General features: G+C 71.5%; 54 protein-coding genes (1 of these 54 only partly in view). 20 read left to right on the forward strand and 34 right to left on the reverse strand.

Annotated features, from left to right (window positions below; translation table 11 throughout):
- Window positions 1-5: 5 nt before the first annotated feature.
- The 3 genes from M3C17_RS03920 to M3C17_RS03930 all read right to left on the reverse strand — a co-directional run bounded on the left by M3C17_RS03920 (window position 6) and on the right by M3C17_RS03930 (window position 5,280).
- Window positions 6-2,261, reverse strand: coding sequence for an ABC transporter ATP-binding protein (locus M3C17_RS03920; protein ID WP_259976337.1), 2,256 nt, complete (start codon window positions 2,259-2,261; stop codon window positions 6-8).
- On the reverse strand, window positions 2,258-3,985 hold the full coding sequence (locus M3C17_RS03925) for an ABC transporter ATP-binding protein (RefSeq protein WP_259976338.1): 1,728 nt from the start codon (window positions 3,983-3,985) through the stop codon (window positions 2,258-2,260). Before M3C17_RS03925 ends, M3C17_RS03920 begins: the two co-directional genes overlap by 4 nt.
- Window positions 3,986-4,218: 233 nt before the next feature.
- On the reverse strand, window positions 4,219-5,280 hold the full coding sequence (locus M3C17_RS03930) for an enoyl-CoA hydratase/isomerase family protein (RefSeq protein ID WP_259976339.1): 1,062 nt from the start codon (window positions 5,278-5,280) through the stop codon (window positions 4,219-4,221).
- A 111-nt stretch (window positions 5,281-5,391) separates the two neighbouring features.
- Between M3C17_RS03930 and M3C17_RS03935 the strand changes: the two genes are divergently transcribed.
- Window positions 5,392-8,496, forward strand: a complete 3,105-nt coding sequence (locus tag M3C17_RS03935) for an ATP-binding cassette domain-containing protein (protein ID WP_259976340.1) — start codon at window positions 5,392-5,394, stop codon at window positions 8,494-8,496.
- Window positions 8,497-8,562: 66 nt separating this feature from the next.
- Here the strand turns inward: M3C17_RS03935 and M3C17_RS03940 are convergent, their stop codons facing one another.
- From M3C17_RS03940 to hemE, 11 genes are all read right to left on the reverse strand, one after another.
- Complete coding sequence (locus M3C17_RS03940) at window positions 8,563-9,012, reverse strand: hypothetical protein (protein ID WP_259976341.1); 450 nt, start codon at window positions 9,010-9,012, stop codon at window positions 8,563-8,565.
- Window positions 9,013-9,258: 246 nt separating this feature from the next.
- Window positions 9,259-10,581 carry a glutamate-1-semialdehyde 2,1-aminomutase gene (locus M3C17_RS03945; protein ID WP_259976342.1) on the reverse strand — a complete coding sequence of 441 codons (1,323 nt, stop codon included), beginning with the start codon at window positions 10,579-10,581 and terminating at the stop codon, window positions 9,259-9,261.
- Between the two features lie 103 nt (window positions 10,582-10,684).
- Window positions 10,685-11,662, reverse strand: a complete 978-nt coding sequence (gene hemB, locus M3C17_RS03950) for a porphobilinogen synthase (protein ID WP_259976343.1) — start codon at window positions 11,660-11,662, stop codon at window positions 10,685-10,687.
- Window positions 11,659-12,456: a uroporphyrinogen-III synthase gene (locus M3C17_RS03955; RefSeq protein ID WP_259976344.1), complete on the reverse strand. Its 798-nt coding sequence runs from the start codon at window positions 12,454-12,456 to the stop codon at window positions 11,659-11,661. Before M3C17_RS03955 ends, hemB begins: the two co-directional genes overlap by 4 nt.
- Window positions 12,453-13,454 carry a hydroxymethylbilane synthase gene (gene hemC, locus M3C17_RS03960; protein ID WP_259976345.1) on the reverse strand — a complete coding sequence of 334 codons (1,002 nt, stop codon included), beginning with the start codon at window positions 13,452-13,454 and terminating at the stop codon, window positions 12,453-12,455. The genes M3C17_RS03955 and hemC overlap by 4 nt, the downstream gene beginning before the upstream one ends.
- A 5-nt stretch (window positions 13,455-13,459) precedes the next feature.
- Window positions 13,460-14,140 carry a hydrogen peroxide-dependent heme synthase gene (gene hemQ, locus M3C17_RS03965; RefSeq protein ID WP_396819627.1) on the reverse strand — a complete coding sequence of 227 codons (681 nt, stop codon included), beginning with the start codon at window positions 14,138-14,140 and terminating at the stop codon, window positions 13,460-13,462.
- 62 nt (window positions 14,141-14,202) lie between these two features.
- Window positions 14,203-14,475 (reverse strand): hypothetical protein, encoded by a 273-nt coding sequence (locus M3C17_RS03970; protein ID WP_259976347.1) that lies wholly within the window; start codon window positions 14,473-14,475, stop codon window positions 14,203-14,205.
- A complete protein-coding gene (locus M3C17_RS03975) occupies window positions 14,462-14,869 on the reverse strand; it encodes a phage holin family protein (protein WP_259976348.1) in 408 nt (135 codons plus the stop codon). Before M3C17_RS03975 ends, M3C17_RS03970 begins: the two co-directional genes overlap by 14 nt.
- Before the next feature lies 1 nt (window position 14,870).
- On the reverse strand, window positions 14,871-15,287 hold the full coding sequence (locus M3C17_RS03980; protein WP_259976349.1) for a hypothetical protein: 417 nt from the start codon (window positions 15,285-15,287) through the stop codon (window positions 14,871-14,873).
- A gap of 189 nt (window positions 15,288-15,476) precedes the next feature.
- A complete protein-coding gene (locus M3C17_RS03985; RefSeq protein WP_259976350.1) occupies window positions 15,477-17,096 on the reverse strand; it encodes an NAD(P)/FAD-dependent oxidoreductase in 1,620 nt (539 codons plus the stop codon).
- Between the two features lie 39 nt (window positions 17,097-17,135).
- Entirely contained in the window at window positions 17,136-18,158 is a 1,023-nt protein-coding gene (gene hemE, locus M3C17_RS03990; protein WP_259976351.1) for a uroporphyrinogen decarboxylase, read from the reverse strand.
- Window positions 18,159-18,231: 73 nt separating this feature from the next.
- On the opposite strand from hemE, the gene M3C17_RS03995 reads away from it, so the two are divergent.
- Complete coding sequence (locus M3C17_RS03995; RefSeq protein ID WP_259976352.1) at window positions 18,232-19,527, forward strand: glutamyl-tRNA reductase; 1,296 nt, start codon at window positions 18,232-18,234, stop codon at window positions 19,525-19,527.
- Window positions 19,528-19,753: 226 nt separating this feature from the next.
- Here M3C17_RS03995 and M3C17_RS04000 read toward each other — a convergent pair whose 3' ends face one another.
- From M3C17_RS04000 to M3C17_RS04010, 3 genes are read right to left on the reverse strand one after another with little or no spacing between them, the layout of a single operon-like run.
- Entirely contained in the window at window positions 19,754-20,005 is a 252-nt protein-coding gene (locus tag M3C17_RS04000; RefSeq protein ID WP_259976409.1) for a type II toxin-antitoxin system VapC family toxin, read from the reverse strand.
- Window positions 20,002-20,136, reverse strand: a complete 135-nt coding sequence (locus tag M3C17_RS04005; RefSeq protein WP_259976353.1) for a hypothetical protein — start codon at window positions 20,134-20,136, stop codon at window positions 20,002-20,004. The genes M3C17_RS04000 and M3C17_RS04005 overlap by 4 nt, the downstream gene beginning before the upstream one ends.
- On the reverse strand, window positions 20,133-20,357 hold the full coding sequence (locus M3C17_RS04010) for a FitA-like ribbon-helix-helix domain-containing protein (RefSeq protein ID WP_259976354.1): 225 nt from the start codon (window positions 20,355-20,357) through the stop codon (window positions 20,133-20,135). Before M3C17_RS04010 ends, M3C17_RS04005 begins: the two co-directional genes overlap by 4 nt.
- 70 nt (window positions 20,358-20,427) lie before the next feature.
- Between M3C17_RS04010 and M3C17_RS04015 the strand changes: the two genes are divergently transcribed.
- Together M3C17_RS04015 and M3C17_RS04020 are read left to right on the forward strand one after the other, a co-directional pair.
- The gene (locus M3C17_RS04015; protein WP_259976355.1) at window positions 20,428-21,000 is read left to right on the forward strand and encodes an HhH-GPD-type base excision DNA repair protein; all 573 of its coding nucleotides are present in this window, start codon (window positions 20,428-20,430) and stop codon (window positions 20,998-21,000) included.
- Entirely contained in the window at window positions 20,997-21,422 is a 426-nt protein-coding gene (locus tag M3C17_RS04020) for a DUF1801 domain-containing protein (RefSeq protein WP_259976356.1), read from the forward strand. Before M3C17_RS04015 ends, M3C17_RS04020 begins: the two co-directional genes overlap by 4 nt.
- Here M3C17_RS04020 and M3C17_RS04025 read toward each other — a convergent pair.
- Together M3C17_RS04025 and M3C17_RS04030 are read right to left on the reverse strand one after the other, a co-directional pair.
- Window positions 21,412-23,106 (reverse strand): ABC-F family ATP-binding cassette domain-containing protein, encoded by a 1,695-nt coding sequence (locus M3C17_RS04025; protein WP_259976357.1) that lies wholly within the window; start codon window positions 23,104-23,106, stop codon window positions 21,412-21,414. The genes M3C17_RS04020 and M3C17_RS04025 overlap by 11 nt on opposite strands.
- 372 nt (window positions 23,107-23,478) lie before the next feature.
- Entirely contained in the window at window positions 23,479-24,609 is a 1,131-nt protein-coding gene (locus M3C17_RS04030) for an epoxide hydrolase family protein (protein ID WP_259976358.1), read from the reverse strand.
- A 70-nt stretch (window positions 24,610-24,679) separates the two neighbouring features.
- On the opposite strand from M3C17_RS04030, the gene M3C17_RS04035 reads away from it, so the two are divergent.
- Window positions 24,680-25,636 carry a YafY family protein gene (locus M3C17_RS04035; protein ID WP_259976359.1) on the forward strand — a complete coding sequence of 319 codons (957 nt, stop codon included), beginning with the start codon at window positions 24,680-24,682 and terminating at the stop codon, window positions 25,634-25,636.
- A 90-nt stretch (window positions 25,637-25,726) separates the two neighbouring features.
- Here M3C17_RS04035 and M3C17_RS04040 read toward each other — a convergent pair whose 3' ends face one another.
- Complete coding sequence (locus M3C17_RS04040) at window positions 25,727-27,112, reverse strand: glycine--tRNA ligase (protein WP_259976360.1); 1,386 nt, start codon at window positions 27,110-27,112, stop codon at window positions 25,727-25,729.
- A gap of 115 nt (window positions 27,113-27,227) precedes the next feature.
- Between M3C17_RS04040 and M3C17_RS04045 the strand changes: the two genes are divergently transcribed.
- Window positions 27,228-28,697 (forward strand): peptide MFS transporter, encoded by a 1,470-nt coding sequence (locus tag M3C17_RS04045; RefSeq protein WP_259976361.1) that lies wholly within the window; start codon window positions 27,228-27,230, stop codon window positions 28,695-28,697.
- A gap of 18 nt (window positions 28,698-28,715) precedes the next feature.
- Here the strand turns inward: M3C17_RS04045 and M3C17_RS04050 are convergent, their stop codons facing one another.
- Window positions 28,716-29,405, reverse strand: a complete 690-nt coding sequence (locus M3C17_RS04050) for a GNAT family N-acetyltransferase (RefSeq protein WP_259976362.1) — start codon at window positions 29,403-29,405, stop codon at window positions 28,716-28,718.
- Window positions 29,406-29,490: 85 nt separating this feature from the next.
- Window positions 29,491-30,111: a hypothetical protein gene (locus M3C17_RS04055; protein ID WP_259976363.1), complete on the reverse strand. Its 621-nt coding sequence runs from the start codon at window positions 30,109-30,111 to the stop codon at window positions 29,491-29,493.
- A 55-nt stretch (window positions 30,112-30,166) separates the two neighbouring features.
- On the opposite strand from M3C17_RS04055, the gene M3C17_RS04060 reads away from it, so the two are divergent.
- Window positions 30,167-31,609, forward strand: a complete 1,443-nt coding sequence (locus tag M3C17_RS04060) for an MFS transporter (protein ID WP_259976364.1) — start codon at window positions 30,167-30,169, stop codon at window positions 31,607-31,609.
- A 173-nt stretch (window positions 31,610-31,782) separates the two neighbouring features.
- Here the strand turns inward: M3C17_RS04060 and M3C17_RS04065 are convergent, their stop codons facing one another.
- Together M3C17_RS04065 and M3C17_RS04070 are read right to left on the reverse strand one after the other, a co-directional pair.
- Window positions 31,783-32,745, reverse strand: a complete 963-nt coding sequence (locus M3C17_RS04065) for a serine hydrolase (protein WP_259976365.1) — start codon at window positions 32,743-32,745, stop codon at window positions 31,783-31,785.
- 111 nt (window positions 32,746-32,856) lie between these two features.
- The gene (locus M3C17_RS04070) at window positions 32,857-34,821 is read right to left on the reverse strand and encodes a M13 family metallopeptidase (protein WP_259976366.1); all 1,965 of its coding nucleotides are present in this window, start codon (window positions 34,819-34,821) and stop codon (window positions 32,857-32,859) included.
- A 110-nt stretch (window positions 34,822-34,931) separates the two neighbouring features.
- Here M3C17_RS04070 and M3C17_RS04075 point away from each other — a divergent pair, with 110 nt between their 5' ends.
- Window positions 34,932-36,254, forward strand: coding sequence for an MATE family efflux transporter (locus M3C17_RS04075; protein WP_259976367.1), 1,323 nt, complete (start codon window positions 34,932-34,934; stop codon window positions 36,252-36,254).
- 21 nt (window positions 36,255-36,275) lie between these two features.
- On the opposite strand, the gene M3C17_RS04080 is transcribed toward M3C17_RS04075, so the two are convergent.
- Window positions 36,276-37,022: a TrmH family RNA methyltransferase gene (locus M3C17_RS04080; protein ID WP_259976368.1), complete on the reverse strand. Its 747-nt coding sequence runs from the start codon at window positions 37,020-37,022 to the stop codon at window positions 36,276-36,278.
- 68 nt (window positions 37,023-37,090) lie between these two features.
- Here M3C17_RS04080 and M3C17_RS04085 point away from each other — a divergent pair, with 68 nt between their 5' ends.
- The 6 genes from M3C17_RS04085 to M3C17_RS04110 all read left to right on the forward strand — a co-directional run bounded on the left by M3C17_RS04085 (window position 37,091) and on the right by M3C17_RS04110 (window position 41,045).
- Entirely contained in the window at window positions 37,091-38,371 is a 1,281-nt protein-coding gene (locus tag M3C17_RS04085; RefSeq protein WP_259976369.1) for an Nramp family divalent metal transporter, read from the forward strand.
- 20 nt (window positions 38,372-38,391) lie between these two features.
- Window positions 38,392-38,688 (forward strand): hypothetical protein, encoded by a 297-nt coding sequence (locus tag M3C17_RS04090; RefSeq protein ID WP_259976370.1) that lies wholly within the window; start codon window positions 38,392-38,394, stop codon window positions 38,686-38,688.
- Window positions 38,689-38,738: 50 nt separating this feature from the next.
- Window positions 38,739-39,371: a metal-dependent transcriptional regulator gene (locus tag M3C17_RS04095; protein ID WP_259976371.1), complete on the forward strand. Its 633-nt coding sequence runs from the start codon at window positions 38,739-38,741 to the stop codon at window positions 39,369-39,371.
- Window positions 39,372-39,506: 135 nt separating this feature from the next.
- On the forward strand, window positions 39,507-40,316 hold the full coding sequence (locus M3C17_RS04100) for an HAD-IIA family hydrolase (RefSeq protein ID WP_259976372.1): 810 nt from the start codon (window positions 39,507-39,509) through the stop codon (window positions 40,314-40,316).
- 1 nt (window position 40,317) lies between these two features.
- On the forward strand, window positions 40,318-40,887 hold the full coding sequence (locus M3C17_RS04105) for a YdeI family protein (RefSeq protein WP_259976373.1): 570 nt from the start codon (window positions 40,318-40,320) through the stop codon (window positions 40,885-40,887).
- Window positions 40,884-41,045, forward strand: a complete 162-nt coding sequence (locus tag M3C17_RS04110; RefSeq protein WP_259976374.1) for a hypothetical protein — start codon at window positions 40,884-40,886, stop codon at window positions 41,043-41,045. Before M3C17_RS04105 ends, M3C17_RS04110 begins: the two co-directional genes overlap by 4 nt.
- A 29-nt stretch (window positions 41,046-41,074) precedes the next feature.
- On the opposite strand, the gene M3C17_RS04115 is transcribed toward M3C17_RS04110, so the two are convergent.
- The 7 genes from M3C17_RS04115 to M3C17_RS04145 all read right to left on the reverse strand — a co-directional run bounded on the left by M3C17_RS04115 (window position 41,075) and on the right by M3C17_RS04145 (window position 49,368).
- Window positions 41,075-42,706, reverse strand: coding sequence for an ABC transporter ATP-binding protein (locus M3C17_RS04115; protein WP_259976376.1), 1,632 nt, complete (start codon window positions 42,704-42,706; stop codon window positions 41,075-41,077).
- Entirely contained in the window at window positions 42,703-43,782 is a 1,080-nt protein-coding gene (locus tag M3C17_RS04120; RefSeq protein ID WP_259976377.1) for a serine hydrolase, read from the reverse strand. Before M3C17_RS04120 ends, M3C17_RS04115 begins: the two co-directional genes overlap by 4 nt.
- Window positions 43,783-43,804: 22 nt before the next feature.
- Window positions 43,805-44,995 carry an anhydro-N-acetylmuramic acid kinase gene (locus M3C17_RS04125; RefSeq protein ID WP_259976378.1) on the reverse strand — a complete coding sequence of 397 codons (1,191 nt, stop codon included), beginning with the start codon at window positions 44,993-44,995 and terminating at the stop codon, window positions 43,805-43,807.
- Window positions 44,995-45,900 carry an N-acetylmuramic acid 6-phosphate etherase gene (gene murQ, locus M3C17_RS04130; protein ID WP_259976379.1) on the reverse strand — a complete coding sequence of 302 codons (906 nt, stop codon included), beginning with the start codon at window positions 45,898-45,900 and terminating at the stop codon, window positions 44,995-44,997. The genes M3C17_RS04125 and murQ overlap by 1 nt, the downstream gene beginning before the upstream one ends.
- Window positions 45,897-46,784: an ABC transporter permease gene (locus M3C17_RS04135; RefSeq protein WP_259976380.1), complete on the reverse strand. Its 888-nt coding sequence runs from the start codon at window positions 46,782-46,784 to the stop codon at window positions 45,897-45,899. The genes murQ and M3C17_RS04135 overlap by 4 nt, the downstream gene beginning before the upstream one ends.
- Window positions 46,781-47,752: an ABC transporter permease gene (locus M3C17_RS04140; protein ID WP_259976381.1), complete on the reverse strand. Its 972-nt coding sequence runs from the start codon at window positions 47,750-47,752 to the stop codon at window positions 46,781-46,783. The genes M3C17_RS04135 and M3C17_RS04140 overlap by 4 nt, the downstream gene beginning before the upstream one ends.
- A 65-nt stretch (window positions 47,753-47,817) precedes the next feature.
- Complete coding sequence (locus tag M3C17_RS04145; RefSeq protein WP_259976382.1) at window positions 47,818-49,368, reverse strand: ABC transporter substrate-binding protein; 1,551 nt, start codon at window positions 49,366-49,368, stop codon at window positions 47,818-47,820.
- A 164-nt stretch (window positions 49,369-49,532) separates the two neighbouring features.
- On the opposite strand from M3C17_RS04145, the gene M3C17_RS04150 reads away from it, so the two are divergent.
- The 4 genes from M3C17_RS04150 to M3C17_RS04165 all read left to right on the forward strand — a co-directional run bounded on the left by M3C17_RS04150 (window position 49,533) and on the right by M3C17_RS04165 (window position 52,364).
- The gene (locus M3C17_RS04150; RefSeq protein ID WP_259976383.1) at window positions 49,533-50,435 is read left to right on the forward strand and encodes a MurR/RpiR family transcriptional regulator; all 903 of its coding nucleotides are present in this window, start codon (window positions 49,533-49,535) and stop codon (window positions 50,433-50,435) included.
- On the forward strand, window positions 50,432-51,589 hold the full coding sequence (locus tag M3C17_RS04155; protein WP_259976384.1) for a sugar MFS transporter: 1,158 nt from the start codon (window positions 50,432-50,434) through the stop codon (window positions 51,587-51,589). The genes M3C17_RS04150 and M3C17_RS04155 overlap by 4 nt, the downstream gene beginning before the upstream one ends.
- A gap of 120 nt (window positions 51,590-51,709) precedes the next feature.
- Window positions 51,710-52,066 (forward strand): apolipoprotein A1/A4/E family protein, encoded by a 357-nt coding sequence (locus M3C17_RS04160; RefSeq protein WP_259976385.1) that lies wholly within the window; start codon window positions 51,710-51,712, stop codon window positions 52,064-52,066.
- Window positions 52,067-52,094: 28 nt separating this feature from the next.
- On the forward strand, window positions 52,095-52,364 hold the full coding sequence (locus M3C17_RS04165; RefSeq protein WP_259976386.1) for a hypothetical protein: 270 nt from the start codon (window positions 52,095-52,097) through the stop codon (window positions 52,362-52,364).
- 18 nt (window positions 52,365-52,382) lie between these two features.
- Here M3C17_RS04165 and M3C17_RS04170 read toward each other — a convergent pair whose 3' ends face one another.
- Together M3C17_RS04170 and pyrE are read right to left on the reverse strand one after the other, a co-directional pair.
- Window positions 52,383-53,285, reverse strand: a complete 903-nt coding sequence (locus tag M3C17_RS04170; RefSeq protein WP_259976387.1) for an ROK family protein — start codon at window positions 53,283-53,285, stop codon at window positions 52,383-52,385.
- On the reverse strand, window positions 53,282-53,842 hold the full coding sequence (gene pyrE / locus M3C17_RS04175) for an orotate phosphoribosyltransferase (RefSeq protein WP_259976388.1): 561 nt from the start codon (window positions 53,840-53,842) through the stop codon (window positions 53,282-53,284). The genes M3C17_RS04170 and pyrE overlap by 4 nt, the downstream gene beginning before the upstream one ends.
- 74 nt (window positions 53,843-53,916) lie before the next feature.
- Between pyrE and M3C17_RS04180 the strand changes: the two genes are divergently transcribed.
- Together M3C17_RS04180 and M3C17_RS04185 are read left to right on the forward strand one after the other, a co-directional pair.
- The gene (locus M3C17_RS04180) at window positions 53,917-54,762 is read left to right on the forward strand and encodes an exodeoxyribonuclease III (RefSeq protein ID WP_259976389.1); all 846 of its coding nucleotides are present in this window, start codon (window positions 53,917-53,919) and stop codon (window positions 54,760-54,762) included.
- 22 nt (window positions 54,763-54,784) lie between these two features.
- Window positions 54,785-55,542, forward strand: the 5' portion of a protein-coding gene (locus M3C17_RS04185) for a Cof-type HAD-IIB family hydrolase (RefSeq protein WP_259976390.1). Its footprint extends 58 nt past the window's final position; the window shows 758 of its 816 coding nt (coding positions 1-758); it begins with the start codon at window positions 54,785-54,787; the stop codon falls past the right edge of the window.

Raw genomic sequence — 55,542 nt, forward strand, 5'->3', positions numbered from 1 at the left:
AGCCGTCAGGCGCGAGAAGCGCCGTCCGCTCCGTCGTCGAGCAGCTTCCGTGCGGCCGCGGCCTCCGCGGCGGGAGTGTTCGCTCCCACCGCGGCCCCGGCGATGACGTCCTCCGCCTGCTCCTGCGCGCTCTCGTCGTCGGCCTCGCCCGTGACCACGACCGGCGTGGAGCCGGTGAGGGCCTCTTCCGCGTCGAGGTCGGTCGCCGCCTGCTCGAACTGCGACTGGTACAGCCGCCAGTAGGCGCCCTGCGCGGCGATGAGCTCGTCGTGCGTGCCCTTCTCCACGATGTCGCCGTGCTCCATCACGAGGATGAGGTCGGCGTCGCGGATGGTCGACAGCCGGTGGGCGATCACGAACGACGTGCGCCCCTGTCGAAGTGCGGCCATCGCGTGCTGCAGCAGCAGCTCGGTGCGGGTATCCACGGCCGAGGTCGCCTCGTCCAGGATCAGGATCGACGGCTGCGCGACGAACGCCCGGGCGATCGTGATCAGCTGCCGCTCACCGGCCGAGACGTTGGACGCGTCCTCGTCGAGCACCGTGTCGTAGCCCTCGGGGAGCGCATGCACGAAGCGGTCCACGTACGTGGCCCTGGCTGCGGCGAGCACTTCCTCGTCGGTCGCCGTCGAGCGGCCGTAGCGGATGTTCTCGCGGATGCTCCCGGCGAAGAGCCACGGATCCTGCAGCACCATGCCGGTGCGCGAACGGAGGTCGTCGCGGGTGATCTGCGAGATGTCCTGGCCGTCGAGCGTGATGCGCCCGCCGCTGAGCTCGTAGAACCGCATGATCAGGTTGACCAGCGTGGTCTTGCCCGCACCGGTCGGCCCGACGATCGCGACCGTCTGCCCCGGCTCCACCCGGAACGACAGGTCGGTGATGAGCGGCCGCTCGGGTGTGTACGAGAAGGAGACGTTCTCGAACTCGATGACGCCCTTGCCGTCCGTGAGCGCCGGGGCGTCCGCGTCGTCCGGCTCCTGCTCGTCGGCGTCGAGCAGGTCGAACACCCGCTCGGCCGATGCGGTGCCCGACTGCACGACCGCGGCCATGCCACCCAGCTCGGACAGCGGCTGTGTGAACTGCTGCGAGTACTGGATGAAGGCCTGCACGTCGCCGAGCCGCAGCTGGCCGTTCGCCACCATGAGCCCGCCGAGCACCGCGATGCCGACGTAGGTGAGGCTGCCGACGAAGGTCATGGCCGGCATGATGATGCCCGACAGGAACTGCGCCCTGAAGCTCGCCTGGAACAGCTCCTCGTTCTCGGCCTTGAACTTGTCGAGGGCGTCCTGCTCACGGCCGAACACCTTCACGAGCGCGTGACCGGAGAAGGCCTCCTCGACGCGGGCGTTGAGTCGCCCGACCTTGCGCCACTGCGAGCCGAACGCCTTCTGCGAGCGCGGGCCGATGACGCCGAAGATCACGCCCATGAGCGGCAGGGCGACGAGGGCGACGAGAGCCAGCTGCCACGAGATGGAGAACATCATCACGAGCACGCCCACCACGGTCAGCACGGCCGTCAGCGCGCCCGAGAGCGACTGCTGCATGGTCTGTGTGATGTTGTCGATGTCGTTCGTGACGCGCGAGATCAGCTCACCGCGCTGCACCTTGTCGAAGTAGGACAGCGGGAGACGGTTGATCTTCGCCTCGACGGCCTCGCGCAGACGCCACATCGTGCGGACCATGATCACGTTGATCACGTATCCCTGCAGCCAGCTGAGGAAGGCGGCCAGCACGTAGATCCCGAGCACGGCGGCGATCACCCAGCGCAGCGCATCGAAGTCGATGCCGTCGCCGACGGCGAAGTCGCCCAGCGCCGAGACCTGGTTGGCGAAATCGGTCTGCCCGGCGCCGCGGAGAGCGTCGACGACCACGTCCTGCGGGGTCCCGGCGGGGAAGCCGGGGAAGTCGCCGTTCGGCTGCCCGAGCTGGAGGGAGATGAAGCCGCGGTAGACGATGTTCGTCGCCTCGGCCAGCACCTTCGGCGCCGCCACGGTCAGCACGACGCCGATCGCCCCGAGGATCGACACGAACACGAACCAGACGGCCGACGGCTTGAGCAGCCCGATCATCCGGGCGAAGCTCGGGCCGAAGTTGTCGGCCTTGCCCGGAGCGACGCTGTCCCAGCCGCCGCCGTTCTGGCGCGCTTGCTCGGCGAGGTCCGCCTCGTACTGCTCCTCCGGGGTGAGCTCGCGCTCGACGGTCTCGGCTGCGGCGGAACCGCGCGTGCGCTTCGATGCGGCCTTGGTGTTCTTCTGCGCGCTCATGCGTCCACCCCCAGCTGCGACTCGACGATCTCGCGGTATGTGTCGCTGGTCTGCAGCAGCTCCTCATGCGTGCCGACGCCGACCATGGTCCCGCCCTCGAGCACGACGATGCGATCGGCGTCGGTGATGGTGGAGACCCGCTGCGCCACCACGATCTTGGTGACGTGGGGCAGCTCTCGCCACAGCGCCTGCCGGAGCCTCGCGTCGGTGGTCAGGTCGAGCGCCGAGAACGAGTCGTCGAACACCAGCACCTGCGGCTGATGCACGATCGCGCGCGCGATCGCCAGACGCTGCCGCTGGCCGCCGGAGACGTTCGTGCCGCCCTGGGCGATGCGAGAGTCGAGCCCGTCGGGCATCTCCTCGACGAAGTCCCGCCCCTGAGCGATCTCCAGCGCGTGCCAGAGTTCCTCGTCCGTGGCGTCCTCGCGGCCGTAGCGCAGGTTCGAGGCGACGGTGCCGGTGAACAGGAACGGTCGCTGCGGCACGAGGCCGATGCTGTCCCACAGGGCTTCGACGTCGGCGTCGCGCACATCGGTGCCGCCCACGTGGACGGACCCGCCCGACACGTCGAACAGACGCGGGATGAGCGAGACGAGAGTGGTCTTGCCGGATCCGGTCGATCCGACGATCGCCACCGTCTCCCCCGGCTGCGCGGCGAAGCTGATGCCGGTGAGCACCGGCGCGTCCGCTCCGGGATACGTGAACTCGACGTCGTCGAACGCGACCGCACCGGGCATGGGGAAGGCCGTGACGCCGTCGGCGGGCCGCACCATGCTCGACTCGGTGTTCAGCACCTCGCCGATCCGCTCGGCGGAGACCGCGGCGCGCGGGATCATCATCGCCATGAAGCTCGCCATGATGACGCCGCCCATGATCTGGCCGATGTACTGCATGAAGGCGAACAGGGTGCCCACCTGCACGGTGCCGTTGTTGACCTCGATGCCGCCGAACCAGATGACGGCGACGACGGTGACGTTGAGGATGAGCATGAACAGCGGGAACAGGAGCACGAACAGCGAGCCGACCTTGCGCCCGACGACCATGATGTCGGTGTTGGCCTCGCGGAACCGCTCCTCTTCGATGCGCTCGCGCACGAAGGCCCGCACCACGCGCACGCCGGTGAGCTGCTCGCGCATGACCCGGTTCACGTTGTCGAGCTTGCCCTGGTAGCTGCGGAACAGCGGCACCATGCGGCCGATCACGAGGGCGGCGAGCAGCAGGAGCACGGGGACGGAGACGGCGATCAGCCAGCTGAGCCCCGCGTTGGTCTGCACGGCGAAGATGATGCCGCCGATCGCGAGCAGCGGGGCGGTGACCAGCATGGTCGCGCCCATCATCGCCAGCATCTGCACCTGCTGCACGTCGTTGGTGTTGCGGGTGATCAGGGATCCGGCGCCGAACTGCGAGACCTCGCGCTCGGAGAAGCCGCTGACCTTGCCGAAGACGTCGGCGCGGATGTCCCGCCCCGCGCCCATCGCGGCGCGGGCGGCGAAGAAGGTGGCGATGACCGACGCCACGATCTGACCCAGCGACACGGCGAGCATGAACAGGCCGGTGCGCCAGATGTAGGCGGTGTCTCCCTGCGCGACGCCCTTGTCGATGATGTCGGCGTTCAGGCGCGGGAGGTAGAGGGTGGCTGCCGCACTGGCGAACTGGAACACCAGCACGGCCAGGAGGAGCCACTTATATCGGGAGAGATAGCGGAGGAGGATTTTTCCCAGCACAGGCGGACTTTCTCGGAGGAGGAGGGGGTGGGTCCACCGGCAGACGGATGCCGACCGACGACGGGCCACAAGACAGAGTGCCACGAAGCGGGGACATTCGGATCCCCCTCGGGGAGGACCTTCGCTGACAGCGAACCTCTTGCGGCGGCATCAGCCGTTTTCTGCACCGCGGCGAACAACACGGACCGGGTGCCGCGGGCCGATGTCGCGCCCGCTCCCTCGGCCGCGACCGCTCAGAACAGCGCGGGCTGGGGCACGTACGCGCGCGCCGCGGCCCCCGCGTCGGGCTCGAGCTCCGCGAGCGTCGCCGGCTGCCACTTCGGGTTCCTGTCCTTGTCGACGAGCTGCGCCCTGATGCCCTCCACCAGATCCGGGTGCTCGTTCACGAACCACATCACCCGTCGGTACTCGCCTTCCAGCGCGGCCCGCAGCCCCGGCAGCGCCCTCGCCTCGCGCACCGCGTCCAGCGTGACGGCGAGTCCGGTGGGCGCGAGCCCCTCCAGGAGCTCCGCGGTCGCAGCGGCCTCCTCCGTGCCCGCGGCGTGCAGCCGCGCCAGGATCTCGTGCACCGTGTCGGCGGAGAACACCTCGTCGATCCACTCACGCGCCGCCGGCAGCTGCGACGGCTCCGGTGTCTCGTCGAACAGCAGCACGATCTCGCTCGGACTCGTGGGGTCGGCGCGGAACGCCAGCGCCTCGCGCAGCGCGTCGAGCCGATCGGACGGCACGAAGTGGTCGGCGAACCCGAGATACACCGCATCGGCACCGCTCATGGTGGCGCCGGTGAGGCCGAAGTACTCGCCGAGCCTCCCCGGTGCGCGTCCCAGCAGCCAGGTGCCGCCGACGTCGGGCGTGAATCCGATCCGCGTCTCCGGCATCGCGAGCCGCGAGCGCTCGGTGACCACGCGGATCGCCGCGTGCCCCGCGAGCCCGATGCCACCTCCCATGGTGATGCCGTCGGCGAGGGCGACCACGGGCTTGGGGTACTCGGCGATCATCGCGTTCATCGCGTACTCGGCCCGGAAGAACTCGGCGGAGCGCTCGGGGTGGCCGGAGACGATCTGCGCGTGCAGTCGACGCACGTCGCCGCCCGCGCACATCCCGCGCTCGCCGGCGCCGTCGATCAGCACGATCTGCACGTCGGAATCGTCGCGCCAGGCGACCAGCGCCCGCGTGATCTCGGCGATCATGTCCTCGTCCAGCGCGTTGATCGCCTCGGGACGGTTGAGCGTGAGCCGACCAAGCGCTCCTTCCGTGCGAACGAGGACACGGGAGGCGGCGGCGGTATCGGTCACGCGTGCCAGGCTACCTCGTCACCAGGGGTGGTATTCCGCACGAAATGCGGGATCCGGGGCCGATTTCCGGCAGGATAGGGGGAACTGCCCACCCGCAACGAGAGGTCCCGGATGCCCGAAGGACAGGTGCTCGAGTTCACGAACGTGACGAAGCGCTTCAACGAGCTGACCGCCGTCTCGGACTTCTCCGCCCGCGTCGAGCCCGGCGCTGTCACCGCGTTCCTCGGCCCGAACGGGGCAGGCAAGACTACGACGCTGCGCATTCTCCTCGGTCAGGTGCGTGCCACGTCCGGCACCGCCACGATCGGCGGGGTCGCGTATCCGGAGCTTCGCCAGCCGCTGCGCACGATCGGATCGGTGCTGGAGGAGACCGTCTACCGGCCGCGCCGCACCGCCGCGCGGCAGCTGACCATCGCCGCGAAGGCCAACGGCATCCGGCTGTCCCGCGTCGACGAGGTGCTGTCCCTCGTGGGGCTCGACGGCGAGGCCGACTCCCGCATCGGCGGCTTCTCGCTCGGCATGCGCCAGCGTCTCAGCGTCGCCGGCGCCCTGCTCGGCGATCCCGGAGCGCTGGTCTTCGACGAGCCTGCCAACGGCCTCGACCCGGAGGGCATCCGTTGGATGCGCCTGCTCATGCGGCGCCTCGCGGACGAGGGCCGCACGGTGCTGGTGTCCTCGCACGTGCTCAGCGAGATCGAGCAGGTGGCCGACCACGTGCTCGTGCTCTCCAAGGGGCGGCTCGTCCTGTCCAGCGGCATCGAGACCCTCGCGGACCCCGCCGGCGGCGCAGTGGTCGTCGACGCCGTGGACCGCGAGGCCCTCACGACGGCTCTGACGACCGCGGGCTTCGACGTCGAGGTGCTGCGCGGCGGTCTGACCGTGCGCGGCGGCGACGCGACCACGGTGGGTGCGGTCGCGGCCGAGGCCGGGATCGCCCTGAGCACGCTGGTGCAGCGGGGCCCAACGCTGGAGGACGTCTTCATCGACCTGATGCGCGGCGGCCGCTTCGGCTCCGCACCCTCCGCGACGGCATCGCTGGATGCGCCGACGGCGGAGGGCACCGCCGGCGGAGCCGCCGATGCCGGTGTCGCCGCCGCAGCACTCGCCGCCGGAGGCGCGGCCGCTCTGGCCGACGACCTCAGCGCCGAGCGCCTGCCCGACGGAGCAGAGACGGCAGCGCACGACGAGGCCGATGGCAACTCTGAGCAGTCGGGTCCCGACGTGCCGGATGCCGACGTGACGAGTGCCGATGTCGCGGATGCCGACGCGACGGGCACCGACGCAGCGGGCACCGACGCGACCGATGTCGACGTGGCTGCCGTGGATGGCGGCGCAGCCGCAGGGGCGGCAGCAGCTGAGGCCGAGGGCGCCGGGTTCGCCGCCGGCGCCGGGTTCGTCGGAGGCGTCGCGCCGACCCGCCGGGCGGCTGCGGCCTACCGCGCCGAGCACGCCACGGACGCGTCGGCCGACCAGGAGTCACCCGCGCGCAGCGCCGACCACGGAGCCTTCGGTGACACCGACTCCGCTCACGGGGCGGTCTCCGCCGAGGACGATTCCCCCGCAGGCGGGGCCGCGGTCGACGCGGACTCGCAGGTGACCGCCGACGCCTCCCTCGACCCTGCCGATGAGGCGCCCGCAGAGGATGCCACCTCGCAGGAGATCGCCGCCTCGCACGAGGCCGACGCGCATGCCACCCTCAACGAGGCCGACGCCTCCGACGCGGACGATGCCGACGCCCGCACCGCGGACGTGAGCCAGGACTCCGTCGAGAGCGGGATCGACGACGCCGATCACGCGTCCGCGGACGACACCGCGGGCGAGGTCATCGCCGAGGTGACGATGGCGGACCACACGCCGGGTGTCGTCGCGGTCGAAGAGGCCACGCCTGCCGTGACGCTGGCCGACGCCGCTCCCGGCGATACGGAGCGCGAAGAAGCAGACGAAGACGCGGGCGCCGACGCGACCGCGGGCGACGCACAGCCGGCACGCTCATTCGACGAGATCCTGTTCGGCGCTGCACCGTCTCCGACTCCGGTCGATGAACCGAGCCAGGCGGTGGCCGACGTGTTCGCCACCACGCCCGACGATTCCTCGGCTGCCACCGTGGACGCGGATCACTCCGACGCGAGCGCCTCTGACGCCTTCGGCGACGACGAGGGTGCGCCGGAGGACGACCACGCGGGCGTCGAGTTCTTCGCCGATCTCGACGGCGCGCTCGTCGAGGACGACACTCCGCAGGACGCAGGCTCCGACGCCGAGATCGATCACACCAGCGGCGACGGCGACTCCCCCGCCGATTCTGCCCGCACCGCCCTCACGGACGATGCACCGATCGACAGCGACGCCGCGACGGACACCGGCGACGCACACACGCACGATGCAGCGGGCGACAGCCACGCCGCGACGGACGCCGGAGACGGACACACGTACGACGCAGCGGGCGACAGCGACTCCGCGACGGACGCCGGCGACGCACACACGCACGACGCAGCGGGCGACAGCGACTCCGCGACGGACGCCGGCGACGGACACCTGCAGGGTGCAGCAGGCGCTGAGGACGAGGACCCGGCGGATCCAGACGGCACTCGGAACTCCGACTGGTCGGGCACCGAGACGGCGACTCCTTTCGACGCCACGCGATCGCTGTCCGATGACGAGGACGACCCCCGCGCGGCCTCCGTGAGCTCGATGCTCTCGGCCGCAGCGCGGGCCTACTACGAGGACGAGCCACGGGACTACCCGTTCGCTTCGGCGGATGAGGCCGCCAGGGCGGGTGAGGGAGCCCATTGGAGCGTCGCCTCCACAGGCGTGATCGACACCGTGCCCCTTTCGGAGCCCGCCAGCGACACCACCGCTGACTCAGGCGAACAGCCCGACAGCGCGCATCACGACGGCGCAGGGCACGACGGCGAGCAGCGCGAACAGCACGACGGCGGAGAGCACGACGGCGAGCAGGAACAGCGCGACGCGGGTGCGCACCACGACGGCGAACAGCACGGCGCAGGGCACGACGGCGAGCACCACGAACAGCACGACGGCGGAGAGCACGACGGCGCGCAGCACGAACAGCACGACGGCGAGCAGCAGGGCGCGGACGAGCAGCACGACGTCGATGCGGAACACGACGGCGAGCAGGAACAGCGCGACGCGGGTGCGCACCACGACGGCGAGCAGCACGGCGCGGGCGAACACCGCGACGGCGAACACCGCGACTGATCCTTCCGGATACGCGGAACGCCCTCCCAGCTTCGGCTGCGGAGGGCGTTCTCGTGTGCGCGGTTCTCAGGCCGGACGGGGGCGGATCACCGGCCGGCGGCTGCCCTTCGAGACGGGGGTGGGCGCAGTCGCCACGATCTCCTCGACGCTTGCGGGCTCTTCGGACACGTCGAGCCGGAGAGCCTGCGTCAGAGCGAGGCCGTGGCGCGTGGTCAGGATCAGGCGTCGGTACTCGGGGTCGCCCTCGAGGTCGATCACGACGCTCGGACGCCGACGACGGATGAGCACGAAGTCGAGACTGCCGGCGGCCTTCCAGCTGCCAGCGGCGAGGATGCCCGGGATGTGCGTCCCCGGGTTGGGCACGCCACGCAGCCAGGTCCAGGCGTCGTCGGTCAACTGCACCTTGGTGATGGTGTCCCGCGGGATCCGGACGTTCTCGCGGTGGAAGGTGGCGGCCCGTTCGATGGGCGAGAGCACGACTTCGAGTTGCGTCTGGTCCAGCAACAGGGTCACCATGCCACCCAGTCTGCCAGCGCGGCGCTCCCGGTTGGCTGGAAGTTGCTCACAGGAACGCAACGATCCCTTGTCGCGTTCCACCGACGGGTCTCGTCGGGCCCGACCCCGCTGTCGCGCGCCAGCGCTTCCCGGCGCCACTCGGAAACGACGACGGGCAGCACCCGCACCCGCGCACGACGCGCGGTCGCAGGGGAACGACGACGGGCAGCATCCGCACGGCCGCGGAGGGCCGACCGCGAGCGCCGGTCAGGGGCGTGCGGCTGCGGCGGCCTCGGCAGCGACCGGGAGCGCCGCCTCGATGCGCTGCAGCTCCTCGTCGCCGTGCGCGGCAGTAAGGAACCAGGCCTCGAACACGCTCGGCGGCAACGCGATGCCCTGCTCCCGCATGGCGTGGAAGAAGGCGGAGTAGCGGAAGGACTCCTGTGCCTGCGCCTCGGCGTAGTCGCGCGGCGCGGAGGCACGGAACGAGGCGTTGAACAGGTTGCCCGCGGCGGCCACCGCGTGCGTCACACCCGCAGCCGTGAGAGCGGCGTCGAGCGCGGTCGCCACGCGGTCCGCGGCAGCATCCACCGTCGCGTACACCTCAGGGGTCGCGAGGCGCAGGGTGGCGAGGCCGGCGGCGACCGAGAGCGGGTTCCCGGAGAGCGTGCCCGCCTGGTAGACGGGACCGAGGGGCGCCAGCAGGTCCATGACCTCGGCACGGCCACCGAGGGCGGCGAGCGGCATGCCCCCGCCCACGACCTTGCCGAACGTGACGATGTCCGGCAGGTAGTCCTCGCCCGCCGCGGCCTGCAGGCCCCAGAAGCCGGCAGGGTGCACACGGAAGCCGGTGAGCACCTCGTCGAGGATCATCAGCGCGCCGTGGGCGTGCGCGGTCTCCGCGATGAAGCGGTTGAAGCCGGGCAGCGGGGCGACGACGCCCATGTTCGCCGCCGAGGCCTCCACGATCACGCCGGCGATGCGCTGGCCGTGTTCCGCGAACACCGCGGCGAGCGCGTCCCGGTCGTTGTACCCGATCACGAGCGTCTGCGCCGCGATGGGAGCAGGCACTCCGGCCGATCCGGGCAGGGCCAGGGTCGCCACGCCCGATCCGGCCTCCGCGAGCAGCCCGTCGGAGTGCCCGTGATAGTGACCGGCGAACTTGACCAGCAGGTCGCGACCGGTCGCACCGCGCGCGAGACGGATCGCCGTCATGGTGGCCTCGGTCCCGGTGGACACGAGCCGGACGCGCTCGATCGGGCGGATCTCCCCGAAGCGCACGCGATCGGCGATCAGCGCCGCCAGTTCGACCTCGCCCTCGGTGGGCGCCCCGAAGGACAGCCCGCGTCCCGCGGCCTCCTGCACCGCGGCGACGACCTCGGGGTGCGCATGCCCGAGGAGCGCCGGCCCCCAGGAGGCGACCAGATCGACGTACTCGCGACCGGCGGCATCCGTCACCCTGGCCCCCTTCGCGGAGGCGAGGAAGCGGGGCGTCCCGCCGACCGACCCGTACGCTCGGACCGGCGAGTTGACCCCGCCGGGGATCACGGCCCTGGCAGCGGAGAACAGGTCGTCATTGCGGTCGGTCATCACACAGCTCCTCAGGATGCACGGAGCTCTCCCGGCATCCCTTCAAGGCTAACCCGGCGCGGGGACGCTCAGCGCCGGCGGCGGGCGAACGGGCGTCGGCGCCTCAGCCGCGCAGCCAGCGCGCGGCCTCCGTGGCCCAGTAGGTGAGCACGGCGTCGGCCCCCGCCCGGCGGATGGAGAGCAGAGATTCCCGCACGGCCGCCCTGCGATCGATCCAGCCGTTCGCGGCGGCGGCCTCGATCATCGCGTACTCCCCGGACACCTGGTACGCCCACACGGGCACCGGAACGGTATCGCGCACCTCGCGCAGCACGTCGAGGAACGCCATCGCGGGCTTCACCATGACGATGTCCGCGCCCTCCTCCACGTCGACCACGGCCTCCCGCACGCCTTCGCGACGGTTGCCCGGATCGAGCTGGTAGGTGCGACGGTCGCCCGTCAGCTGCGAGTCGACAGCCTCCCGGAACGGCCCGTAGAAGGCGCTCGCGTACTTCGCGGCATAGGCGAGGATCAGCGTGTCGGTGAAGCCCTCGGCGTCGAGCGCTCGACGGATCACGGCGACCTGGCCGTCCATCATCCCGGACAGCCCGAGCAGCTGCGATCCCGCTCGTGCCTGAGCCAGCGCCATCGAGGCGTACCGCTCCAGGGTGGCGTCGTTGTCCACCGAGCCGTCCGTCGCGAGCACTCCGCAGTGGCCGTGATCGGTGAACTCGTCCAGGCACAGGTCGGTCTGCACGACCAGGGCATCGCCCACCTCGGCCGCGAGCGCCGCGGTGGCCACGTTCAGGATCCCGTTCGGGTCGTCAGCGCCGGAGCCGCGTGCGTCGCGAACGGCGGGCACACCGAACAGCATGACGCCACCGACCCCCGCCTCCGCCGCGTCGACGGCAGCCGCGCGCAGCGAGTCGAGCGAGTGCTGGGCGACCCCGGGCATGGAGCCGATGTCGACGGGCTCGGACAGCCCCTCGCGCACGAAGAGGGGCAGGACGAGCTGTCGGGGCTCCAGCGAGGTCTCGCGCACGAGATCCCGCACGGCCCGGGACTGACGCAGTCGGCGCAGACGGACGTCGGGGAAGCTCACGGCGCGAACTCGTCTGCCGCGTGCGGAAGCGTGAACTGCGAGACCGCGTCGATCAGCGCATCGATGGTCTGGCGATCCGCGACCACCGAGACCGGGAGGCCCGCGCGCTCGGCGTCCTTCGCGGTCCGCGGCCCGATCGCCGCGAGCAGCGTCTCGTCGGGGATCTCCGGGAACTGCTCGCGCACCTGCTCGGCGACCGAGCCGCTGGTGATGAGGATGGCGTTGATCCGGCCGTTCTCCACGTCGCGGCGGATGCGCTCCGTCACGGGGACGCCGACCGTGCGGTAGGCGACGACACCGTGCACGTCATGACCGGCATCGGAGAGCATGATGCTCAGCACCGGCTTCGCGATCTCGCTGCGCAGCGCCAGGATGCGCCGGGGCTCCTGCTCCAGTGCGATGAGCTGCTGCGCCATGCCCTGCGCCGAGTTGTCCTGCTCAGGCACGAGGGCGACCTCATAGCCGACGGCCTGAAGAGCAGCCGCCGTGGTCTCGCCCACGGCCGCGATCTTCGTCGACTTCGGCACTACGGCGCGATGCGCGAACAGCACGTCGACGGTCGTGGCGCTCGTGACGGTCAGCCAGTCGAACTCGCCCGCGGCCAGCTGCGCCAGCGCCTCGTCGAGCGTGGCCTGATCCGTCGTGGGGGCGAAGTTGATGAGCGGCGCGACGACGGGCACCGCACCGAGCGCACGGAGGCTCGCGGCGACGCTGTCGCCCCACGGTCCGCCTCGGGGCACGAGGATGCGCCAGCCGTCCAGCGGTCGGTCCTGCTTGATTTCGGAAGTGGTCATGAGGATTCGGGGTGCTCTCGGGGGACGAGGTCGGCCGCCCCTTGATCGAGCAGCCGACGGGCAACAGCGAGCCCGAGCTCGCGCGCTGCGTGCATCGGGCCTGCACCATCGGCAGCATCCGCTCCATTGCCACTGCCGTTCCGACGAATATACTCCCCGTTCAGGACTTCCGTGACGTCCAGCCCGATCCGTCGACTCCCGTCCGGGGCGTAGACGACCGTCCTGACGCGGATCGAGGACCCCTGGACCTGTGCGTGAGCGGCCATGGGGGCTTGACAGCCGGCGTCCAGACCCTCGAGGATGGCCCGCTCGACGGTGACCGCAAGCCGGGTGTCGGCGTCGTCGAGCTGTGCGAGGGCAGCACGCAGCTCCTCCGGCGCGTCCTCCCGCGTCTCCACGGCGAGCGAACCCTGCCCCGGGGCGGTCGGCCACTCGGCGAGGCCGAGCTCCTCCCGCCGCAGAGGCGAATCCGCACCCAGACGCGACAGACCGGCCGCCGCGAGGATCACCGCATCCAGCTCGCCCGAGGCGACCCTCGCCAGACGGGAGTCCACGTTGCCGCGGATGTCGACGACCGTCGCGTGCGGTGCCCGGCGACGCACCTGCGCGATGCGGCGCGGCGAGCCGGTGCCCACGGAGGCGCCGCTGTGCAGCTCATGCAGCGGCACGCCGAGTCGCGTGAGCACGACGTCCCTGGCGTCTTCGCGGGGCGGCGTGGCCGCGATGACCAGCCCGTCGGGCACGGCGGTCGGGAGATCCTTGAGGGAGTGCACGAGGAAGTCGCACCGGTCGGCCAGCAGCGCTTCGCGCAGTCGGGTCGCGAAGACGCCGAGCCCGCCGATCTCCGACAGCGACGCACGGTTGGTGTCGCCCTCACTGGTGATCGGAACGAGCTCGACGCGGCGGCCCGTGACCTTCTCGAGTGCGGCGGCGACGTGACCGGACTGGGCCTGCGCGAGCGCGCTGCGTCGGGTGCCGAGACGGATGGGGGTGGTCATGGGTCTTACTGCAGCACGTCGGCGATCTCGTCGAAGCGCAGTCGGCGCCCGGTGTAGAAGGGCACCTCCTCCTTCACGTACATCCGCGCGTCGGTGTACCGGAGGTCGCGCATCATGTCGACCAGGTCGGTGACGTCGTCGGCCTCCAGCGGCAGCAGCCACTCGTAGTCGCCCAGCGCGAAGGCGGCCACCGTGTTCGCGATGACCCCCGTGAACGCGGCACCCTTGCGGCCGTGGTCGGCGAGCATCGCGCGGCGCTCGGCCTCCGGCGCGAGGTACCACTCCGGCGTGCGCACGAACGGGTACAGGCACAGCCAGTCCTTCGGCTCGATGCCGCGGAGGAAGCCGGGCACGTGCGAGCGGTTGAACTCGGCGTCGCGGTGCACGCCCATCACGTTCCACACGGGGAGCAGCGAACGCAGCAGCTCCGTGCGGCGGAGGCGGCGCAGCGCCTTCTGCAGACCCTCGGCCGTGTCGCCGTGCAGCCACACCATGAGGTCGGCGTCGGCCTTCAGCCCCGAGACGTCGTAGAAGCCGCGCACGACCACGCCGGAGTCCTCGATGTGGGAGACGATCGTCTCCAACTCGGTCGCGTCGTTCTCGGTCACCGGGGCGTCGGGATTGCGTCGCCACACGGCCCAGAGGGTGAAACCGGACGGATTCTCTTCACGCAGGTCGGACATGATCCCAGTCTGCCCCCTTTGCGGAGGAGCCGCTAATCAGGGGAATACTGCTCGGCTCGCCGGCCTCAGCGGGCGATGGCGCGGGCGATCGCCCACACCGCCCCGCCGACGACAGCGGCGATGCCGACGGCCGCGGCGACCGCCGCCACGGGGTGGCGGTCCGCGAACGCACGCGCCTTCACGGCTGCGCGGGCCGATGCCTTCTCCACGCGGCGCGGGATGTTCCCCTTGACCTCGATCGCGGCGAGCGCGGCCTTCAGCTCGGCGCGCGCCGAGGTGACCGGGTCGACGATCCCCGCCGGGACGGCAGTACGCGGCAGCGACTCAGGGGTGCTCATCGCCGGCCTCCTTCACGATTCGGATGTCCTCGGCGACGGCCTGTGCCGGGTTCTGGCGCTTGAGCACCTTGCGGAACTTGAGGATCCCCAGCAGGGCGAACAGGAGCACGGCCAGGATCAGGATGCCGAACACGGCGATCGCCGACAACCACACCGGCCACCACGACGACAGCCCGGCGATCGCGAAGACCAGGATCACCGGCACGGCCCAGAACAGGAAGAACAGCGCGACGAGGAACCACACGGAGCCGACGCCCGCGTCCTTCGCCGTGCGGGAGACCCACGCCTTGGCGGCGTCGATCTCCGCCTTGACGAGGTTGGTGACCAGCTCGGGCAGATCGCCCAGCAGAGTCAGCAGACTGTCGTCGGCGCGGTCCCGGTATCCGCGGGGCATGTCAGTCGCCGGACTTCTGCGGCGCAGGCTTCGAGGCGGCGTTCGCAGCGGACTTGTTCGCCGCGGGCTTGTCCGCGACGCGCTCCTTGACCTCGTCGACCGCGTCCTCCGCAGCGTCGGAGACCTCTTCCGCGGCCTCCTTGCCCGAGGCGATCACCGCGTCGAGCTTCTGACCCGGGGTGCCATCGCCCTTGACCGACTTCACGATCTTGACGGCACCGGTCCACACGGCGCCGGGCACGGCCGCGGCCTTGTCGCCCACGAAGTCCTTGACCTTGTCGACCTGCTCCTGGACGGGGTCCATGTTCCAGACCTTCAGCCACTGCGTCTTGATCTGCTCATAGCGCTCGCGCCCTGCACGGGTGCCGAGCACATAGCCGACGCCGAGTCCGACGACGAGTCCGATCTTCCCCTTCATGGGGTCTCCTCACGTTGTTCCGGCCTTGGTCCGTCCGGTTCGGACGCCGGTCAGCGACGCCTCGGCGCCGTGACCAGGTACCCAGAGTAACGCCGTATGCCGATTTCGGCATCTATGCCCCAGAGGGTTGACATCGCGACCCTCTGCACTCTCGTCGGCGGAGACGCGCGCACGGCGACGAGGCCTCCGTCACTCCCAGAGCAGCGCACGCCGCAGCCGATCGGCGGCCTCGGTCGCATCGGGGACGACCTGGGCGAGCCCGGTCCCCGCGAGCCAGGCCCCGACCGCTGTCAGCCCTGGCACTGCCTGGATCGCCTCACGCGCCGCCTCACGGCGCGCGCCGGAGCCGATGATCGACGCGGGCTGCGACTGCACGAAGCGACCGCGGTGGCCGGCGACCACCTGCCCCGCGCCGAGCGGGACGCCGAGCAGGGCGGCGGCCTCCCGTCGGGCCAGGTCGATCGCGGCCTCGTCATCGAGCCCGGCGGTCGCGGCGGGCTCCCCCTGGGCGCCGAAGGAGACCCGGACGATCTCCCGCTCGCCCGCGGCCTCGCGCACCCACGACCACTTCGCGGTGGAGTGGGTCAGTGCCTTCGCGGTGTGGCTGCCCGGCACCGTGAGCACTCCCGTGCCGCGCGGCGCGTCCCGCAGCGCCGGCGCATCGAGCAGCAGCGTGACGATCTCGATCTCGGGCGACGCGGCCTGCTCTGCCGCGGCGAGCGTCGGCACCGCGGCAGCCAGCAGCTCCCGCGCCACGCCCTCGGAGGTCGCGACGATCACCGCGTCCGCGGCCAGCACCTCGGATACAGCGCCCGCCGCAGGAGTGCCGGCCGCATCCGCCCCGGTGCGCTCCGCAGGAGTGCCCGTCGCAGGAGCCGCAGTGCCCGCCGCAGGAGTTCCCCGTGCGTCGTCCGGGTCCGCGGACGCGTCGGCGTCGTCCCACCGCGGCTGCTCCGTCTCGACCTGCCACCCGCCGTCGCGCCGCTCGACCGTGCGCACTCGCACGCCCGTGCGCACGGTCGCGCCGAGCTCTGCCAGATCCGCCGCGAGCGCCTCGACGAGGCCGTACATGCCTCCGCGAAGACCCTCGACCGCCGCGCCGGGGGCCTTCGCGCCCGATGCCGCACTCTCGCCGCGGAGGGCGAGCACCGCGCCGGACAGCGAGCCGACCCTGGTCAGCGCCGCGTTGAGCCCGGGGGCGGCCACATCGACGTCGACGTCGTCCGGCGACGCGGAGTACACACCCGTGGTGACCGGAGCCACCAGTCGGTCTCGCACCTTGGGGCCCATACGGGAGGCGACCATCCGGCCGAGGCTCAGCTGGTGGCCGATCGTGAGCGGCGGTCGCAGCCGGTCCAGGTAGGCGCGCCAGGCGCCCGACCAGCCGATGATGCGCCGCACGTCGTCCTGGAACGGATTGCCCGGGATTCCGAGGATGCCGCCGACCGGCAACGGCGCGGCACCGGTGCCGGGGATTCCGGCCAGCCACGCTCCCCCGGCCTGCGGCGTCACGATGCGGTCGGCCAGGCCGAGCGCCTCCACCAATGCTCGTACGTGGCCGCCCCTGGTCGCGTAGCTCTCCGCCCCGGCATCGAGCACGACGCCGTCGAGGTCGACCCGTCGGATCGCGCCGCCGAGCTCTTCCTCCGCCTCCAGCAGCGTCACGCGCATGCCGACGCCGGCGCACTCCCGCGCCGCGACCAGACCGCTCACGCCGCCGCCGATGACGACCACGTGCTTCTCCGCCGCGCGTGCGGCGAGGTCGGCGGGCTCGGCGGAGGGGTGGGCATCGGAGGGTTCAGAGCTCATGCCGACCATCCTTCCACCGCCCTCGCGTGCCGCGCGGCCTCAGCCGCCGTGAACCAGCTCGACGATACGGGTCAGCTGGTCGGGGTCGGTCTCCGGCGGAACGCCGTGACCCAGGTTCAGGATGTGCCCCCTGGCCGCGCCGCCACGACGGAGCACATCGCGCACGTGCTCCTCCAGCACAGGCCAGGGTGCGCCGAGCAGCGCCGGGTCGATGTTGCCCTGCACGCTCACGTCGGGACCCAGGATCGCCGCGGCCTCGTCGAGCGGCAGCCGCCAGTCGACGCCCACGCCGTCCGCCAGGCCGTCCAGGCGCATGTCCGCGAGGAACGGTCCGGTGCCGACCCCGAAGTGGATGGTCGGCACGCCGATCCCGTCGAGAGCCGCCCGCGAGTGCGGGGCGACGAAGGAGAGGTAGTCGGCCCGGCTGAGCGACCCCGCCCAGCTGTCGAAGAGCTGCACGACGGAGGCTCCGGCGTCGCGCTGCGTCTCCAGGAACCGTCGCGACACCCGCGCCAGCCACCCCGCGAGGCGATGCCAGGCATCGGGGTCGGCGTGCATCATCCCCCGCGCCCGCAGGTGCTCCTTGGACGGGCCGCCCTCGACCAGGTAGGCCGCGAGGGTGAACGGCGCCCCGGCGAATCCGATGAGCGGAGTGTCGCCGAGCTCCGCCGTGACGATGCGGACCGCCTCCGCGATGGCCTCGCCGTCGAGCTCGTCCGGGTCGATCGCCGTGATGCGGTCGACGTCGGCACGGGTCCGCACGGGGTTCGCGAAGACGGGTCCGCGCCCCGGCTCGATCTCGACCTCCACCCCGGCCAGGCGCAGCGGGATCACGATGTCGCTGAAGAACACGGCCGCGTCGACCCCGTGCCGACGCACCGGCTGCAGCGTGATCTCCGCCGCCAGGTCCGGTGTCAGGCACGCGTCGAGCATGCGCGTGCCCACCCGCAGCTCCCGATACTCGGGGAGCGAGCGCCCGGCCTGTCGCATGAACCAGACGGGGGCCGTGGCGGGGCGGTCGCCCGTGAGGGCGCGCAGAAGCGGGGCGTCGGAGAGTGCCATGCAGCCATCCTCCCATCCACCCGCTATGGGGCCGCCGAGTCCGCCCCTCCGCGCGCTCCGGTACAATCGGAGGGTGCTGCTGTGTGTCACGGCGAGTCACAAGACCGCCTCCTTCGAACTGCTCGAACGCCTGAGCCGCACCCCCGACGACGTCGCCCCCACTCTTGTGGGCATGACGCCGTGCGTGCAGGGTGCCGTGGTCCTGGCGACGTGCAACCGGTTCGAGGCGTACGTCGAGATGGACGAGCCCGTGACCGCCGCCGGTGCCATCGGCGTCGAAGCCGTGCTGGAGGCTGTCGAGTCCGCCACCGGTGTCCCCGCCGCAGAGCTGGAGGGCGCCTACACCGTCCACTCCGGGCGCCGCGTCGCCGAACACCTCTTCTCCGTCGCCTCCGGGCTCGAGTCCGTCGTCTCCGGCGAGGGCGAGATCGCCGGACAGGTGCGCCGCGCCCTGAAGTCCGCACGCAAGGAGGGCACGACCTCCCCCGAGCTGGAGCGCCTGTTCCAACGCGCCAGCCAGGCGCAGCGCAAGGTCAAGAACGTCACCGCGCTCGGCCGTGCCGGACGCTCGCTCGTCCGCCTCGCCCTCGAACTCGCCGACAGCCGCATCGTCGACTGGTCGGCGGAGCGCGTGCTGCTCGTCGGCACCGGCGCCTACGCCGCCGTCACCCTGGCCACACTGCGCGAACGGGGCGCGGTGGACATCTCGGTGTACTCGCCCTCGGGCCGCGCCGAGGTGTTCGCCACCAAGCACGGCATCCGCGCGGTGCCCGTAGACGCCTACGCCCGCACGGCCGCCCACTCCAGCCTGCTCATCACGTGCACCACGGCGACCGAGCCCGTGCTGGGGCCGGAGCACCTGCAGCTCCCCGCCGCGGCTGCGAGCTCCGGCTGCCCGGTGGGAACGCACAGCCAGCTCGTGGTGGATCTGGGCATGCCGCGCAACGTGGACCCCGCGGTCGCGGCGCTCGAGGGTGTGGCCCTGCTCGACCTGGAGACCATCCGCCTGCACGCCCCCCTGGAGGAGCTGCAGGCCACGGATGCCGCCCGGACCGTCGTGCGCGAAGCGGCAGACACCTTCCATGTGGTGGGCGCCCGGCAGAGCGTGACCCCCTCCGTGGTCGCCCTGCGCTCGCACATCTTCTCCCTGCTCGACACCGAGATCGACCGCGCCCGCGCGCGCGGCGACGAGGACGGCAAGGTCGAGCAGGCCCTGCGGCACCTCGCGGGTGTGCTGCTGCACACCCCGACGGTGCGCGCGCACGAGCTCGCCGCCGCCGGGCGCGCGGACGACTTCGCCGCCGCGCTCTCCGCCCTCTACGGCATCGCCCCGGAGGCGAACCCCGCGGAAGACGCCGCCACGGCCTGACCCGGGCCGGGGTGCTGGTCAGGAGGACAGGACCGCGCGCGCAGGCAGCGAGTCCGCCCACGACCCCTCGTGAATCTCGAAGTTCCCGGTTCGCCGACCGCACGTCGCGGCGGACTACGGCGGGCTGGAATCGCGACGCGCGCGGGCTCGCCGACCGCATGTCGCGGGACCGCAGTCACCCAGGAACCGCCGCAGGCGCTCGATCGCCGACCGCACATCGCGGCGGCTACGGCAGCAGCGCGCAGTCCTCGGCGGCGGCCGCCAGACGGGCGTCGAGCGTGAGCAGTTCGCACTCCAGCGCGCGGGCGAGCACGACATACATCGCGTCGTAAGCGCTGACGTTGTGGCGCAGGGAGTACACGGCGGGGAGCAACGGCATCATCGGGACCTCCTCCACGCCCAGGGCCTCGAACTCGCGGAACGCCCGCAGCGCCTGTTCGTCCGTGATCTGCCGGCTCAGCGACCATTCACGGATCACCGAGCGACCTCCGCTGTGAGATGCGCTGGTGCGTAGAGCTCCTGGCCGTCGAGCAGCGCCGCAGCACGACGGCCGGCTGCGGTTCCGAACAGGATCTCGGCGACCGCCGATGCATCGACGACCAGGGTCATCGACGAGGCCGCTGCGTCGCAAGCACCTCGGCGGCGGGCTCGAGGTCGGCGGCCGCGCGACTCGCGATGCGCTCCAGCAACTCGGCACGACTCGGACGCGTCGCGATGCGATCGAGCTCGCCGAGCAGGTAGTCGCTCAGAGAACGCCCCTCCAGCGCGGCCTTCGCCTTGAGCGCCCGACTGGTCTCCTCCGAGACGTTGCGCACCTGGATCGCCGTCATGCATCAAGCATACTTCGCATGCAGTCTGCATGCACTAATGACTGACCCTCGCGGGTGGGAGACTGAAGGCATGGCCCTTCACATCACCGGAGACACCGCCGCCGACGCCCTGCTCACCGAGAACCCGCTGGCCCTGCTGGTGGGGATGCTGCTCGACCAGCAGGTTCCCATGGAGACCGCATTCGCCGGCCCGCTCAAGATCGAGCAGCGCACGGGCGCGAGCGACGCCGCCGCCATCGCCGGCATGGCCCCCGACGAGTTCCTCGAAGCGTTCAAGCAGACGCCCGCCGTGCACCGTTTCCCCGGGTCGATGGCCGCCCGCGTGCAGACACTGTGCCAGGTGCTCGTCGACGAGTGGGGTGGCGACGCCTCGGCACTGTGGACGAAGGGCGATCCCGACGGACCCGAGGTGCTGCGCCGCCTGAAGGCCCTCCCCGGCTTCGGCGAGCAGAAGGCGAAGATCTTCCTGGCCCTGCTCGGCAAGCAGTACGGGTTCACCGGCGAGGGCTGGCGCGAGGCCGCCGGCGCGTATGGCGAGGAGGGTTCCTACCGCAGCGTGGCCGACATCGTCTCGCCCGAGTCGCTGACGAAGGTGCGCGAGTACAAGAAGGCGATGAAGGCCGCGGCCAAGGCGGCGAAGTGAAGCCGACCGGCGATGACGTCGCGGGGCTGATCGCCCGCTCGACTCCCGCCGTGCGCCGCCGCGACGCCGAGACCCTCACCGCGCTCCTGCAGGACATCACGGGGCGCGAGCCGCAGACGTGGGGCACGATCATCGGCTTCGGCTCCTGCCACTACCGCTACCCGACGGGAACCGAGGGCGACACCGCGGTGCTCGGCTTCGCACCCCGCAAGGCCGCCACCACCATCTACCTGTTCGAGGGGACGGACGCGCACGCGGAGGAGCTCGCGCGGCTCGGCCCGCACACCACGGGCGTCGGCTGCCTCTATCTCAAGGACCTCGAGCAGGTCGACCTCACCGTGCTGCGCGAGATCCTGGAGCACTCGCTCGCCTGGGTCGAAGCGGGCGGCGGCGACGGCGTGCAGCTCACCGTCACCGGCTGACCGCGACGCCGTCCGCCACCCGAAGGTGCCGTGCGCCCTCCGCGCGGCGCAGCCACCGTCGATCGTGCGTGACCGTGACCACCGCTGCGGGATGCCCGACCAGTGCGGCCTCCAGCTCGTCCACGAGCTCGGGCGCCAGGTGGTTCGTCGGCTCGTCGAGCAGCAGCACGTCGAAGCGGGAGGCCAGCGCCACCGCCAGGTCGAGCCGTCGACGCTGCCCCACGGACAGCGCGTTCACCGGCCGCTCGATCTCGTCCGCACGGAACAGCCCGTGCGCGAGCAGAGCCTCCGCCGCATCCACCGGCGCCACGCCCGTCCTCGCCGCGAACGAGGCCACGGCCGACGCCGAGCTGCCGTCGTCCACGCCCTGACGCAGCCATGCCACCCGCAGTTCGGCCGCCCGTTCCACGGTTCCCGTCGTGGGAGCGAGCGCGCCCGCGATCAGGCCGAGCAGCGTGGTCTTGCCTGCGCCGTTCGGACCGGTCACGAGCCAGCGGTCGCCCGCGCGCAGCGTCCACCCGTCCAAGGCAAGACGACGGGATCCCGCCGCGAAGCCGACGGCGTCGAACGTGACGAGTGGCCCCTCGGCCCCGGGGGCCTTCGACGCCGCCAGCACGAACCGCAGCGGCTCGGGCGGGGGCGGACACGGATTCTCCCGCAACCGCTCCAGTCGCTCCTTCGCCATGCGGATGCGGCCGACCGCACCGTGGTCGCGGCTGCGGGCCCGGAAGGCTCCATGGCCGAAGCCGTCGAGTTCGAGCTTGCGGGGGATCGCGTCCATCCGGAACGCGTTGGCGGCGATGAGCTCCTGGTTGCGGACGATCTCGGCCTTCCACTCCTCATGGCGCTCCAGCGCGCGGCGGCGCTCGGTCTCCCTGGCGCGCAGGAACCCGGCGTACCCGTCGCCGTAGCGCCGGATCGCACCGTCGCCCACGTGGACGATGTCGGTGGCGAGGCGATCCAGGACCTCGCGGTCGTGGGTGACGACCACGAGCGCGCCGCGGTGGGCGGCGATCCGCTCCTCGACCCACGCCATCGCCTGCGCGTCCAGGTCGTTGGTGGGCTCGTCCAGAAGCAGCAGCTCGGCCTGCGCGGACAGGGCGACGGCAAGCGCCAGGCGGGCACGCTCGCCACCCGACAGCTCTGCCACCGGGCGCCGTCGGTCGAGTCCGCCGACGCCGAGCTGGTCGAGCGCGGCGTCGATGCGATGGTCCACGTCGTAGCCGGCTCGTGCCTCGAAGCGGTCCTGCAGATCGGCCACGGCGGCCAGACGCTGCTCCTGCTCCGCAGGCGACGACGCGGCGGCGAGAAGATCGTACGCGCGCGCGAGGGCGCGTTCGAGCCGGCGCAGGTCGCCGAGCAGCTCGTCGATCGCCGCGGCGACCGTCGCACGCGGGGCGAACACCGGGTGCTGGAGGGCATGCGCCACTCCACCGGGCAGGTGGATGCGGGCCTCCCCTGCCGTCGTCGGGAGCGTGCCAGCCAGCAGTTCGAGCAGCGTGGACTTGCCGGCGCCGTTGTCGCCGATGATCGCGAGCCGGTCGGCCGGGCCGACGACGAGGTCGATCCGGTCCAGCACGACATGGTCGGCGAAGCGGACCGTGGCGGCACGGAGTTCGCATACGCGGTGCGAGCGCAGCGCGGCGACGGGGGTTGCGGGTGCGGATGGGAGTACAGGGAACATGGGGAGTCCTCTCCGACGGTGCAGACAGCACCGCGGCCTGCGTCGGATGACGCGGTGAACACGGACCTCGATCGCGTCGATGGACGACGCGTTCGCTCAGGACCCACCGCGGAGACGATGTCTCGACGCAGTGTCCCGATCTAGCGAATCAGAGTACCCACGGACGAAGAACCTAGCAGCTGGCTGTCGCGCGCGCCAGCATGGGCTTCAGCGCAGCACCTCGACGAGCGCCACCCACGACACCACCCGGTCCCGCGTGCATCCTCACTCGACACGGACACCCGAACCCGCGTCGCACGGACGCCGACTCAGGACCGCCCTCGCGGGGACGGTGCGAGGGCGGTCGAGGGTGGCAGCCGGTGAGGCCGAGGATCAGCGCAGCGCGGCGAAGAACGCCCGGATGTCTCCGGCGAGCTCGTCCGGGCGCTCCAGTGCGGCGAAGTGGCCGCCCTCGTCGAAGCGGCTCCAGTGCACGATGTTGTCGTTGTCGCGCTCCGCGAAGACCCGAATGGTCTGGAAGTCGTCGGCGAAGACGGCGACCCCGGTCGGCGCATGGTTGATGCGCGGCTCGGCCTCGGCCCTGGCGTTCTCCAGGTAGCTCCGGCTCATGCCCGAGGCGGCGTTCGCGAACCAGTTCACGCTCACCTCCAGCAGGATGCTGTCGAGCGGCACGAGCGAGGTGCCGTTGCCGAAGGAGTTGAACAGCTCGCTGTACGCCAGCAGGCCGACCGGGGAGTCGCTGAGCCCCACCGCCACGGTCTGCGGCCGGGACGAGTTCATCGTGTTGTAGCCGCCGACCGACTGGAACCACTGCATGTGCTCGAGACCGGCGTAGTCCTGCGGCTCCAGCTTCTCGAACTCCGCCGGGTCGCCGGACGGGAACGAGAACAGCTGCAGCACGTGCAGGCCGAGGAAGCCCTCCGGCGCGAGCAGCCCCAGCTCGCGCGCGACCATGGCGCCGTTGTCGGAGCCGTGGATGCCGTAGCGCTCGTACCCGAGCCCGCGCATGAGCCGGTCGTACGCCGCGGCGACCTTCGCGACGGTCCAGCCCGCCGCGGCGAGCGGCTGCGAGAACCCGTAGCCGGGGGCGTCCGGGATCACCAGGTGGAACGCGTCCTCCGCGCGGCCGCCGTGGGCCTCCGGATCGGTGAGGCGGTCGATGAGGTCGAGGTAGTCGACGGCCGAGCCGGGGTAGGTGTGGGCGAGCAGGAGGGGCGTCGCGTTCTCATGCCGTGAGCGCACGTGCAGGAAGTGGATGGTCTGCCCGTCGATCTCGGTCGTGAACTGCGGGTGGGCGTTGAGACGCTCCTGGGCTTCCGCCCAGTCGAACTCCTGCCAGGCCGCGATGGCCTCGCGCAGGTAGGAGTTCGGGGTGCCGGCGTCCCAGTCATCGACCGGCGCAGTACGCGGGAGGCGGGTGCGCGCGAGGCGCTCATGGAGGTCGGCGATCTCGACGGCGGAGATGTCGACGGCGAAGGGACGGATGTCGAGTGCGGTGTTCATGTCTCCGACGATAGAAGGGCATTAGGCTGGATCTGTTCCTAATGAAATCGGCATCATCGGGAGGTTCCGCATGGCCGATCCGACCGCCCGGCTGCTCGCCCTCCTCGCTCTCCTGCAGACCGGCCCCGAGCGGTCGGGACGCGAGCTCGCCCAGCGTCTCGGCGTCTCCGCGCGCACCGTCCGCCATGACGTCGAGCGGCTGCGCGACCTCGGGTACCCGGTCGACGCCACGCGCGGATCGACCGGCGGCTACCGACTCGGCGCGGGCGGCAAGCTCCCTCCGCTGCTGCTCGACGATGAGGAGGCGGTGGCGGTGACGGTCGGCCTGCGCGCCGCCGCCGGTATCACGGGGGTTGCCGAATCCGGCGCGCGCGCCCTTGCCAAGCTCGAACAGGTCCTCCCCTCCCATCTCCGGCCCACCGTCGACGCCCTGCGCACGAGCGTCGACCGTGCCCCGGAGAACAACGACACCGATGTACCGGACCCCGAGGTCGATCCGGCCACCCTGCGGGCGATCGCCGGCGCGATCCGCGATCAGGAGTGGCTGCGCTTCGACTACGACGGCGTCTCCCTGCGTGTCGAGCCCTACCGCCTGCTGACCTGGGTGCGCCGCTGGTACCTCGTGGGCCGCGACCCCGAGTCCGGCGAATGGGACACGTACCGCGTCGACTGGATGCAGCTGCGGATGCCCACACGTCGCCGCTTCGAGCCGCAGCCCCTGCCGGGCGGCGACTACACCGCGTTCGCCATGCGCACCATCGCCGTGAGCGGCTGGAAGGTGCACGCCCGACTGCGCATCGATGCGCCCGCCGAAGCCGTCCTCGACCGGATCCACGCCGCGGTCGGCGTCGTCGAGCCGGTGGACGACGACCACTGCATCCTCGTCACGGGCGCGGACAGCCTCGACACCGTCGCCGCCTACATCGGGATGCTGATGATGGACTTCACCGTGGAGAGCCCGCCGGAGCTCCTCCCCCGCCTGCAGCTGCTCTCCGAGCGCTACGCCCGCGCGGTCGCCGGTTCCTGACCGCGCCCGCCGACCCTCCCACGCCGGAACCCCCTCCCACCGGGGCGGCAGAAGGGGGTTCCGGTCAGGCGGGCGCGAGACCCGCCGTGCTCAGGCGCCGCGCAGGCGCTCCGCGAGATACGCGTGCAGGCCGTCGATCGGCACGCGCTCCTGCGCCATCGTGTCGCGGTCGCGCACCGTCACGGCGCGGTCGTCTAGCGAATCGAAGTCGACCGTGACGCAGAACGGCGTGCCGATCTCGTCCTGACGGCGGTAACGGCGGCCGATGGCACCGGCGTCGTCGAAGTCCACGGCCCACGAACCGCGCAGCGTGTCGGCCACCTCGCGCGCGAGCGGGGACAGGTTCTCGTTGCGGCTGAGCGGAAGCACCGCGGCCTTCACGGGCGCCAGACGCGGGTCGAGCTTCAGCACCGTGCGGGTGTCGGTGCCGCCCTTGGCGTTAGGCACCTGCTCCTCGACATAGGCGTCGACGAGGAAAGCCATCATGGCGCGCGTGAGGCCGAACGACGGCTCGATCACGTACGGGGTGTAGCGCTCCCCCGTGGCCTGGTCGAAGTACGTCAGGCTCTGGCCCGACGCCTCGCTGTGACTGGAGAGGTCGTAGTCGGTGCGGTTCGCGACGCCCATCAGTTCGCCCCACTCCTTGCCCGCGAAGCCGAAGCGGTACTCCACGTCGATCGTGCCGGCCGAGTAGTGCGCGCGGTCCTCTTCCGGCACGTCGAACTGCCGCATGTTCTCGGGATCGATGCCGAGGTCGATGAACCAGTTCCAGCACGCCTCGACCCAGTGGTCGAACCACTGCGGGGCTTCGGCGGGCGGGGTGAAGAACTCGATCTCCATCTGCTCGAACTCGCGCGTGCGGAAGATGAAGTTGCCCGGCGTGATCTCGTTGCGGAACGCCTTGCCGACCTGGCCGATGCCGAACGGCGGCTTCTTGCGGCTCGCGGTGAGCACGTTGGAGAAGTTCACGAAGATGCCCTGCGCGGTCTCGGGGCGCAGGTAGTAGAGGCCCGACTCGTCGTCCACGACGCCGAGGTACGTCTTGACGAGGCCGGAGAAGGCCTTCGGCTCCGTGTACTGCCCCTTCGTGCCGCAGTTCGGGCACGGCACGTCGGCCAGCCCGTTCTCGGCCTTGCGACCCTTGCGCGCCTCGAAGTCCTCGATCAGGTTGTCGGCGCGGAAGCGCTTGTGGCACTGCAGGCACTCGACCAGCGGGTCGGTGAACGTCGCGACGTGCCCCGAGGCCTCCCACACGCGCTTGGGCAGGATGATGCTCGAGTCCAGGCCGACCATGTCTCCGCGACCGCGGACGAACGTCTGCCACCACTGCCGCCGGATGTTCTCCTTGAGCTCGGTACCGAGGGGTCCGTAGTCCCAGGCGGAACGCGAACCGCCGTAGATCTCACCCGCCTGGAAGACGAACCCGCGGTGGCGGGCGAGGGCGATGACCTTGTCAAGACGGGACTGTTCGGCCACGGTGGCTCCAATGGTCGGATGCGGAGAACGCCCGTGAGCACGGGCACCGCCATTCTATCCGTGGTCGCAGCGCGCCCCCTGGCCGCGCGGACCCCCGGAGAGTACCGTCCCACGCATGAGCACCGCATCGGCACGGCCCGCCTCCCGCGACGAGGACACCCGCTTCTTCGGGCAGCCGTGGTCGCTCGTCCACATCTTCGGCGTGGAGATGTGGGAGCGGTTCAGCTTCTACGGCATGCAGGGCATCCTGCTCATCTACCTGTACTTCTCGGTCGCCCAGGGCGGTCTCGGCCTGCCGGAGTCGGTGGCGGGCGGCATCCTCGGCGCGTACGGCGGCTCCGTGTACCTGTCGACCATCCTCGGCGCCTGGCTCGCCGACCGGCTGTTCGGCTCGGAGCGGGTGCTCTTCGTCAGCGCCATCGTCATCGTCTGCGGCCACCTGGCCCTGGCGCTGCTGCCCGGGTTCGTGGGCGTCGGCGTCGGCCTCGTGCTCGTGGCTCTCGGCTCCGGAGGCCTGAAGGCCAACGCGACAGCGGTCGTCGGAACGCTCTACCGCCCGGACGACGTGCGCCGCGACGCCGGCTTCTCGCTCTTCTACCTCGGCATCAACCTCGGCGCCTTCCTCGGTCCGATCCTCACCGGGCTCCTGCAGTCGACCCTCGGCTTCCACTGGGGCTTCGGCCTCGCGGCGCTCGGCATGACCCTGGGCCTCGTGCAGTACTCGTTCGGCCGACGCGGGCTTCCCGACTCCGCCCGCGCGGTCCCGAACCCGCTCCCCCGCTCGCGCTATCCGCTGGTCGCCGGCATCGCCGTGGGCGCGGTGCTCCTCATCGCGGTGCTCGTCCTGACCGGCGTCATCCAGGTGGGCAACCTCGCCCTCATCGTGATCGTCATCACCGTGGTCGCCGCCATCGCCTATTTCGCCGTGATCCTCACCAGCCGCCGCATCGACGCCACCGAGCGCTCGCGGGTGTGGGGCTTCCTGCCGCTGTTCCTCACGAGCGTCGCCTTCTGGTCGCTGTACCAGCAGCAGTTCACGGTGCTGACCATCTACTCGGACAAGCGCCTCGACCGGAACCTGTTCGGCTGGGAGATGCCGGTCTCCTGGGTTCAGTCGATCAACCCGGTCTTCATCATCATCCTGTCCGGCGTCTTCGCCGCCATCTGGACGAAGCTCGGCACGCGTCAGCCGTCGACGCCGGTGAAGTTCGCGCTCGCCGCCATCATCATGGGCTCGGCGTTCCCGCTGTTCCTGCCGTTCGCGGGCGGCGGGGCGAACTCCACCCCGCTGCTGGCGATCGTCGGGATCCTCTTCGTCTTCACGGTCGCCGAGCTGCTGCTCTCTCCGGTCGGGCTCTCGGTCACGACGAAGCTCGCTCCCGCAGTGTTCCAGACGCAGATGGTGGCGCTGTTCTTCCTGTCGATCGCCCTCGGCACCGCCATCTCGGGCGAGCTCGTGCGGTTCTACGACCCGGAGAACGAGGTGCCGTTCTTCTCGATCCTCGGCGGCATCGCGATCCTCGTCGGAGTCGGGCTGCTGCTGAGCGTCAAGCCGGTGCTGCGGCTCATGCGGGGTGTGCGCTGAGCCGCCGCCGGCACGCGCTCAGGCCGTGAAGAGGTAGCCGCGCCCCGCCTCGAACCCGGCGATCCGCAGACCGCTGCCGAGCAGCCCCTCCATCTGCGCGCGCAGACGCAGCCGCCACTCGTGCGCGGCCTCGGGGTCGGACACGCGCAGGGCCTCGATGTCGTCCGGGATCTCCAGTGTCTCGACCACGGCGTCGGCGGCCGGGGGCTTCGCGATGTCGGCCAGCGCCCACTCGACGTCGAGGCGGTCGCTCTCATCGCCCGCATCGCCGCCGCCGAAGATGCCGTACCGGTTGACGGAGTAGCCCGTGGCGCGGGCGCCGAGCACGGTCAGGAAGAAGTGCGCGTTGCGGGCGACCAGCGGGTCGAAGGTCCAGGTGATGCGGCCGACGTCGCGCGAGAACGCCCACTGGCGCTGGTGCTCCTTGAGCTCGCGCCCCCAGCCGCGGCCGCGGTACTCGGGCAGCAGCGCCGTGATGTGCGAGTGCATCGCGCGCCGCGCCGGCTCCCCGAAGAACGCGATGGACGCGCCCACCATGCGTTCGTCGTCGCCCTCGCCGTCGAAGAAGCCGACGACGTAGTTGCCCGACTGCTGCAGGGCGCGCAGGGTCCCGGCATCCACCACGCGCTGCGGACCCCGGATGGAGTCGAGCAGGCCCTGCGCGTCGAGGATGAGTTCAACGGTGTCCAGATCGCGGATGGTTCGCACGGACCCAGTCTGCCCCTCCTCCCCCGGTTCGCGGAAACCGTGCCCCGGTCAGGGGGACGGCCTCTGCGGTGCGGCCCCGGCGAGCTCACCGGTGCGGGAACGCCTCGCCACCCCCCGCGGCCAGGGCCTCCGCGACGATCCCCAGGTGATCCTCCGCCATCTCTGTGCGCATCGGCGGCAGGATCCCGTCCCAGAACGCGAGCACCGCGCCGCGACCCTGCATCATGCCGGCCGGACGAGCCAGGGCCCACATGTGCATGTGCGCCGACCCGTCGTTCCAGCGACCGAAGTGACAGCGCGCGACACCGGGGATGCTCTTGACGGCCTCCGACACGCGCTGCATCAACGGTCCGAGAGCGGCCAGCACGTCCTGCGGGGCGTTCTCCAGGAGCCAGTGCTCACGCGGCGCGACACCGCCGATGAAGGGCAGGCCGCCGACCTCCCACCCCGCACGAACCTGCCAGAGCTCGTCATGCCAGATGGTGTGCACGCTGGGGCCGCAGTGACCGCATTCCTCGGGATCCACTTCTCCGACGCGCGGCTTCTCGGGCACGAGCATCGGTTCGAGAGGCCGCATCGTGACGCTGTCGAAGGCGCCGGGCAGCCCCTCTGCGATCGCCGAGGCATCGAGGATCTCGCCGATCGGGAGCAGGCGGTGGTACGCGGAATCGGCGGGATGCTGCGCGGGCGCGCTGTCGTCGGTCATCGCGCCATGAAACCACACCGGCGCCGCACCCGCGGAACGCCGATAGCCTTGACCGGTGGGTGCGAGCGACGACAGAGCCAGGAAGCGGCTCTCCCGCACCCCTCCCCGCTGGGCGATCATCGCCGTGCTGGCCTTCGCCGGCCTGTGCTCCTCGTTCATGTTCACGCTGGTGGTGCCGCTGCAGGCGGAGCTGCCGCAGCTGCTGAACGCCTCCCGCGAGGACACCAGCTGGGTCGTCACCATCACCCTGCTCGTCGCCGCCGTCGCCACCCCGATCTCCGGGCGCCTGGGCGACATGTACGGCAAGCGCCGCGTCGTGATCGTGCTGCTCGCGATCCTCGTCCTCGGCTCCGTGATCGCCGCCGTGTCCGGGTCCATCGTCGGGGTCGTCATCGGCCGGGCGCTGCAGGGGGCCGTCACGGGGGTGGTGCCGCTGGGCATCGCGATCATGCGCGACGTGCTGTCACCGGAGCGCCTCGGCACGGCCGTCGCCCTGATGAGCGCGACCATGGGCGTCGGCGGCGCGATCGGCATGCCCGTCGCGGCACTGCTCGCCGAGAACGCCGACTGGCACATGCTGTTCTGGCTGGCGGCCGGCCTCGGCGTCCTCGGACTCGTCCTCGTGCTCGCGGTGGTCCCCGAAGACGTGCTCCGCTCGCCCGGGCGCCTTGACGTGCTCGGTGCGGTGGGACTCGCGACCGGCCTCACCGGGCTGCTGCTCTTCGTCTCCCGCGGCGCCGAGTGGGGCTGGACGGCGCCGCTGACCCTGGCGTGCGTGATCGGCGGCGTCGCGGTCCTGCTGGTCTGGGGCTGGTATCAGCTGCGCACGAAGGATCCGCTGCTCGACCTGCGGGTCGCCGCGCGCCCCGCAGTGCTGTTCACGAACATCGCCGCGATCGGGATGGGCTTCGCCCTGTTCGCCTCGAACGTCACGTTCCCGCAGCTGCTGGAGATGCCCGCCGGGACCGGAGCCGGATTCGGGCTCGACATGGTGGCGGCCTCGCTCGTCATCATGCCCGCGGGACTCGTGATGATGGTGATCTCGCCGCTGTCCGGCTGGCTGGAGCGCACCGTGGGCCCGCGTCCGCTGTTCACGGTCGGCGCGATCGCGATCGTGCTCGCCTACGTCTTCGTGCTGCTGTGGTCGACCGCGGTGTGGCACATCTTCGTCGCCAACATCTTCATCGGGATCGGCATCGGCTTCACGTTCGCGGCGATGCCGATGATCATCATGCGGGCCGTCCCCGCGAACGAGACGGGCGCCTCGAACGGACTCAACGCGCTGTTCCGCTCCGTCGGCACCTCGACGGCCTCGGCCGTGATGGGCGGGGTGCTCGCGGCGATGAGCGTCGACGTCGGCGGCGTGGCCGTGCCGACCAGGGCCGCCTTCGAGGTGTGCTTCTGGCTCGCGATCGCGGCCGGCATCGTGGCCGTCATCCTGTCGCTGTTCATCCCGCGACGCCGCAGCACGGAGCAGCACCCCTCGCTCCCCGGGTGATGCCCCGCGGCGTCGCACCCGCGGCGTCGCACCCGCGCGGTTCGCACCTCCGCCACGTCGCACCGGCACGGTTTCGCACTTTCGCGCCCTCGTCGCAAAGACGTCGCGACGGCGTGCGTGCTCTTGCGGATCTGCGACCTGGGGCGGCGGAGGAGCTGGCCGACGCGGCGAGGTCAGTGCGTGTACTCCATCAGTTCGACGCCGAGCACCCGGAACGCGTCGTGCGCGCGCAGGCGGTGCGTGATGGAGAGGTCGTCGAAGCACACCACGAGCGCGTAGCCCACCCCGGCGCGCGGACCCGCGAGCACGCCGGCCTCGGCCCGCACGCCCCGGTCTCGACCCGTCTTGTTCACGAACAGCAGCCCGTGCGCGTCGTGGTCGTGCGCGAACGGGTCGAGCCCGGTCGCGGACGCCACGAGGCTCAGGTCCTGGTTCAGGCTCAGCCACTCCGCCACCTGGGCGCTCACCGCGGCATCGACCACCTGCGAGTTCACGAGGGCGGAGAACAGCCCGGCGAACTCCCGTGCCGACCCCACCGCCACCTGCGGCGCGTCGTCCGGGCCGCGGCGGTCGCGGAACCGGTCGAGCAGAGCCGTGCGGCGCAGGCCGAGCCCTTCGATCCGCTGACGCACGCGGTCGTGCCCGACCTTCTCCAGCAGGATGTTGACCGCGATGGGGTCGCCCGCGGTGGCGGCCAGCACGGCGAGGTCCTCCAGCGGCAGCGCCGGCGCACGGAGATGGCGCCACAGCCCCGAGGTCTCCACCGCGTCGACGCTCGTGCGCTCCACGATCTCGAGCGGATCCAGCGCGCCCGACGCGAAACCCGCGGCGACCTCGATCAGCAGCGGCACGACGCCGAGCCCCGCGACGGGCATCGTCACGTGGTCGTCGCCCGCGAGGACATGCACGTGCGAGTCGAGGTCGACGACGTGCACGGAGACCTGGGCACCCGCGTCGGCCAGGCCCTCCAGCGCCTTCAGTGTTGCGGTGAAGGAGCGGCGTCCGACCGCGGCCCTGCGGGGAAGCCGACGGCTGGTGCGCTGCGAACGGCGGGCGTTCGACGCCTCGGGCGCGCCTCCCATCGGCTCGGGGACCGAGGGGTTTCGGAACCCATCGCCAGGCTCGAGAGCGGCCACGCGTGATCCTTCGGGAGGGGGTTGATCGGCATGCCGAGGGGAGGCGCTCCCCAGCGGCAGGGATATCGTAACCCCACCGCCGGGGCTGGCCTCACAGCGTCCGGCGAATGGTCACCAGATGGTCACCCGGGAGGCGGCAGGCAGCCAGAGCGCGTCGCTCTCGGTCACCTCGAAGGCCTCGTAGAACGCGTCGATGTTGCGCACGATCTGGTTGCAGCGGAACTCGTTCGGCGAGTGCGGGTCGATCGTCAGCAGTCGCAGCGTCTCGGCCTCGCGGCTCTTCTGCTGCCACACCTGCGCCCACGACAGCAGCAGCCGCTGCACGCCCGTGTAGCCGTCGATCACCGGAGCCTCCGCGCCGCCCAGCGAGAGCTCGTACGCCTTCAGCGCGATGCCGAGCCCGCCGAGGTCGCCGATGTTCTCGCCGATCGTGAGGGCGCCGTTCACGTGGTGCTCCGCGTCGAGCCCCTCCGGAACCAGCGCGTCGTACTGCGCGATGAGCTCCTTGGTGCGCTCCTCGAAGGCCGCGCGGTCGGCGTCGGTCCACCAGTCCTGCAGGCGTCCATCCCCGTCGTAGCGGCTGCCCTGGTCGTCGAAGCCGTGTCCGATCTCATGACCGATCACCGCACCGATGCCGCCGTAGTTCGCCGCCGCGTCACGCCCCGCATCGAAGAACGGGTACTGCAGGATGGCCGCGGGGAACACGATCTCGTTCATCAGCGGGTTGTAGTACGCGTTGACGGTCTGCGGCGGCATGTACCACTCGGTGCGGTCGATCGGCTTCCCGACCTTCGCGACGTTGCGGTCGTGCTCGAAGATCGCGGCCCGGCGCACGTTGCCGAGCAGGTCCGCGCGGTCGATCTCGAGGGTGGAGTAGTCGCGCCAGACCTCGGGGTGGCCGATCTTCGGCGTGAACGCCTCGAGCTTGGCCAGAGCGCGCTGCCGGGTCTCCGCGGTCATCCACTCCAGCTTCTCGATGCTCTGTCGGTACGCCTCGATGAGGTTCGCCACGAGCTCGTCCATCGCGGCCTTCGCCGTCGGCGGGTAGTGCCGCTCGACGTAGACCTTCCCGATCGCCTCGCCCAGCGCGCCCTCGGTGACCGAGACGCCGCGCTTCCAGCGCTCCCTGATCGTGGGCACGCCCGTGAGCTCGGTGCCGTAGAACGAGAAGTTCTCCTGCACGATCTCGTCGGTGAGGTAGGGGGCAGCCGCGTGGACGACCTGGGCGCGCAGCCACGCCTTCCAGTCGTCCAGGCGCTCGGCGGTGAGCAGGGCGCCGAGGCCCTCCAGGAAGCTGGGCTGGTAGACGACGGCCTCGGCGAACGCCTCGGGGTGAGCGGGAGCCACGGCATCCCGCCAGGGCGCGAGGTCGACGCCCGCGAGCTGCTGGATCTCCTCCCAGCTCTTCAGGTTGTAGGTGGCGACGGCGTCGCGGCTCTTCACGTTGTCCCAGTGGTGGCCGGCGAGCTCGGTCTCCAGCGCGATCGCGCGGTCGGCCTGGGCAGCGGCGTCCGACACCCCGGTGAGATCGAACAGTCGCTCCAGGTGCGCGCGGTACGCGGCCCGTGTGCCCTCGAACGTGTCGAGGCGGAAGTAGCTCTCGTCGGGCAGCGACAACCCCGCCTGCACGAGGAAGGGCACGTAGCGCTCCGGGTTGCCGGGGTCGGGCTCGATGTACAGCCCGATGAGGTGCGCGCGACCGTCGCGGTCATAGGCGCCCACCGTGCGGAGGAACGCGGGGATGCCGTCGATCGCGTCGATCTCGGCCAGCGTCTCCGCGAGCGGGGTCACCCCGGCCGCCGCGATCCGCTCGGTGTCCATGAAGCTCGCGAACAGGCCGCCGATCTTCCCGGCGAGCGTGCCCTCCTCGGCGCTCTGCGACTCCTCGATGATCGCGCGCACGTCCTTCTCGGCCTGCTCGGCGAGGAGGTGGAACGACCCCCACCGCGCCTTGTCGCCGGGGATCTCGGTGCGGTCGATCCAGGCGCCGTTCACGTGGCGGTACAGGTCGTCCTGCGGGCGGATGTCGGAGCTGAACTCATCGAGGGCGAGGCCCACCGGAAGCACGTCGGTCATACGCTCCAGCCTAGGACGGGGGTCCCCCACGCTGTCCAGGATGCGACGCGCGTCGACATCGTGCGGGCGGCACGGCCGGCGGTGTCGGCGGGAGGTCATAGGCTCGGAGGATGGCCGCGCGCACGACCCTGAACCGAGAGATCCTGCGCCTCGCCGTCCCTGCGCTGGGCGCCCTGATCGCCGAGCCCGCGTTCCTCATCGTGGATGCGGCGCTGGTCGGTCACCTCGGCACCGCGCCGCTCGCGGGACTCGGCATCGCGGGCGCCGTGCTGCAGACCATCGTCGGGCTCATGGTGTTCCTCGCCTACTCCACGACCCCCGCCGTCGCACGCCGATTCGGCGCCGGGAAGCCGGGCGAGGCCGTGTCGGTCGGCATCAACGGCATGTGGCTCGCGCTCGGCCTCGGCGCCGTGCTCGCCGTCGTCGGCGCCGTCTCGTCGCCGTGGCTCGTGTCGCTGTTCGGTGCGAGCGAGGCCGTCTCCGCCCAGGCGAACGATTACCTCGTGATCTCCATGTGGGGCCTGCCGGCGATGCTGATCGTGTTCGCCGCGACCGGCCTGCTGCGCGGGATGCAGGACACCGTGACGCCGCTGTGGATCGCGGGGCTCGGCTTCGGCGCCAACGCCCTGTTGAACTGGCTGTTCATCTACGGCCTCGGCTGGGGTATCGCCGGTTCCGCGGCGGGCACCGTGACCGCGCAGTGGGCCATGGTCGCGGCCTACGTGCTCGTGGTGCAGCGCCTCGCCGCCCGGCACAGCGCCTCCCTCCGCGCACAGCGGGAGGGCCTGAGGCACACGGCGACCTCGGGCGGATGGCTGTTCCTGCGCACGGTCAGCCTGCGGGTGGCCCTGCTCGCGACCGTCGGGGTGGCCACCGGCATCGGCACGGACGAGCTCGCGGGCTGGCAGATCGTGTTCACGATCTTCTCGGCCGCGGCCTTCGCGCTCGACGCCCTCGCCATCGCCGCGCAGGCGCTGATCGGCAAGGAGCTCGGCGCAGGCGACGAGCAGCAGGTGCAGCGGGTGCTCGGCCGGACGGTCGCGTGGGGGGTCTGGTTCGGCGTGATCGTCGGGGCGCTCATCGCTGCGCTGTCCGGTGTGCTCGGCATCGTGTTCACCGGCGACCCCAGGGTGGCGGAGCTCGTGCAGCCCGCGCTCCTCGTGCTCGCCGTGGCGCAGCCGATCGCCGGGGTGGTGTTCGTGCTCGACGGGGTGCTCATGGGGGCGAATGACGCCCGCTACCTCGCCATCGCGGGCGGCCTGAACCTCGTGCCGTTCCTCCCGGCGCTCTGGCTCATCGCCGTGCTCGGCCTCGACGGCGCCGCCGGCCTGGTCTGGCTCGCGGTCGCGTTCTTCGGCGTGTATCTGCTGGCGCGGCTCGGCACGCTCGGCTGGCGGGTGCGCTCCGGCCGCTGGCTCCGCGCGACCGCCTGACCGGGTCGCCGCGGTCGTGCGTCAGTCCGCGTAGCGGCGGCACCACTCGTACATGATGACGGCGGCTGCGGCGCTCGCGTTGATCGAGCGGGTCGAGCCGTACTGCGTGATCTCGATGTGCGCGGTGGCCGCGGCGAGCGCCTCGGCGGACAGCCCCGGACCCTCCTGGCCGAAGAGCAGCACGCACGCGCGCGGCAGCTCGGCGCGGTCGACCGGCACGGCGCCCTCGACGTTGTCGACCGCGATCACGGGCAGCTTCTCCGCGGCGGCCCACGCGGCGAAGGCGGCGACGTCCTCGTGGTGCACGACGTGCTGATACCGGTCGGTGACCATCGCCCCGCGCCTGTTCCACCGCCGGCGGCCGATGATGTGCACGGTGTCGGCGAGGAACGCGTTGGCGCTGCGCACGATCGAGCCGATGTTCATGTCGTGCTGCCAGTTCTCGATCGCCACGTGGAACGGGTGTCGGCGGGTGTCGAGGTCGGCCACGATCGCCTCCATCCGCCAGTAGCGGTAGCGGTCGATCACGTTGCGGGTGTCCCCCTCCGCGAGCAGATGGGGGTCGTAGCGCTCATCCTCGGGCCAGGCCTCGCGGCCACCCGGCCAGGGCCCGACGCCGTAGCCCGGCTGCGCGGTCGAGCCGCCGTGCACCTCGTCGCGCGGGTCCGTCGCCTCGCCGCGCGGGTCCGTCGCCTCGCCGGGCGCGTCCGCGGCGATCTCGGCCGCAACGGGAGAGGCGAGGTGATCGGGAAGGGGGCGCGAGTCCATCCCGCCAGGCTATCGGGCGTGCCCCTCGAGATATTTAGGTGTACCGAAAAATGCGCTACGGTTTCGGTGTGCCTAAAAATGTGACCGCCTCGACGCCGACCGCTGCCGCCCCGCCACGGAGCCTGTGGCTGCTCGGGCCCGCCCTCGTCGCCGGCGTCGCCTACCTCGACCCCGGCAACGTCGCCAGCAACATGACCGCGGGAGCCCAGTACGGCTACCTGCTGGTGTGGGTCGTCGTGGCCGGCAACGTGATGGCGTGGCTGATCCAGTACCTCTCCGCCAAGCTCGGCGTGGTCACGGGGCAGAGCCTGCCCGAGGTGCTGGGCACGCGACTCCGCCGCCCGTGGGCCCGCCGCGCGTACTGGCTGCAGGCCGAGCTCGTGGCCATGGCCACCGACCTCGCCGAGATCATCGGCGGTGCCGTCGCGCTCAACCTGCTGTTCGACATCCCGCTGCTGCTGGGGGGTCTGCTGACCGGGGCCGTGTCGATGGTGCTGCTCACGGTGCAGAGCCGCCGCGGCGCTCGTCCGTTCGAGTTCGTGATCATCGGGCTCATGGTCATCATCACGGTCGGCTTCCTGGCTGGACTGTTCCTGGCACCGCCCGACCCCGCCGGCGTCGTGGGCGGCCTTGTGCCGCGGTTCGAGGGCACGGGCTCGGTGCTGCTCGCCGCCTCCATCCTGGGCGCCACGATCATGCCGCACGCGATCTACGCGCACTCCTCGCTCGCCCGCGACCGCTTCGGCTCTGCGGACGGCCTGCCGCACGAGGAGCAGGCGCGCGTCGAGACCTCGCGCATCCGCCGCCTGCTCACAGCCACCCGCTGGGACGTGTCGGTAGCGATGGTCATCGCGGGGTCGGTGAACCTCGGGATCCTGCTGCTCGCCGCCGCCAACCTCGCGGGCGTCGAGGGCACCGACTCGCTGGAGGGCGCGCACGCCGCCCTCGCCGCCGGCCTCGGACCCGTCGTCGCGACGTTCTTCGCGGTGGGCCTGCTCGCCTCCGGTCTCGCCTCGACCTCGGTGGGCGCCTACGCCGGAGCCGAGATCATGCACGGTCTGCTGCGCGTGCGCATCCCGCTGCTCGCGCGGCGACTCGTCACGCTGATCCCGGCACTCGCGATCCTCGGCGCGGGCATCGACCCGACGCTGGCGCTCGTGCTGAGCCAGGTGGTCCTGTCGTTCGGCATCCCGTTCGCGCTCCTGCCGCTCGTGGTGCTGACGGCGCAGCGGCGCACTCTCGGCGCCTGGACGAACACCCGGCTGACCACGGCGGCGGGCATCGTCGCCTCCGTGCTGCTCATCGCTCTCAACGGCGCCCTGCTCTGGCTGGTGCTGACGGGGTCGTGAGCCCGGATAGGCTCGACAGCATGTCTGCCGACTCCCCCCGCCGCACCGTCCGCATCCTCACGTGGGCCGGCTTCGCGAGCGGCGTGATCGGCGGGCTGCTGATCGCGTTCCCGAAGGTCATCGGCCCGGCCAGCCCTTGGGTGCAACTGGCGCTCGGTGTCGCGACGCTCGTACTCGCCTTCCGCGCCCGCCGGCTCGGCATCGACAAGGTCGAGGGCTTCGACGGACGCCTCTCGCTCGCCGCCGCTCTGCTCGGCTTCCTGGTGCTGTTCTTCGCGGGCCGGGCGGCCGTGATCCTGCTGGACACCGCGACCTGATCGCCCTCCCTCGCCGCTGCACCACCGGCCCGAACGCGTAGGGTTGACGGGTGGCCTCCCCCGCAGCTGACGACTACCTGAAGACCGTCTACGCCCACACCGAATGGCAGGACGCCCCGATCACCCCGTCCGTGCTCGCCGCCAAGCTGGGCATCGCCCCCTCCTCGGTGACCGAGATGGTGAAGAAGCTCGCGGCCGCGGGACTCGTGTCGCACGTCCCCTACGGTGCGGTGCGGCTGACCGACGCCGGCACCGCACGCGCCCTGGCCATGGTGCGCCGCCACCGCCTCATCGAGACCTGGCTCGTGCAGGAGTTCGGCTACCGCTGGGACGAGGTGCACGACGAGGCCGAGGTGCTGGAGCACACCATCAGCGACCGACTGCTGGAGGGCATCGACGAGCGCCTCGGCCGCCCGCGGTTCGACCCCCACGGCGACGCGATCCCGGACGCGGACGGCCGCATCGACCGCGAGCCGTTCGTCCTGCTGGCAGACGCCGCGGAGGGTCACACCGGCCGCGTGCTCCGCGTCGACGACCGCGACCCCGAGCTGCTGCGCGCCCTGGAGGCGCAGGGCCTCACGGTCGGGTCGGAGATCACGGTGACCACCGCCGGGGTTGTGCTCGACGGGGTCGAGCGCCCGCTGCCCGATGGAGCCGCCGACGTCGTGTGGCTCAGCGCGTAGCGGCAGCACGCCGTACACAACTCAGGAGATCCGCGCGTGCGAGTCGCGTCTGCGGGGATTCCGGCCGTCTTCGGTGCACTTCTCCTGAGTTGTGAACGTCAGGTCCCGGAAACCTGCGGCCTCTAGGCTGAGCACATGGCACACCGCGACGACATCGAATGCTGGCTCACCGACATGGACGGCGTGCTGGTGCATGAGAACGACGCCATCCCCGGGGCCTCCGAGCTGCTCGCCGGATGGGAGAGCAACGACATCCCCTACCTGGTGCTGACGAACAACTCGATCTTCACCGCGCGCGACCTGTCGGCCCGGCTCCGCGCGAGCGGACTGGTGGTGCCGGAGGAGCGCATCTGGACCTCGGCCCTCGCGACCGCCGACTTCCTCGCCCAGCAGCTGCCCGGCGGCTCGGCGTTCGTGATCGGCGAGGCCGGCATCCTCACCGCCCTGCACGAAGCCGGCTTCATCATGACCGAGACGAACCCCGACTTCGTGGTCGTCGGCGAGACGCGCAACTACTCGTTCGAGGCGATCACCAAGGCGATCCGCCACATCATCAACGGCTCGCGCTTCATCGTCACCAACCCCGACGCGACAGGGCCGAGCGCCGACGGCGTGCTCCCCGCGACGGGGGCGATCGCCGCACTCATCACGAAGGCCACCGGCAAGGAGCCGTACGTCGTCGGCAAGCCCAACCCGATGATGTTCCGCTCCGCGCTGAACAAGATCGGCGCGCACTCGAAGAAGACGGGCATGATCGGCGACCGCATGGACACCGACATCGTGGCGGGCATCGAGGCGGGCCTGCACACGGTGCTCGTGATGACCGGCATCAGCTCCCGGCGGAGCATCGAGCAGTACCCGTTCCGTCCGGACGAGATCGTCGACTCGGTCGCCGATCTGCTGCCGACCATCACGGCGTCGATCCCGACCCTCGACGAGGACTGACATGGGCGCCCTCGACGACGGCGAGCGGATCACGGCGCAGGATGCCGCGGCCTGGCGCGCCTGGCTCGAGGAGAACCATGAGCGGGCCGCCGGCGTGTGGCTGCTGAGCGTCCGCGGGCGCGCCGCCACCGGTGTCGGCTATGAGGACGCGGTGCGACAGGCGCTGTGCTTCGGATGGATCGACGGCCCGGTGCGCAGGTTCGACGACGACACGAACGGACAGTGGTTCTCTCCGCGACGACCCGGCAGCGGATGGGCGGCGACGAACAAGGCGCGCCTCGCCGACCTGGAGGCGACGGGCCAGCTCGCGCCCGCGGGCATCCGGGCGATCGAGCTCGCTAAGGCGAACGGCTCCTGGACCCTGCTCGACGGGCCGGAGGCGGGCATCGAGCCGCCCGAGCTCACGGCGGCTCTGGACGCGAACCCGGCAGCGCGGGAGAACTGGGACGCGTTCCCGAAGTCGGTGAAGAAGCTCGGGCTCACGCACATCGCGATGGCCAGGCGCCCGGAGACCACGGCGGCGCGCATCGCCAAGATCGTCGCGGACGCGGCGGAGGGGAAGCGACCATGACCCAGAGCGACCTGCTGTTCCTCGTCCTGATCCTGATCACGCTCACGTCGCTGATCGTGTTCGTGGTGCAGTTCGTGCGCTCCCGCCGCGGCGGCTCCGACGACGGCAGGGCCGGCTGGTGGGAAGGTCCCTGGGACGAGGACGACCGCCGGCGCTGAAGCCGACGCCCGTCCCCCGAAACGGCTCCTCAGGAGGCCAGGGACGCTCCGGGGATCGCGGCCAGCAGCTCCCGCGTGTACGGGTGCTGCGGCGCGTCGAAGATGCGCTCGGGGGTCCCGCTCTCGACCACGACCCCGCGCTGCATCACGTGCACCTCGTCCGAGATCATGCGGACGACGGCGAGGTCGTGGCTGATGAACAGGTAGCTCAGGCCCAGGCGCTTCTGCAGGTCGGCGAGCAGGTCGAGGATCTGCGCCTGCACCAGGACGTCGAGCGCCGACACGGCCTCGTCCAGCACGACGAGCTCCGGCTCCAGTGCCAGGGCCCTCGCGATCGCCACGCGCTGCCGCTGGCCGCCGGAGAGCTCGTGCGGCAGCCGCTCGGCCATCGCGGCGGGGAGCGCGACCTGCTCCAGCAGCTCCAGGACCCGGGCGTGCCGTGAAGCCGTGGTGCCGATACGGTGCACGCGCAGCGGCTCGGCGATCGACTGCTCCACGGTGTACCGCGGGTCGAGCGAGGCGTACGGGTTCTGGAACACCGGCTGCACGCGGCGGCGCAGCGCGAACAGCTCCTTGCGGCGGAGGGACGTCAGGTCGAGGCCGTCGAAGAGGATGGAGCCCGAGGTCGCGTCCTCCAGCCCGAGCACCATGTTCGCAGTCGTGGACTTGCCCGACCCCGACTCCCCCACGATCGACACGGTCGTGCCGCGGCGGATCTCGAAGCTCACGCCGTCGACCGCCGTGAACGTCTGCGGCTCGCCCGCCTTGGCGCCCCGCAGCGGGAACTCCTTGCGCAGATCGCGGATCTCCACGAAGGGCACGGCATCGCTCGAGGTCGTGCGCTGCGGCAGGGCGTCACGACGCGAGGCGAGGCTCGGCGCGGCGGCCAGCAGCTGCTTCGTGTACTCGTGCTGCGGGTCGCCGAGCACCTGGGCGGACGTGCCCTCCTCGACCACGCGACCGCGGAACATGACCACGATCCGGTCGGCGCGCTCGGCCGCCAGCGCCAGGTCGTGCGTGATGAGGAAGACCGCTGTGCCCAGTTCGTCCGTGAGCTGGTCGAGCTGGTCGAGGATGCGGCGCTGCACCGTGACGTCGAGCGCCGAGGTGGGCTCGTCGGCGATGAGCAGCCGCGGCTTGCACGCCAGGCCCATCGCGATCAGCACGCGCTGTCGCATGCCGCCCGAGAACTCGTGCGGATACTGCTTCGCGCGCTGGGCGGCGTCGGGGATCCCCACCATCTCCAGCAGCTCGACCACCCGGGCCCTCGTGGCGTCGCCGCTCGTCTGGCCGTGCACCTCCAGCGCCTCGCCGATCTGCTCGCCCACGCGCATCAGCGGGTTGAGGTTCGACATCGGGTCCTGCGGGACGAGGCCGATGCCGGCGCCGCGCAGGGAGATCATCCGGCTCTCCGGCAGCGCCGTCAGGTCCTGCCCGTCGAAGCGGATCGTCCCGGCCGTGATGACGCCGTTCTCCGGCAGCAGGCGGTTGACGGCCGCGGCTGTCGTGGACTTGCCGGACCCCGACTCTCCGACGACGGCGACGGTCTCGCCTGCGGCGATGTCGATACTGACGTCGCGGACGGCGGTGACCAGCTCGGAGCCGGTCCGGAAGGCGACGGCGAGGCCGTCGATGCTCAGCACGGGCGCGGGGGTGCTCATGGGGTACTCGTTTCTGCGTCGTTCAGCAGGGAGGGCAGCGTCGTGCGCCACAGGGTCTCGGTCGGGGCGATCTCGGCCGCGAACAGCCGGGTGCTCAGCAGCACCGCGGCGATGCCGGCACCCGGGACGAACCCCAGCGCGCAGCCGGTGTAGCCGGGGTGCCACAGCATCCGCGTCGGCCGCCCGTGCACGGCGACCGTGTCGCTGCGCCAGCCCAGCGCCTGTCCGGCGTCCGGGCCGTCGCGGAACAACTCGGCCACCGCATCGGGGTGCCACAGGTCGGTGTGCTGCTCGGCATCGGCGAGCGCGGCGCCGAGGGTGAGCAGGTCGTCGGCCGTGCCGAACAGCCCGGCGTGGCCGGACACGCCGCCGAGCGCGTGGAAGCAGTTGCCGTCGTTCACGGCGCCGCTGATCTCCTGCTCCCGCCACGGGAAGTGCCGGCGCGCGGTGAGGACCGGGTACGGCTCGCCCGTGGCCACCATGCGGCGCTCGGCCGCATCGCCGATTCCGGAGGATGCCACGGGCGCGCCGACCGGACCGTAGCCGGTGTGGTCCAGGCCGAGCGGTGCGGTCACGAGCTCCCGCACGGCGGCGTCGAGCGAGAGCCCGGAGATGGCTTCGATGATGCGGCCGAGGAGCATGAACCCGAGGTCGGAGTAGTGCCGTCCCTCGTCGAGGCCGTAGCGCAGGGGCAGCGCGTCCGCCGCGGCGGCGGCATCGGTGTGCGTGCCGTCGAGGTACAGCGGCTGCCACTCCCAGAGCCCGGCGCGATGCAGCAGCAGGTGCCGCACGGTGGTGTCGGGCGCGCACGAGGTGTCGGGCACGAAGCGCGACACCGGGTCGTCGAACCTCAGGTCTCCGCGGCTCACCAGCCCCAGGATCGCCGTGGTGGTCCCGGCGACCTTCGACACCGAGGCCAGGTCGAACGCGGTGTCCCGCGTGACCGGGGTGCCCGCGAGGTCCGCAAGACCTCCGACCGCGACATCCCGTCCGGTGGGCGTGACCACTCCGGCGACCGCGGCACGGGGCGCCGCAGGCCCGGCGAGGACCGCCGCGACCGCGTCCGCCGCGCTCATGAGCTGCTCCCGCGTCGACCGGTCACGATGCCGCCGCCTCCGTGAGCATGAGCGAGTCGATCGCGGCGACCGGCTCCGGCATCTGCAGCGGGCCGGCACCGGGGGTGATCGTGCCGAGGATGCGCGGCTCGCGCGCGCCCGTCCCACCCGGAACGATCGCAGGCACCCCGTGCATGGTCGCCCAGCCGATGAGCGCCAGCAGGATGGCCTCCTTGCTGTCGGCCGGGGCGCCCAGCTCGTCCGCCAGCACGACCTCGGTCGCGGGGAGCGCCGCGCGCAGCCCGTCGAGGATCAGCGGGTTGCGGCAGCCGCCGCCCGACACCGCGAGGAATCCGATGCCCGCGGCCTCGACGTCGCGCGCGACCGTGCGCTCGGTGAGCTCGGTGAGGGTGCGCACGACGTCGGCGACCGGGATCTCGCGACCCTGAGCGGCCAGGTGCTCGTGCACGTAGGCCAGGTGGAAGTGCTCCTTGCCCGTGCTCTTGGGCGGGGTGAGCGCGTAATACGGGTCGGCGAGCAGGGCCGTCAGCAGCGCCTCGTCCACGCGGCCGGTGCGGGCGATCGCCGCGTCGTCGTCGTAGCCCAACGGATTCAGCCCGTGCTCCACGATCACCGCGTCGACCAGGGCGTTCGCGGGGCCGATGTCGTAGGCGACGAGTCCGTCCTGGCGCACGACGGTCATGTTCGAGATGCCGCCGAGGTTCAGCGCGGCGGACACACCGGCGCGGCCGCGCAGCAGCAGTTCGTCGAGGAACGACACGAGCGGAGCGCCGTGGCCGCCGACCGTGATGTCACGGATGCGGATGTCGGACACGACGGGAACCCCGACCTGCTCGGCGATCCACGCGGGCTGCCCGATTTGCAGGGTGCCGAGCGCGTGCGCGCCGTCGACCCAGTGGTAGACGGTCTGCCCGTGCGAGCACACCGCATCGACCCCGCCGACCGCGGACGCCAGATCCGCCGCGACCTGCGCGAACGCCTGGCCGATGAGGGTGTCCAGCTCCGCGACCTCGGCGAGCGTCGTCTGCGCCGGGGGCAGCGCCGCGATCAGCCGCGCCCGCAGCTCCGGAGCGTACGGCACGCTGGTGGCCGCGACGACGGTGCCGTGCAGGTCCACACCGTGATCGGTGAAGCCCCCGCGGGTGGCGAAGTCGACCACGGCCGCGTCGATCCCGTCGTGCGAGGTGCCGGAGATCAGTCCCAGGACGCGCATCAGTTCTCCTCCAGTGCGGTGCGCAGCCGGCCGGCGGCGGCGGCGAGTCGTGCGGTGGCCGCGGCGAGGTCGTCCCCGCGGCGGATCATGACGGACGCGACCTTCACGTCCCACGCGGCCTCTTCGAGCGCCGCCGTCGCGGTGTCCCGGTCGACCTCGGCGATGGTGCGCACCATCCGGATCGCCCGTTCGCGCAGCTTGTGGTTCGTGGCCTTCACGTCGACCATCAGGTTGCCGTAGGCCTTGCCGTTCCGGACCATCGCGATGGTGGAGAACATGTTGAGCACGAGCTTCTGCGCGGTCCCCGACTTCAGGCGGGTGGAACCGGACAGCACCTCGGGGCCGACCTCGACCTCGATGCCGTGCGCGGCGGCGGCGCTCAGCGGGGTGTCGGCGTTGCACGACAGCCCGACGGTCAGCGCGCCGCGCTCGCCCGCCTTCCGCACGGCCGCCACGACGTAGGGCGTGCGGCCGCTGGAGGCGATGCCGATCACGGTGTCGAGCGGGCCGATGTCGGCGGCGTCGATCGCGGCGGCGCCGGCCTCCGCGTCGTCCTCGGCGCCCTCGACCGGGTTGACGATGGCCCCGGGGCCGCCCGCCATGATCGCGAACACCAGCTCGGGCGGCGTGCTGAAGGTGGGCGGGCACTCGGACGCGTCGAGCACGCCGATGCGGCCGGGAGTGCCGGCACCGACGTAGACCAGCCGCCCGCCCTGGGCCATCCGCTCCGCGGCGGCTTCGATCGCGGGGACGATCTGCGGGAGCGCGCGCTGGACGGCGGCGGGCACCGTGGCGTCCGCGTCGTTCATGGTCTGCGCGAGCTCCGCCACGCTCATCTGATCGAGCCGGGCGTAGCGGGGGTCGCTCGCCTCGGTGGCCAGGGCGCCGAGATCCTCCGCGGTCATCGCTTTCCCCTGTTCCGCGGATCGAGGCTGTCCCGCAGTCCGTCGCCGAGCAGGTTGAGTCCCACGACGAGCAGCACCACGATCACGCCGGGCGCGATCATCGTCCAGGGCGCGATGGTCACGAGGGTGCGCGCCTCGAAGATCATGGAGCCGAGCGACGGTGCGGGCGGCGGAGTGCCCAGCCCGAGGAAGCTCAGCGACGCCTCGGTCAGCACCGCCCACGACAGCGACAGCGTGACCTGCACGATGATGATCGACGTGATGTTGGGCAGCACGTGCCGGAACATGGTGGCCATGCGCGCCTGACCGGTGCTCTTCGCGGCCTTGACGTACTCGACCTCGCGCAGCGACAGCACGGGCCCGCGGGTGACGCGGATGAAGATCGGCACGTACACGATCGCGATGGCGACCGCGATCGTGAACCAGTTGCGGTCGAAGACCGAGGCGAGCGACAGCGCGAGCAGCAGCGGCGGGAACGCGAAGAGCACGTTCGTCACAGCCGTGATCGCCCCGTCGGAGATGCCGCGGTAGAACCCGGCGATGAGGCCGCACACCGTGCCGACCACGGTCGCGAAGGCGACGGCGACGACGGAGATCAGGGCGGAGTTGGCGACGCCTGCGGCGACACGGGAGAAGACGTCGCGGCCGAACTGGTCGGTGCCGAACCAGTGCACGCCCGACGGCGGCTGCAGGCGCGACGGCGGGTCCTGCGCGAGCGGGTCGAACGGCAGCAGCCCGAACGCGGAGACGAGGCTGAGCACGCCGAGCAGGATCACGATGATGAGTCCCGCGAGCCCGCTGCGGCTGCGCAGCAGGAGACGCACGCGCTCCATGGTGCGCCCGCCGCCGGGGGCGAGGGCCGGGGTCTGAGAGATGTCGGTCATGCGGCACGCACCCGGGGGTCGATGACCCGGTACAGCAGGTCGGTGAGCAGGTTGACGATGACGAAGGCGAGCGCGATCACGAGGACGGTGCTCTGCACGAGCGCGTACTCCTTCTGCTGGATGCCGAGCAGCACCTGCCGTCCGATGCCGGGCAGCGAGAAGATCTGCTCCACCACCACGGCCCCGCCCAGCAGGTAGCCGAACTGGAGCCCGGTCATGGTGACGATCGGGACGAGCGCGTTGCCGAGCACGTGGCGCACCTGGAGGCGGCGCGGCGGCACGCCCTTCGCCTTCGCGGTGCGGATGAAGTCGTTCGCGCGGATCTCGAGCACGGCCGTGCGGGTCGTCCGCATGATGGGCGCGGCGATGCCGAAGCCCAGCACGATCGACGGCAGCAGCATCTGCTGCAGGTTCAGCAGCGGGTCGTCGAACAGCCGCGCGTACCCCTGGCCGTTGGGGTTGAAGCCGAGCGACTGGGCGAGGATCGCCAGCAGCGCGGTACCGAGCAGGAACGCGGGGATGGAGAGCCCGGCGAGCCCGACGACCTGGCCGACGCCGTCGCGGAAGGAGTCCGGCTTGGAGGCCGACAGCATGCCCAGCGGGATGCCGATCGCCAGCGCGATGAGGATCGACAGGATCGCGAGCTCGAACGTGACCGGCAGCGCGGCGGCGGTGAGCTCGAGCACGCTGGTCTGGGCGCGGGAGGAGAAGCCGAGGTTGCCGGTGAAGATGTTGCCCAGCCAGGAGAAGAACTGCACGAACAGCGGCTGGTCGAGGCCGTAGTAGGCCTCCAGCGCCTCGCGCTGAGCGGGCGTGAGCGCGGCGGCCTCGGTGCCGAGCCCGGAGCTGATCTGGTCGCCGGGGATGGCGCGCAGCATCAGGAAGACGAAGACGGCGACGCCGAAGAGGGTGCCGAGGGCTGCGAGGATGCGTCGCAGCACGCTGTTGCGGAGAAGCTGTCTGAACATGCCGGGGAGGGGTGCCTGTCGTCGGGGTCCGAGGGGGCGCGGAGCAGCCGCGCCCCCTCGATCCGCTACTTGATGGAGGTGGTGCGCAGGTACTGCAGCGAGCCGTTCGCCATCGGGGTGAAGCCGTCCACGCTCGTGGCCGTGGCGGTGTAGGTGTAGCTGGTGAACAGCCAGATCCACGCCGCGTTGTCCTCGAGGTTCTCCGAGATCTCGGCGTAGATCTTCTTGCGCTCGTCGGCGTCGGCGGTCTGGCGCCCCTCGGCGAACAGCGCGTCGAGCTCCGGCGAGGAGTAGCCCGCGACCTGGTTCAGGTTGCCGGTGCTCGTGAAGTAGCGGCCGTACATGCCGTCGGGGTCGGGACGACCGCCGTTCAGGGCTACCGCGGCGTCGAAGTCGGCGGCGATCCAGCGGTCGACGAAGGCTCCGGACTCGAGCACCTCGAGCTCCAGCGTGATGCCGGCGTCGGCGAGCTGCGCCTTGAGGTTCTGCGCCTCGTTGACGGAGGTGGCGTACTCGCCCTGCGACACGATCGTGTTGATGGTGACGCCGTCCTCCTTGCCTGCCTTCTTCAGGTACTCCTCGGCCTTGTCGAGGTCGCGCTCCGGGCACGGCCGGGCGTCGGGGTCCGACTTGTAGGCGGGAGAGGTGATCGGGCCGGTGACCTCGCCCTCGCCGAGCGCGGCGGTGTCGAGCACCTCCTGGCGGTCGATCGCGCACTGGATCGCGAGGCGCACGTTCACATCGGCCAGGTCGCCGCGCGTGGCGTTGAGCTGCAGCGCGTGATAGCTGAGCTGCGGGGTCGTGGCGACCTCGACGTTGGCGCCCTCGGCGGTCTGTGCGACCAGCGGGTCGTCGAACACGGCGAGCTGCACGTTGCCGGACTGCATGGCGGAGACGATGGACGACTCGTCGGGGATCACGCGGAACTCGACCGTGTCGAGCAGCGCGGTGTCGCCCCAGTACTCGTCGTTCTTGGCGAGCGTGAGCGACTGGCTGGGCGTGCGGTCCTCCAGGATGAAGGGGCCGGTGCCGTTCGGGGTGCCGTTCAGCGCCTCCTCGGTGTCGTCCGAGGACAGCATCGCCATGTTGATCACGGCGAGGTTCGCGGGCAGCGCGGCATCGGGCGCGCTGAGGGTGACGGTGACGGTCGTGGGGTCCGTGGCCTCGACGGCGGCGACCGATGCGAGGGAGCTGCGGGCGACGGCCGCGGTGGCCTCGGCGGCGATCGCGTCGAGGGAGTACTTCACGTCGGCGGAGTCGAACGCGCTGCCGTCCGCGAAGGTCACGCCCTCACGCAGGTGGAAGGTGACGGTCAGCCCGTCCTCCGAGACGTCCCACGACTCGGCGAGCCCTGGCACGACGTTCAGCTCCTCGTCGAACTCGGTCAGGGTCCCGTACAGGTTCTGCAGCACGTTCACGGCCTGGAACTGCGTGGCCTTCCACGGGAACAGGGTGTCCGGGTCGCTGGTGACGCCGATCACGAGGTCGCCGCCCGCGCTCGCGCCCTCGGAGGGCGAGGGGGTGGACGCCGGCGCGGAACACCCGGTGATGACGAGCGCCATCGCGACGCCCGCGGCGGAGAGAGCGCCGAATGACGCCCGCCGTACTGTGCTCATGCTGATTCCTCCTGGCTGGGGACCGCGTCGTCCTGGCTGGGCTGAGGCGATGCTGCCTGCGTCCCGCGAACATCCTCGGTCTGGGTTGGTACCAAAAGTACACGAATGGCGCTGTTGGTGTAACGGAAGTTCCTCTACTGTTATGAACACCGAACGGAGAAGACATGCCCCACGACGACGCCCGCGAGGATGCCGGCGCCCACCCCGTCCTCGTGCGCATGCGGGCGATCCGCCCCGAACTCCGACCGAGCGAGCAGCGCATCGCCGACCTGTTCCTCGCCGACCCGGCGGCCACCGCCGGACTCTCCGTCGCCGAGCTCGCGCAGCGCTGTGGCACCTCCACGACCTCGGTCGTCCGCTTCTGCAAGCGCCTCGGGTACGAGCATGTCCGCGAACTGCGCAACCACGTGCTGCGCGACGTCGAGCGGGAGACGTTCGACACCGCGGCGCTCCCCGCCGTGTCCGGCGACATCGACCGCGACGACACCCTCGCCGACATCGTCGCCAAGGTCTCGCTCGCGGAGACGCTGTCGCTCGCCGACACCGCGAAGGTGCTCGACACCGCCGCGCTCCGCGAGACCGTCGAGGCGATCACCTCGTCGACCCGCGTCGACATCTTCGGCGTGGGCGCGAGCTCGATCGTCGGACTCGACCTGCAGCGCAAGCTCACCCGCATCGGCCGCACCGCGCTGGACTGGTCGGATCCGCACGCCGCGTGGACCTCGGCTGCGACGCTCGGCCCCGGCAACGTCGCGATCGCCGTCTCGCACAGCGGCGCCACGACCGACACGATCGAGTTCCTGGTCCTCGCCAGAAGAGCCGGTGCGACCACGATCGCGATCACCAACCACGCCGGCGCCCCCCTCGCCGCGCAGGCCGACATCGTGCTGACCACCGCCGCCAGGGAGACCGGCTTCCGCTCCGGCGCGCTCGGCAGCCGCATCGCGCAGCTGATGGTCGTCGACTGCATCTTCATCGGCGTCGCCCAGTCGAACTACGACCGCTCGATGGAGGCGCTGCGCGACACCTACGCCGCCGTGCACCGCGTCCGCGCGAACGGATCATGATCGCAGGCGGCACCCGCACCCGCATCGGCCTGTTCGCGGCGTTCGGCGGACTCGGGGTGACCGCCGCCTTCGTGCCGGCACTGCTCCCCTCCGCCGAACGCGACCTGAGAGCCGACCTCAGCATCGCGGTGCCCGTGCTCTTCGCCGGGCTCCTCGTCGGCGTGCTCGCCTCCGGTCCCCTGCTCGCGCGGCGCCCTCCGCGGACGACCCTGCTGCTCGGCAGCACCCTCCAGGCGCTCGCACTCGTCACCACCGCGTGGACGGGTGAAGCGGCCGTGTTCGTGGCCGCGGCCGCCCTGGCCGGGCTCGGCTTCGGCCTCGTGGAGGCTGCGGGCTCGGTGGCGGCGAAGGCTGCGAGCACGGGCAGTGCCACCGGGCTGCTGAGCGCGCTCCTGGGGACGGTGGCCGTCTGTGCGGCGGCCACCCCGCTGCTGGTGGCGCTCGGCGCCGAGATGCGGCCGGTGCTCGCGCTGCTCTGCGCGGTGCCGCTGCTGACCGTGATGCTGCTCGCCGCCCCGGCGCCACGGACGACCCCGGCAGCGGCGGATGCGGCGGCGGTCGGACGCGACCCGCGGGCGCTCATCGCGCTGCTGCCCTTCGCGCTCGCGCTGCCGTTGTACGTCGGCGTGGAGACCGTGCTCTCCGGGTGGTCCGCCGTCATTCCGGAACGAGTGCTCGCGGTGGATCCTGCGGTCGCCGCACTCGGCACGTCCGCCTTCTGGGGCCTGATGGCGGTGGGTCGCTTCACCGCTGCAGCCCTGCACCGTGCGGCCCTGCCCCCGCTCGCGCTCCTGACCACGGGCACGGCCGGTGCCGCGGTGCTGATGGCGGTGGCCGGAGTGCTCGTGGCGTCGCACCCGGTGTGGGCGCTGGCCGCGCTCGGGCTCGTCGTCGTGCTGCTCGCACCGAGCTACGGCCTCATCCTCGGTCTGGCCCTGGATCGCCTCGACCCCGCGCGCAGCGCCGCGGCGGTGGGTGCGCTGGTCGCCTGTGGGGCGGTCGGCGGCACCTTCGTCCCCGCCCTGGTGCTGCTCCTGGGCAGGGACCCGGCGTCGAGCACGACCTTCCTGGTGGCGGCGGTGCTGTGCGCGTTCGTCCCGGTGCTGATGCTGGCCGTGTCGGGCTCCCGGCAGCGGGCCGAGACGACCGCCTGAGACCTCTCTCCTCCACGACCTCGGGCTCTGAGCGAGTCCCTCACAGATGCCGGAATTCCGGCAGCCTCGCCTCGGTCCGCGCCGTATCGTCGTTCCATACCCGCAGCAAGGAGCACCCGCATGTCGCCCGAGACCCTCACGATCGTGATCAGTGCGATCGGCATCGTGCTCACCCTCGGCACGAGCATGTTCGGCGGCCTCACCTGGGTGATCCACCGCATGGACGCCCGCATCGACGGCGTCACCGGCCGCATCGACAGCGTCGAGGAGAGACTCACCGCCCGCATCGACAGCGTCGAGGAGAAGCTCACCGCCCGCATCGACGGCGTCGAGGAGAAGCTCACGGCCCGCATCGACGGCGTCGAGGAGAAGCTCACGGCCCGCATCGACGCGGTCGCCGCCGACGTCACAGACCTCAAGATCGCGGTCGCCCGCCTCGAAGGTCCGCCCCGTCACCTCATCACCGCCACCCGCTGACACCGCCCCAGACCGGAGGAACAGCCGCATGTCGCCCGAGACCCTCACGACCGTGATCAGTGCGATCGGCATCGTGCTCACCCTCGGCACGAGCATGTTCGGCGGCCTCACCTGGGTGATCCACCGCATGGACGCCCGCATCGACGGCGTCGAGGAGAAGCTCACCGCCCGCATCGACGGCGTCGAAGAGAAGCTCACCGCCCGCATCGACGCGGTCGCGGCCGACGTCACAGACCTCAAGATCGCGGTCGCCCGCCTCGAAGGTCCGCCCCGTCGCCTTCTCATGACGGCGCGCTGAGCCGCGCCGCCCGGCCGACTAACGCAGGACGAGCGCGGCGGCACCGATGAGCGGCCCCTCGTCGCCCAGGCCCGAGCGGACGACTCTGGTGCGACGCGAATACGGGTGCACGGCGCTGGCGGTGAGCGCCTGCTGCACGAGGTCGATGTAGTCGGCGGAGACCCGGGAGAACCCGCCGCCGATCGCGACCACGTCGAGGTCGACCAGCGTCGCGGCGTCGGCGAGCGCTTCGCCCACCGCGCGGGCGGAGCGCTCGATCGCGGCCCGTGCCGTCGCGTCGCCCGCGGCGGCGTCGCGCGCCAGATCCTCGCCGGTCGCACCGCCCCAGCCCTGCTGCTGCGCCCACGCGGCGCTCGCGGGCCCTGCGGCGATCTCCTCCAGCGTGAGCCCTCCCTCGCGACGCACCTGACCGAGGTGCCCCGCGTTCCCGGTGGCGCCGGAGATGTAGGCGCCGTTCACGACGAAGCCACCGCCGACGCCGGTCGACACGACGATCGACAGCGAAGCACCCGCATCCTGGGTGGCGCCGAGCCAGGACTCGGCGAGCGCCAGCGCACCGCCGTCGTGGCCGAGCACGGTGGGCAACTCGCTCCCGAGCACGGCCGCCGTGGCGGTGCGGACCGCGGCAGCGAGGCCGAAGCCGTGCGCGCGCGGCATGTTCACGGGCATGATCGTGCCGGCCCCGCGGTCCACCGGCCCGGCGCTGCCGATCCCGGCGCCGACGAGGGCGGCACCGGAGGGAAGCGCGGCGAGCGCATGACGCACGATCGCGTCGACGGCTGCGTCCAAAGTCGCCGCCGTCGCCTCACGTCCCGTGGCCTGGCGGCTGCGACTGCCGGGAACGAGCGTGCCGTCCTCGGCGACGAGCGCGGCCTCCATCTTCGTGCCGCCCACGTCGACGGCGAGTGCGTGGCGCATCACTGCGGGTCGAGCCCGAGGTCGTCGAGGTCGAAGGCAGCGCGCCACTCCAGGCCCTCGGCCTCGATGGCCGCCTGCGCGCCGGTCTTGCGGTCCACGATCACGGCGACCGCCACGACTTCAGCGCCCTCCTTGCGCAGCGCCTCGACGGCCTTGAGTGCAGACTGGCCCGTGGTCGAGGTGTCCTCCAGCACGACCACGCGCTTGCCCTTCACATCGGCGCCCTCGATCTGGCGGCCGCGGCCGTGGTCCTTCGGCTCCTTGCGCACGACGAACGCGTCGAGCGGGCGATCGGTGGCAACCGAGGCGTGCAGCACCGCGTTCGCGATGGGGTCGGCGCCGAGCGTCAGGCCGCCGACCGCCGCCACGTCGAGGTCGGCGATGAGGTCGAGCATGACCCGGCCGATCGCGGGGGCGGCGCGGTGGTCGAGCGTGAGTTTGCGCATGTCGACGTAGTACGTGGCCTGCTTGCCGCTGGAGAGCGTGAAGTCGCCGTGGAACACCGCCTCGTCCGTGATGAGGTCGAGGAGGGTCTGGCGGTCTGCGTCGAGTGCGGTCACGGCATCCAGTGTAGAAGGCCGGAGCACGCACCCCAGGGCCGTTCGGTGTCGGAGGCCGCAACTAGGCTGGAGACATGCGCTTGGCCACCTGGAACGTCAACTCCATCCGCACCCGCGTCGCCCGCACCGTCGAGTTCGCCGTGCGCGAAGACGTCGATGTGCTCGCGATGCAGGAGGTGAAGTGCAAGCCGGAGCAGTTCCCCTACGGGCCCTTCGAAGAGGCCGGGTATCACGTGGAGGTGCACGGCCTGAATCAGTGGAACGGCGTCGCCATCGCCAGCCGGCTGCCGATCACGGACGTGCGCACGGCGTTCGACGGGATGCCGGGCTTCGCGAAGGGTCACGAGGGTCCGGACGCCCCGCAGGAGGCTCGTGCCCTCGGCGTCATGGTCGACGGTGTGCGCGTGTGGAGCCTGTACGTGCCCAACGGCCGCTCTCTGGACGACCCGCACTACGTCTACAAGCTGCACTGGCTCGAGCAGCTCAAGCGCTCCACGGCGGCCGAGCTGTCGGCGAACCCGGAGCTGCCGCTCGCCCTCGTCGGCGACTTCAACATCATCCCGTTCGATCACGACAACGGCGACCCCGACATCGTGGTCGGGCGCTCGACCCACGTCTCCCCCGCCGAGCGCGATGCGTTCTTCGCACTCGCCGATGCGGGTGTGACCGATGTGGTGCGGCCGCTGCTGCCCGAGGGCTACACGTACTGGGACTACCAGCGGCTGAAGTTCCCGCGCAACGAAGGCATCCGCATCGACTTCATCCTCGGCTCGAAGACGCTGGCCGATGCCGTGACCGGCGCCTCGATCCACCGCAACGAGCGCAAGGGCGAGCAGCCGAGCGACCACGTGCCCGTGGTGGTGGATCTCGATTTCGGCGGCGCCGACGCCGACGACGACCTGCCGATGATCTTCTCCTGACCGTCCCACCGAGGAGGGCACCGTGGCGCTGCGCCTGATCGCGACCGATCTCGACGGCACGCTGCTCGACCCCTCGTCCTCCGTGACCCCGCGCACCCGCGCCGCCCTCGACGCGGCGCGAGCGTGCGGCATCGCGGTCGTCCCCGTGACGGCCCGTCAGCCCATCGGTCTGCGCGTGATCGCCGCGGACGCCGGCTTCGACGGGTGGGCGCTATGCGGCAACGGCGCCTACGCGACGCATCTCACCGACGAACGGACGCTGTTCGCCGAGGAGCTGCCACCGGACACCCTGCGCACCCTCGCCGACGCGCTGCGCGCCAGCATTCCCGACCTGCTCTTCGCCAGCGTGCGGGAGGGCGGCGAGACCTTCGTCGCTCAGCACGGCTATGCGGCGATCGCGCAGCTCTCCGACCACAAGCGCGACCCCGCGACCATGGGCGGCGTGCCGCTGGCGCAGGTCCTCGCAGCCCCCACACTGAAGCTCGTGATCCGGCATCCGGAGCTCGCCCCCGCCGCCCTGTTCGAGACGCTGCGCTCGCTGGGCCTCACGGGCTTCGAGGCCACCCTGTCGGGTGCGCCGTTCGTGGAGGTCATGGCCGAGGGGGTCACGAAAGCCACCGGTCTCGCCCGGCTCTGCACGCACCTGGGTATCGACCGCACCGAGGTCGTGGCCTTCGGCGATGCGCTGAACGACGTCGAGATGCTGCGCTGGGCGGGCCGCGGCGTGGCGATGGCGCACGCCGATGCGGTCGTGCAGGAGGCGGCCGACGAGGTCACCGC

Origin of the sequence: Microbacterium sp. p3-SID336 (genome assembly GCF_025143365.1) — a bacterium.
In the GTDB taxonomy this organism is placed as follows: Bacteria; Actinomycetota; Actinomycetes; order Actinomycetales; family Microbacteriaceae; genus Microbacterium.

Excerpts from the sequence above, each read along its gene's own strand:
- M3C17_RS04055 (WP_259976363.1), bottom strand. The coding sequence starts at position 30,111 with ATGACCGACGACAGCGCGCCCGCGCAGCATCCCGCCGATTCCGCGTAC.
- M3C17_RS04180 (WP_259976389.1), top strand. The coding sequence starts at position 53,917 with ATGCGCTTGGCCACCTGGAACGTCAACTCCATCCGCACCCGCGTCGCC.
- M3C17_RS03970 (WP_259976347.1), bottom strand. The coding sequence starts at position 14,475 with ATGAGCACCCCTGAGTCGCTGCCGCGTACTGCCGTCCCGGCGGGGATC.
- M3C17_RS03980 (WP_259976349.1), bottom strand. The coding sequence starts at position 15,287 with ATGAAGGGGAAGATCGGACTCGTCGTCGGACTCGGCGTCGGCTATGTG.
- M3C17_RS04005 (WP_259976353.1), bottom strand. The coding sequence starts at position 20,136 with ATGACCCTGGTCGTCGATGCATCGGCGGTCGCCGAGATCCTGTTCGGA.
- M3C17_RS04070 (WP_259976366.1), bottom strand. The coding sequence starts at position 34,821 with ATGACCGACGTGCTTCCGGTGGGCCTCGCCCTCGATGAGTTCAGCTCC.
- M3C17_RS04090 (WP_259976370.1), top strand. The coding sequence starts at position 38,392 with ATGTCTGCCGACTCCCCCCGCCGCACCGTCCGCATCCTCACGTGGGCC.
- M3C17_RS04010 (WP_259976354.1), bottom strand. The coding sequence starts at position 20,357 with ATGACGGCGATCCAGGTGCGCAACGTCTCGGAGGAGACCAGTCGGGCG.
- M3C17_RS04015 (WP_259976355.1), top strand. The coding sequence starts at position 20,428 with ATGGCCCTTCACATCACCGGAGACACCGCCGCCGACGCCCTGCTCACC.
- M3C17_RS03945 (WP_259976342.1), bottom strand. The coding sequence starts at position 10,581 with ATGACCGACCGCAATGACGACCTGTTCTCCGCTGCCAGGGCCGTGATC.
- M3C17_RS03935 (WP_259976340.1), top strand. The coding sequence starts at position 5,392 with ATGCCCGAAGGACAGGTGCTCGAGTTCACGAACGTGACGAAGCGCTTC.
- M3C17_RS04150 (WP_259976383.1), top strand. The coding sequence starts at position 49,533 with ATGCCCCACGACGACGCCCGCGAGGATGCCGGCGCCCACCCCGTCCTC.
- M3C17_RS04105 (WP_259976373.1), top strand. The coding sequence starts at position 40,318 with ATGGGCGCCCTCGACGACGGCGAGCGGATCACGGCGCAGGATGCCGCG.
- M3C17_RS04160 (WP_259976385.1), top strand. The coding sequence starts at position 51,710 with ATGTCGCCCGAGACCCTCACGATCGTGATCAGTGCGATCGGCATCGTG.
- hemC (WP_259976345.1), bottom strand. The coding sequence starts at position 13,454 with ATGACCACCCCCATCCGTCTCGGCACCCGACGCAGCGCGCTCGCGCAG.
- M3C17_RS03920 (WP_259976337.1), bottom strand. The coding sequence starts at position 2,261 with ATGAGCGCGCAGAAGAACACCAAGGCCGCATCGAAGCGCACGCGCGGT.
- M3C17_RS03985 (WP_259976350.1), bottom strand. The coding sequence starts at position 17,096 with ATGAGCTCTGAACCCTCCGATGCCCACCCCTCCGCCGAGCCCGCCGAC.
- M3C17_RS04125 (WP_259976378.1), bottom strand. The coding sequence starts at position 44,995 with ATGCGCGTCCTGGGACTGATCTCCGGCACCTCGCACGACGGGATCGAC.
- M3C17_RS03940 (WP_259976341.1), bottom strand. The coding sequence starts at position 9,012 with ATGGTGACCCTGTTGCTGGACCAGACGCAACTCGAAGTCGTGCTCTCG.
- M3C17_RS04155 (WP_259976384.1), top strand. The coding sequence starts at position 50,432 with ATGATCGCAGGCGGCACCCGCACCCGCATCGGCCTGTTCGCGGCGTTC.
- hemE (WP_259976351.1), bottom strand. The coding sequence starts at position 18,158 with ATGGCACTCTCCGACGCCCCGCTTCTGCGCGCCCTCACGGGCGACCGC.
- M3C17_RS04110 (WP_259976374.1), top strand. The coding sequence starts at position 40,884 with ATGACCCAGAGCGACCTGCTGTTCCTCGTCCTGATCCTGATCACGCTC.
- M3C17_RS04080 (WP_259976368.1), bottom strand. The coding sequence starts at position 37,022 with ATGGACTCGCGCCCCCTTCCCGATCACCTCGCCTCTCCCGTTGCGGCC.
- M3C17_RS04115 (WP_259976376.1), bottom strand. The coding sequence starts at position 42,706 with ATGAGCACCCCCGCGCCCGTGCTGAGCATCGACGGCCTCGCCGTCGCC.
- M3C17_RS04165 (WP_259976386.1), top strand. The coding sequence starts at position 52,095 with ATGTCGCCCGAGACCCTCACGACCGTGATCAGTGCGATCGGCATCGTG.
- M3C17_RS04145 (WP_259976382.1), bottom strand. The coding sequence starts at position 49,368 with ATGAGCACAGTACGGCGGGCGTCATTCGGCGCTCTCTCCGCCGCGGGC.
- M3C17_RS04135 (WP_259976380.1), bottom strand. The coding sequence starts at position 46,784 with ATGACCGACATCTCTCAGACCCCGGCCCTCGCCCCCGGCGGCGGGCGC.
- M3C17_RS03955 (WP_259976344.1), bottom strand. The coding sequence starts at position 12,456 with ATGACCACTTCCGAAATCAAGCAGGACCGACCGCTGGACGGCTGGCGC.
- M3C17_RS04120 (WP_259976377.1), bottom strand. The coding sequence starts at position 43,782 with ATGAGCGCGGCGGACGCGGTCGCGGCGGTCCTCGCCGGGCCTGCGGCG.
- M3C17_RS04100 (WP_259976372.1), top strand. The coding sequence starts at position 39,507 with ATGGCACACCGCGACGACATCGAATGCTGGCTCACCGACATGGACGGC.
- M3C17_RS04045 (WP_259976361.1), top strand. The coding sequence starts at position 27,228 with ATGAGCACCGCATCGGCACGGCCCGCCTCCCGCGACGAGGACACCCGC.
- M3C17_RS04140 (WP_259976381.1), bottom strand. The coding sequence starts at position 47,752 with ATGTTCAGACAGCTTCTCCGCAACAGCGTGCTGCGACGCATCCTCGCA.
- murQ (WP_259976379.1), bottom strand. The coding sequence starts at position 45,900 with ATGACCGCGGAGGATCTCGGCGCCCTGGCCACCGAGGCGAGCGACCCC.
- M3C17_RS04075 (WP_259976367.1), top strand. The coding sequence starts at position 34,932 with ATGGCCGCGCGCACGACCCTGAACCGAGAGATCCTGCGCCTCGCCGTC.
- M3C17_RS03975 (WP_259976348.1), bottom strand. The coding sequence starts at position 14,869 with ATGCCCCGCGGATACCGGGACCGCGCCGACGACAGTCTGCTGACTCTG.
- M3C17_RS04030 (WP_259976358.1), bottom strand. The coding sequence starts at position 24,609 with ATGAACACCGCACTCGACATCCGTCCCTTCGCCGTCGACATCTCCGCC.
- M3C17_RS04025 (WP_259976357.1), bottom strand. The coding sequence starts at position 23,106 with ATGTTCCCTGTACTCCCATCCGCACCCGCAACCCCCGTCGCCGCGCTG.
- M3C17_RS04035 (WP_259976359.1), top strand. The coding sequence starts at position 24,680 with ATGGCCGATCCGACCGCCCGGCTGCTCGCCCTCCTCGCTCTCCTGCAG.